A 57,391-nucleotide genomic window follows, 5' to 3' on the forward strand; every position below is an offset into this window, starting at 1 on the left:
GAACCGCCCGGGCCGTCCGCGGCGCCCAGGCCGTCACGTCCGCCGGTGCCGCCGTCGCCGCCGTTGCCGACGCCGTCGGTCGCGGTGCCGTTGCCGCCGTTGCCGCCCTTGCCGCCGCGGTAGCCGTTGGCCCAGCTGGTCCAGCCGCCGGTGCCGCCGTTTCCGCCGTTGGCCGTGCCCGTGTCCGCGGTGGCGTCGCCGCCGTCGCCGCCGTCGCCGCCGTTCTGCATCAACCCGCTGCCGCCGCCGCGGCCGCCGTTACCGCCGGTGGCTTCGCCCTCGTCGACGTCCGCGTCGCCGCCGTCGCCGCCGTTACCGCCCTGCCCGTCGATCCCGCCGGAGCCCGCGGACCCGCCGTCACCGCCGGTGGCCGTGCCGGTTCCGGCGTCCGCGGCACCGCCGTCGCCGCCGTCGCCCGCGGTGCCGTTGAAGAACGAGCCGCCGCCGGTTCCGCCGTTGCCGCCGGTCGCATCGCCCTCGTCGGTTTGCGCCGCGCCACCGGTTCCGCCGTTGCCGCCGTCGCCTTCGATGCCGATGTTGCCGCCGTCGCCGCCCGCACCGCCGGTGGCCGTGTTGGTGGTGCTGGTGGCCGCGCCGCCGTCGCCGCCGCCGCCTGCCCAGCCGAACAGCCATCCGGCATTGCCGCCGTCGCCCCCCGCTCCGCCGGTAGCGGCGCCGGTGTCGCTGGTGGCGCTGCCGCCCACACCGCCGAACCCGGCGCTGCCCAGCCACGTGTTGGCGCCGCCGTGACCGCCTTGGCCGCCCTGTGCATCGCCGGACCCGCTGACGGCGTCGCCGCCCGCGCCGCCGATGCCCGCGTTGCCGTGGAACCACCCCGCGTTGCCGCCGTTGCCGCCGTTGCCAGCGACGACGTCACCGTCCTCGTCGGTGATGCTGGCCCCCGCACCGCCGGCGCCGCCGTTGCCCCACAGGCCGGCGCTGCCGCCGTTGCCGCCCTTACCGTTGTTGACGCCTGCGACGCCTGCGCCGCCGTTTCCGCCGCTGCCGAAGAGCAATCCGCCGCGGCCGCCGTTCTGGCCGGGACCGCCGTCGGCGCCGTTGCCGATCAGCAGACCGCCGTTCTCGCCGGGTTCGGTGCCGTTGTGAAACAGCGTTTTGAAACCGGTCTGAAATGCCGAGCTCATCGCGAGCGCCGCGTTCTGGAACGCGGCGTTGGCGCCCAGCAGTGCTGACGTCGAGGGGTTGCCGTTGCTGCGGATGCCGGGCGTCCCGTCGCCGCCGCTCGGCACGGATATGGTCCAGCCGAACAGCGGGTTGCCCGCCGATGGGGGCTTCGGGATCACGTCTGTCCAGTCGAACAGCGGAGTGTTGGCGTTGCCCGACGGCGCGACCGGTGACGGCGGCAGGTAGTTGGTCCAGCCGAACATCACCCTGTTGTTCGGGTTCTCGTACAGGTCAGGCGAATACGGGGTGCCGCCATGCGGTGTCAGCCCGAGGAGCGAAGGCAGAAATGCGCCGAAGCCGAACAGCGAGTCGTTGAGCGCCGAGGACGAGGACGACGATGGGGTCTCGGCCACCGCCGGTGCCGAGGTGGCAAGCGCGCCGCCACCGGCTGCCGCGAGCACACCACTGGTCAACGCTGCCGCTGTCACCAGCGACTTCTTGTCCTTGGACGGTCGGGCGCGCGTGTGCTTGGCCATCGGCAATGTCGATCCCTTCGCTCGGTGAAGAAGCCATCGAATGTCATGGCTAATCAACCGCAAACAGTGAGCAACATATGATTAGCACAATTAGTGAGAAATTTCCCGGGTAACTCGGTGGTTGACAAGAATCCCTGATCGGCTCGTTCGGCATTTTCCCTGCTGGTTCCGCGCGTGCGCCTCGGCGGCACACCAGCAAACGCCAGGATCAGCCTCGATGAGTGTGCGTGCCGCGGTTACCGATATGAACGCAAACTCGGACGCCATCCGGTCCAATTTCGTTGGACGGCGTTTCGGTCGTCCTCTGGTGAGCCATGGCGATGCTGGCTTTCCCTGCCCATTATTGACGTACATGCCGAATAGTGGCTGGTGGTCAGCAACGCTGATGATGATGACCTGCAAAGCGGAACGTTGCCGACGACGTCCCCGGTTAATCGTTTTCGTCGCTGTGCAATATCGGACGCAGCTTCTCGGTCTTCTCCGCTGTCCATCCAGGCGGTTGCAGGATCGCCGCCCAGGCGTTCGCCACGTCCTTGACGTAGACGTGGCCGTGTCCGTCGGGCACGTCGACGGCGACCGCCATATCCGCCGACACCTGAAGGAACGTCACGATCGGAATCCACTGCATACGGCCGGACACGTCGTAGCCTTTCGGCTCGCGCAGCCAGTCCGGTTCGGCGAACAGCAGATCCGGATTCCACCACGCGATGGGGTCGGAGGCATGCTGCAAGTACACGACGCGCGGTGCGCCCCATGGGGCGTCGGGCCTGCCCAGGTTCTCGGCCCTGGCCGCGAACCTGACGTTCTCGCCGTCGTCGTAGATCGGCAGCCACATCGGTGACCCCGCGTCACGCTCGCGGGTGAGCTGGGTCCAGATGGTGTTGTTGAACGTCGGCCCGCTGAACAACGCGCCGTCGGTGCGGGCGATGAGGTTGTTGAGCGCCAGGAACGGCGCCTCACCGCCGAACGAACCGAGGCTCTCGCCGAAGACCACCAACCGCGGGCGCTGCGCTTCGGGCATCTCGCGGATCAACTCGTCGACGGCCTCGAACAGAGCCTGCCCGGCTTGGCGTGCGTTCTCCTTGTCCACCAGAAACGACAGCCAGCTCGGCAGGAACGAGTACTGCATGGACACGATCGCGGTGTCGCCGTTGAACATGTACTCCAGCGCAGAGGCCTCGGCATCGTTGATCCAGCCGGTGCCGGTGGTGGTGGCGACGGCGACCACCGCGCGGTCCAGTCCGCCTGCGCGCCTTAGCTCTTGGGCCGCCAACTCCGCGGTGGCCTTGATGCCGTCCGCGGAGTGCAGCCCGGCGTAGGCGCGGATCGGTTCGATCGCAGGCGCGCCGTTGAACTCGGTGAGCTGCTCGACCGTCGGTCCACCCGATACGAAGATCCGGCCTTGGTGCCCCAGGGACTCCCAGCTGTCCAGCGATTGCGGTCCGCCGGAGCGCAACGGCGACGTCGGCGCCGCGAAGTCCGGGTCGGTCTCGTCGTTGACCGCCGAGAAGGTGTTGTTGATGGTGCTCATCGCGAAGCGGACCACCACGCCGTTGAGCAGCGCGATGCTCAACGCCAGCAGCAGGACCACCACCACGACGGCCGACACCCGCGGCGGTGCGAAGCGGCCGAGTTGGTGAACCAGGAAGCGCACCAATCTTCCGATCAGCTGGCCGATTTCGACCAGTACGAACAGCACGACGATCGACAGCACGGCGGTCAGCACATGGTCCCAGAACCCCATCCGCGGTACCCCGACGAGATCGCGGACCTCGTCCTGCCACACGTGGAAGTAGATGATCATCAGGATCTGGCCCACGATTCCGACGATCACCAGCCCGATCCATGCCAGCCGCGGTGCGGATGGGCTGCTGTCCTTGGACAGCATGTAGCGGGTCAACCAGACCGCGAACACGCCGATCCCGTATCCGGTGGCTCCGGCCCCGCCGCTGACAAGCGCTTGGAACAGCGGCCCCCGCGGCAACAGCGACGGCGTCAGCGAGAACCAGATGAACACCAGGCCCATCGCGGTTCCGGTGAACGTGTAGTGGCGCACCCACCACGGCTTGCGGGACGGTCGCTGTTGCGGTGGCTCCTCCTGGACGACCTCGGCCGTGTCGTCTCGGGTATCGGTCACCAAGGCAGATTAGCGATGGGTGAAGTTCGGGGGGCGCTTCTCGGTGAACGCGTTCATACCTTCGGTCTGGTCGTCGGTGGCGAACGCCGAGTGGAACAACCGGCGTTCGTAGAGGAGTCCCTCGGCCAGTGTGCTCTCGAACGCGCGGTTGACCGCCTCCTTGGCCATCCGCGATGCCGACAGCGACATATCGGCGATGGTCTTGGCCACCGCGCTCGCCTCGTCGAGCAGCTTGTCGGCGGGTACCACGCGCGACACCAGCCCGGCGCGCTCGGCTTCCTCGGCGTCCATGTTGCGCCCGGTCAGGATCAGGTCCATGGCCTTGGCCTTGCCGATCGCGCGGGTCAGCCGCTGTGAACCACCCATACCCGGCAGCACGCCGAGCTTGATCTCGGGTTGACCGAACTTCGCCGAGTCGGCGGCGATCAGCACGTCGCACATCATCGCCAGCTCGCACCCGCCGCCGAGTGCGTAACCCGCCACCGCGGCGATGGTCGGGGTGCGCGTCGCGGCGAACTTGCCCCAGGCGGCGAAGAAGTCACTGGCGAACACGTCGGCGAACGTCAGGCTGGCCATCTCCTTGATGTCGGCGCCAGCCGCGAAGGCCTTCTCGCTGCCGGTGAGGATGATCGCGCCGACGCCGGGATCGCTGTCGAATTCCGCTGCGGCAGCGGTGACTTCGTGCATCACCTGGCTGTTGAGCGCGTTGAGCGCCTTCGGCCGGTTCAGCGTGATGGTGGCGACGCGGTCATCACGAGTGACCAATATGGTTTCGTAGCTCGTCATGAGAACTCCAGTTCGCGATCGGCCGGCGCGAAGTACGCTTCGACGTCGGCGGGGGTGACGGCCGCCAGCGAGGCCGGCGACCATTTCGGGTTGCGGTCCTTGTCGATGACCTGGGCGCGGATGCCCTCGACGAGATCATGGCTGCGCAGCGACGCGCACGAGGTCCGGTATTCCTGGCGCAGCACGTCTTCCAGCGTTTCGAGTTTGGCGGCCCGGCGCACCGCTTCCAACGCCACCGACACCGAAATCGGTGAACGGCTTTCGATCAGGTCGGCGGCCTCGCCGGCCAGCTCTGCGTCGTGGCCGCGCAACGCGGCGACGATGTCGGAAACGGTCTGCCCGGCGTAGCATTCGTCGATCCAGTTCCGCTGTGCGACAAGCTCGCTCGCCGGAGGCTCGGAGGCATGGGCGGATACGGCGGCGTCGATACCGTCGCGCAGCAGCGTATCCCTGAAGGACTGCAGCCGGTCGTGGGTGACGTAGTGGTCCGCGAAGCCCATCGCGATCGCGTCGGCGCCGTTGAACGTGACGCCGGTCAGCGCGGCGTGCAAGCCCAGCAGGCCGGGGGCGCGCGACAGGACCAGGGTGCCGCCGACGTCGGGTATGAAGCCGATGCCGACTTCAGGCATCGCCATCTTGGTGGTGTCGGTGGCGATCCGCACGCGCCCGTGGGCGCTGACGCCCACGCCGCCGCCCATCACGATGCCGTCCATGAGCGCGACGTATGGCTTGGGGTATCGGCCGATGTGGGCGTTGAGGAGATACTCGTCGTACCAGAAGTTGCGCGCTTCGGTGCCCTTTTCGGGGCCGTCGGCGATGGCGCTGTGGTAGATCGCCACGATGTCACCGCCTGCGCACAGGCCGCGCTCCCCGGCGCCGTCGACCATGACGGTGCGAACGGCGTCGTCGCTTTCCCATTCGGTCAGGACTTGGGACATCGTGATGACCATCGCGTGGTTGAGCGAGTTGATGGCCTTGGGCCGGTTCAGCGTGATCAAGCCGACGCCGCGGTCAACAGTTACTAGGACATCCTCGTTTTCGCCCACAAATGCAATCTAGATCGTCACGCGGGCTGATGGGGCGCCGGGTAAGGTTTTTCTGGAAATGGCCCGGCATCTTGGGAACCGACGTCTGGCCGTGATCGTTATCTGTGTGTTCGCCAACTCTGTCGAACCCACTTCACAGGAGAGGAACCGACGGTGCGGGAATCCAGCAACCCGGTATTTCGTTCGCTGCCCAAGACACAGGGCGGATATGCGCAATTCGGTACCGGAGCCGCCGGCTACGGTGCGGCGGCGGTACAAGCGGACCCCTATACGACCCAGTACCCCCCACAGCAGCAGGCCGGTGTCGCCCGCCCGCTGACCATCGACGACGTCGTCACCCGGACCGGCATCACGCTGGCCCTGCTGACCGCCGTCGGTGTCGTTTCGTACTACCTCGTGTCCCAGAACCTGGGCCTGGCCATGCCGTTCGCCCTGGTGGGCGGCCTGGGCGGGTTGGCGCTGGTGCTCGTCGCGACGTTCGGGCGCAAGCAGGACAACCCGGCCATCGTGTTGAGCTACGCCGCGCTCGAGGGCGTGTTCCTCGGCGCGATCTCGTTCATCATCGCCAACGTCATCTCGTTCGGCGGTGTCGGAATGATCGCGCAGGCGATCGTCGGCACGCTCGGGGTGTTCTTCGGTATGTTGGTCGTCTACAAGACCGGCGCCATCCGCGTGACGCCGAAGTTCACCCGGATGATCGTCGCCGGCCTGTTCGGTGTGCTGGCGTTGATGCTGCTCAACCTCGTCCTCGCGGTGTTCGGTGTGGGCGGCGGCACCGGTCTGGGCCTGCGCGACGGCGGCATGCTCGCCATCGGCTTCTCGCTGCTGTGCATCGGCCTGGCGGCGTTCTCGTTCCTGATCGACTTCGACGCCGCTGATCAGATGGTTCGGGCCGGTGCGCCGGAGAAGGCCGCGTGGGGTATCGCGTTGGGCCTGACGGTGACGCTGGTCTGGCTGTACATCGAGATCCTGCGTCTGCTCAGCTACTTCAACAGCGAGTAGTCGCTTCAAACGAAAAGCCCGGCACTACGGTGTCGGGCTTTTTCGTACGTTGGCTCTGTACACATGGCGTAGTTCATCCACAGATTCGCGCCGTGGGCGCAGAGTGACACTCTATTCGAGCGGCGAGGCTGCGAATGTGCGGTCATGGGGGAGATATCCGAACCGTTCATCGGATCAGAGGCGGTTGCGTCGGGTGCGCTCAGCCGGTACGAGCTGCGACGGTACTACCGCGCAGTCATGCCGAACGTCTACCTGGACAAGCGGATCGAGCCGTCTCGGAAGGCGGGGAACCCTTGGCCATGCGGTGGAGCGCCTCGATGCGTTAGCGCGGGCCACCGGTTTCAAGGCTTCGGCGATCGAAGAGCTGGCGGCAAGGCACCGCCACACGCGCGGCCTGCTCCAGCTCGAGCAGGCCCTGGATCTGATGGACGCCGGTGCGCAGTCACCAAAGGAAACGTGGTTGCGGCTGTTGCTCATTCGCGCGGGTTATCCGCGACCCCAGACACAGATACCGGTGTGGAGTCCAGACGGTACCCGACGCTATTTCCTCGACATGGGTTGGGAAGACCTGAAGATCGCCGCCGAGTACGAGGGCGATCAGCATCGGACCACCCGAGAACGGTTCGCCTACGAGATCCAACGTCTGGAGGACATCGCCGAACTTGACTGGCTGAACATCAGGGTGGCGGCGCGTCACCATCCCGCCGACATATTGCGTCGTGTCCGCCGCGCGTGGGAGGCACGCAATCGTTGACTCTGCGTCCAGGGCTCAAATTCGACTTTTTGGCACCCTCAACGCAGAGTCAACGCCAACAAGTCAGGACAGCCGCTCGATCACCATCGCCATGCCCTGACCGCCGCCGACGCACATCGTTTCGAGGCCGAACGTCTTGTCGTAGGTCGTCAGGTTGTTCAGCAGTGTGGCGGTGATGCGCGCGCCAGTCATGCCGAACGGATGGCCCAGCGCGATCGCACCGCCGGAGACATTGAGCTTGTCTTCGTCCATCCCGAGCTCACGCGCCGAACCCAGCACCTGCACCGCGAACGCCTCGTTGATCTCGTAGAGGTCGATATCGCCGATCGACATGCCCGCATTGGTCAGCGCCTTCTTCGTCGCCTCGATCGGGCCGAGGCCCATGATCTCCGGCGACAGGCCACTGACACCGGTGGACACGATGCGCGCCAGCGGGGTCAGCCCCAGCTCCCGAGCCTTGGTGTCCGACATGACCACCAACGCCGCGGCGCCGTCGTTCAACGGACACGCATTGCCGGCCGTCACGGTGCCGTTGGGCCGGAACACCGGCTTGAGCTGGCTGATCTTGTCGTAGGTGGTGCCCGCGCGCGGACCGTCGTCCTTGCTGACCGTCGTCCCGTCGGGCAGCGTCACCGGCACGATCTCACGCTCGAAGAAGCCGCTGTTGATGGCCTCCTCGGCGCGGTTCTGGCTGCGCACGCCCCAGTGGTCCTGGTCTTCGCGGCTGATGCCGGTGGCCAGCGCGACGTTCTCGGCGGTCTGGCCCATCGCGATGTACACGTCGGGCAGCTGGCCGTCCTGGCGGGGGTCGTGCCATTCGTCGGCGCCGGCGGCGGCCTGCTCGGAGCGGCTCATCGCGTCGGCGAACACCGGGTTCTTGCTGTCCGGCCAACCGTCGGCAGTGCCCTTCGGGAACCGCGAAACCGTTTCCACGCCAGCGGAGATGAACGCATGGCCCTCGCCGGCCTTGATGGCATGGAACGCCATCCGGGTGGTCTGCAGCGACGATGAACAGTACCGATTGACCGTGGTGCCGGGCAGGAAGTCGTAGCCCAGTTGGACGGCGACGGCGCGGCCGACGTTGAACCCGGCCTCGCCAGCAGGTTGTCCGCAGCCCATGATCAGGTCGTCGATCTCCCGCGGATCCAGTGCAGGCACCTTGTCCAGCACCGCGCGCACCATCTGCGCGGCCAGATCGTCGGGGCGCATATCGACCAGCGAACCCTTCGCGGCGCGGCCAATCGGCGACCGCGCGGTCGCGACAATGACGGCTTCAGGCATGGTGTCTCCTCGCGTTGACGGCTATCAGGAGAACCTAGCTCGCGCGCGCCACGATGGGCGCGGGCACCCCAGTCGAACGCCGCCACAGCCTGCTCAAGCTGCCGACCCGAGCCACGAGCGTCGTGCCCTCGGACGGCTGCGTCTGCCACGGCAGCTCGGGCACCGCGCCACCGATCCAGTCACCCAACGCATTACACAACGCCGGGAACAACTGTTTGGCCGCGAGCGCATAACCGGCCGCCGACGGATGAAACATGTCGTGGGAGAACAGCACCTCGGGCATCTTGCGGAAATCGGGCGCCAGTAGGTCGGAGAACGGCACCGGCACACCACCGGCCGAGCGCACGGCTGCGGCCTGCACACGTGCCAGGCGCAGGCCGCGGCTGCGGGCCACCATACGCAGCGGCTGGGGGATGGCGCTGATCACGCCGAAGTCGGGGCAGGTGCCCACGACGACGACGGCTCCGCTGGCCCGTAGCCGCTGCACCGCCCGCGCCAGTCGCCGCGCCGACGCGCCGATTCCGTTCAGCGCGGTGACGTCGTTGGCCCCGATCATGATCACCGCGGCGTCCGGCGGCGGACCCGCGACGAACATGGCGTCGATCTGGCCAGCCAGCCCCTTCGACGTCGCCCCCACGATGGCCTTGGTGCTCAACCGAATTCGCTTACCCGACCTCTCGGCAAGCTCGCGGGCCAGCAGCACGCCCGGCACCTGGTCGGCGTCGATGCAACCGTATCCGGTCGCGGTGGAGTCACCGAAGATCATCAGATGCAGATCGAATGGCACGTCGCGCTGCCAGCGCTCGACCGGTCCGCCGCCCGGGGTGTACACGCCGTCGGCGCGCGGGGGGATGTCCCACGATTTGGGAATGACTTGGCGGGTTCGGGCCGCCTGTTCGCTGAGCAGGTTGCGCGCTCCGAGATATGCCGAACCCGTCGAGGCCAGCGCCGCCGCGGCCGCCAGGGCGACGGTTTTTGTCCGGTGCGGTGCGTGAGTGCCCACACACCGAGTTTAAGTGGGATTTTCTGGGATATCCGCGTGGCGGCAGGCAATCTCGTGTCACATTGCGGTATCAACTCCGGTATCGAATATGACTCGTCGATTGTTGATCGGCTTATAGAGTGTCAAGCTAAGGTACGGGCCACGCTCAGTAAAGAGGCGGCACCCGGAACTACAGTGGCGTAGGGAAGGGGTGGCGATGACGGCACCCAGCAAGGTTGCCAGGGCGCACAGCGCTGGTATACCGCCTGCTAAGGGGCGAAAACCCCGCAAGTTTCCGGTAAGTGACGGCGCGCCTGTCGAGGTTGTCGAAGACGGTCCAAGCCTCGCAGGACGGGTCACCGCGCTGGCTGCTCTGCTAACTATCCGGCCGACTCTAGCTATCGGAAGCTACGCACCGAAGCTGCCGTGGCCTTGGGGTTTGGTGGACTTCGTCTCGCGGGTGATGCGGCCGGCGCCCGGCACGGTCCGTGCGACGATCTCTTTGCCGAAGTGCACCGCGCAACTCGTGCGAGCGCCGGGCGTGCTGCCGGCAGACGGTAACCGCGCCGTCATCCTCTACATGCACGGAGGGGCGTTCTTGACGTGCGGCGTCAACTCGCATGGCCGCTTGGTCAGCGGGCTGTCACGGTTTGCTGACTGCCCGGTGCTCATCGTCAACTACCGGATGATCCCCAAGCACTCGGTGGGCATGGCGGTCGACGACTGCTACGACGCCTACAAGTGGCTGCGCCAGAAGGGCTACGAGGCCGACCAGATTGTGCTGGCCGGCGACTCCGCGGGCGGATATCTGGCGCTCGCACTGGCCGAGCGGCTGCAGGAGGAGGGTCCGCACGGCGAGGTGCCCGCGGCGATGGTGACGATGTCACCGCTGTTCGAGGTCGACAACGAAGCCCGCGCGAACCACCCGAATATCCGCACCGACGCCATGTTCCCGCCCCGCGCGTTCTACGCACTCGTCGACCTGGTCGAGGAGGCCGCGCGGCGCCATCACCAGGACGGCAGACCCGAAGAGGTCTACGAACCGCTGGACCACATCGAACCGGGCCTGCCTCGCACACTGATCCACGTTTCCGGCTCCGAGGTGCTGGTCAGCGACGCCCGCAAGGCTGCCCGCAGGCTGGCAGCTGCCGGGGTGCCGGTCGAGGTGCGCATCTGGCCCGGTCAGATGCATGTTTTCCAGCTCGCCGCGCCGATGGTTCCCGAGGCGACGAGGTCGCTGCGTCAGATCGGCGACTACATTCGCGAGGCCACCTGGTAAGCCGCCTGGCGACCCGGGAGGCCGCCTGACACGATGGAGTCATGCGGATCGCCAGGCACATCAGTGAGCTCATCGGCAATACCCCTCTGGTACAGCTGAACTCCGTGGTGCCGCCCGGCGCCGGCATGGTCGCCGCCAAGGTGGAGTACCTCAGCCCGGGCGCCAGCTCCAAGGACCGCATCGCGATCAAGATGATCGATGCCGCCGAGGCCAGCGGAGAACTCAAGCCTGGGGGCACGATCGTCGAACCGACGTCGGGTAACACCGGTGTCGGTTTGGCGCTGGTCGCCCAGCGGCGCGGCTACAAGTGCATTTTCGTGTGCCCCGACAAGGTCGGCGAGGACAAGCGAAACGTACTGCGCGCATACGGCGCCGACGTCGTCGTATGTCCGACCGCCGTACCGCCGGACCACCCCGACAGCTACTACAGCGTCTCCGACCGCCTGGTCGGCGAGATCGACGGTGCCTGGAAGCCCGACCAGTACTCCAACCCGATGGGCCCGGCCAGCCACTACGAATCGACCGGGCCGGAGATCTGGGCGGACACCGACGGCAAGGTCACCCATTTCGTCGCGGGCATCGGCACCGGCGGCACCATCACGGGAGCGGGCCGCTACCTCAAGGAGGTGTCGGACGGAAAGGTGCGCGTCGTCGGCGTCGACCCTGAAGGTTCGGTCTACTCGGGCGGTACCGGCAGGCCGTATCTGGTCGAAGGCGTCGGCGAGGATTTCTGGCCTGCGGCCTACGATCCCGCCGTGCCGGACGAGATCATCGCGGTCTCCGACGCCGACTCGTTCGAGATGACCCGAAGGTTGGCGCGCGAGGAGGCGATGCTGGTCGGCGGGTCGTGCGGGATGGCGGTCGTCGCCGCGAACAAGGTGGCCGAGGAGGCCGGACCGGACTCGTTGGTCGTCGTTCTGCTGCCTGATGGCGGAAGAGGTTACCTCTCAAAGATTTTCAACGACGAATGGATGTCGTCCTACGGTTTTCTGCGCAGTCGGCTCGACGGCTCGGCCGAGGAACCGACGTTGGTTGGAGACGTGTTGCGGGGCAAGTCGGGTGCGCTGCCCGACCTCGTGCACACCCATCCCTCCGAGACGGTGCGCGACGCAATCAACATCCTGCGTGAGTACGGGGTGTCGCAGATGCCGGTGGTCGGCGCCGAACCGCCGGTCATGGCCGGCGAAGTGGCGGGCAGTGTCTCGGAGCGCGAACTGCTCAAAGCGGTGTTCGAAGGACGTGCCAAACTGGCTGACGCGGTTGCCAAGCACATGAGCCCGCCGCTGCCGCTGGTCGGCTCCGGCGAGCTCGTCACCGACGCGGCCAAGACACTGCGCGAATGCGATGCGGTGATGGTGGTCGAGGAAGGCAAACCCGTCGGCGTACTGACCCGACACGATCTTCTCGGGTTCCTGTCCGACGGCGACGGCCGGCGTTAGGGCTGCGCAGCAGGATTGAAAAGCCGGGCAAACTCACGGTTCGGGCACGACGCCGGGTTCCGGTCGGAAATCGCTGCTGTCGACGCCTTCTCAGGTACTGTAAGCAGGCTTGTTACCACCTAGAGCAGCCCTGGGGAGGTCATCCATGACCGAGCAACCGCCGACGCCAGGGGGCTATCCACCACCTCCTCCGCCGGGGGGCCAGCACCAGGGCGGTGGATATCCGGCACCCGGCGGATTCGCGCAGCGGGTCCCGGTATTGCCGAAAGAGGCCTATACCCCGTGGTTTACTCGCGTGCTCGCGTGGATCATCGACTACATCCCGTTCACGATCATCTTGGGCATCGGGTTCGCGATGCTGGCGGGAACCCGCGAAACCGCCTGCATCACAGATGTTTCCGAGTACGAGCTGGGTGAGTTCTGTGCCACCGGAGCGTCCACGCTGGGACAGGCATCGGTGGTGATCGCACCGATCGTCGCGCTGGCGTATCTGGTCTGGAACCTCGGCTACCGCCAGGGCCGGACTGGGTCGAGCATCGGCAAGTCGATCGTGAAATTCAAGGTGGTCTCTGAAAAGACCGGTCAGCCAATGGGTTTTGCATTATCGGTCCTGCGTGAGTTCATCTACCTGGTCGCGTATCTGGCCTGCGGCCTGCTCTGGGTCATCGCGGTCTTGTTCCCGCTATGGGATGCGAAGAGGCAGACGTTGGTCGACAAGATCGTCAGTACTATCTGTTTACCGCTCTAATCGTTGACGAACCGACACTGGAAGGCAGCTATGAGCGATCAACCACCTCCCGGCAACTACCCTCCACCCCCGCCACCAGGCGGCGGAGATTACCCACCGCCACCTGGCGGCGGGGGCGGCTACCCCCCGCCGCCACCGCCAGGTGGCTATCCGCCGCCACCGCCCCCGGGGGGTTACCCGCCGCCACCGCCCCCGGGTGGTTACCCGCCGCCGCACGGCGGCGCGCCCGGCTATCCACCACCGCCGCAGCAGGGCGGCTACCCGCCTCCCGGCTATCCGCCCCCTGGCGGACCGGGTTTCGGCGGTGCGCCGGCCTACAGCATCGGCGACGCGTTCTCGTGGGCGTGGAACCGATTCACCAACAACGCGGTCCCGTTCCTCGTCGCGACGCTGGTGTGGGGTCTGGTCATCGTCGTGCTGCAGTGGATCATCAACGCGCTCGGGGGAGCGTTCAACGACGGTGACACCACCAGTTACGCCACCGACGACGGCGGCTTCGCGTTCTCCTACAGCCTGAACAGTCCCGGCGCGGTCATCGTGTCGATCATCGGCTGGATCGTGCTGTTGATCGTCGGCGCGACTGTCCAATCGGCCTACGTCGGGGGTGTGCTCGACATCGCCAACGGGCAACCGGTTTCGATCGGATCGTTCTTTCGACCGCGAAACATCGGCAATGTCGTGATCGCGGGTCTGATCGTTGGAATCCTGACCTCGATCGGGCTGTTCCTGTGCGTCATCCCGGGTCTGATCGTGGCCATCTTCACGATGTTCACGATCGTCGCTCTGCTGGACCGCAACCTCGCGCCGATCGACGCGATCAAAACCAGCTTCAACGTCGTCAAGGAGAACTTCGGTGCGGCGCTGCTGACCTGGCTGGTGATGTTGGTCATCGCGATCGTCGGCGCATTGCTGTGCGGCGTCGGGCTTCTCGTCGCGATTCCGCTGGTGATCCTGATCGAGGTCTACGCCTTCCGCAAGCTCAGCGGCGGTCAGGTCGCCGAGCACAACCCGCAGCAGCTGCCGTCGCAGTAACGAGGCTCATCGGAAGGCGCTGACGCCGGTCAGCGCCTCTCCGATGACCAACTGGTGCACCTCGGAGGTGCCTTCGTAGGTCAGCACCGACTCGAGGTTGTTGGCGTGCCGCAGCACCGGATATTCCAGCGTGATTCCGTTGGCGCCCAGCAACGTTCGGCACTCCCGGGCGATCCGCAGCGCTTCGCGGACGTTGTTGAGCTTGCCGATGCTGATCTGCTCGGGACGGATCCGGCCCTCGTCCTTGAGCCGGCCCAGATGCAGCGCCAGCAGCTGCGCCTTGTTCAGTTCGACGGCCATATCGGCGATCTTGGCCTGCGTCAGCTGGTAGGCCGACAGCGGTTTGTCGAATACGGTGCGGGCGCCGACGTAGTCCAATGTGGTCTGCAGGCAGTCCCGCGCGGCCCCGACGCTGCCGAACACGATGCCGAACCGGGCTTCCGACAGACAGCTCAGCGGGCCCGACAACCCGTGGTCCTCAGGCAATTTGGCGTCGGCCGGCAGTCGCACGTCGTCCAGATGCAGTTCGGAGGTCACCGACGCCCGCAGCGACATCTTGCGGGTCATGTCGCCGGCCGCGAAACCCGGCGTTGCCGCAGGCACGACGAAGCCGACGATCCCCTCCTCGGCGCGGGCCCACACGATCGCCACGTCGGCTACCGAGCCGTTGGTGATCCACATCTTCGAGCCGTTGAGGATCCAATCCGAACCGTCCCGCTTGGCGGTGGTGCGCATGCCGGCCGGGTTGGACCCGAAGTCGGGTTCGGTCAACCCGAAGCAGCCGATGGCCTCGCCGCTGGCCATCGCGGGCAGCCACTGCGTGCGCTGGTCCTCGCTGCCCCACCGGTGGATCGCGAACATCGCCAGCGACCCCTGCACCGACACCAGGCTGCGCAGCCCGCTGTCGACGGCCTCAAGTTCCTGACACACCAGCCCGTAGGCGGTCGCCGACGAGCCGCCGCAGCCGTAGCCCGTCAGGTGCATGCCCAGCAGGCCGAGCTTGCCCAGGTCGACGGCCAGTTCGCGGACCGGTACCTGACCGGTTTCGAACCACTCGGCGATGTGGGGGCGCACCCGTTGGTCGCCGAACTTGCGCACGGTCTGGCGCAGCTCGATGTCTTCGGGGGTCAGCAGCGAGTCGAGGTCGAGGAGGTCAGCGCTCATCGTTCTTGTCTACACCGCTCTGACCGGCGTCCGCGTTCTCGCTAGGGTGAGACGTAATGACTGAACAGCACAAGTTTGCGGGCCTGTCGACCAAGGCCATCCACGCGGGTTTTCGCCCCGATCCGGCGACCGGAGCCGTCAACCCCCCGATCTACGCCAGTTCGACGTTCGCCCAGGACGGCGTCGGGGGATTGCGCGGCGGCTTCGAGTACGCGCGGACCGGCAACCCGACGCGCTCGGCGCTGGAGGCGGCGCTGGCGGCGGTCGAGGAAGCCGCGTACGGCCGGGCGTTCGGCTCCGGAATGGCCGCCACCGACTGTGCGCTGCGCGCGGTGCTGCGCCCTGGCGACCATGTCGTCATCCCCGACGACGCCTACGGCGGCACCTTCCGGCTGATCGACAAGGTATTCACCCACTGGGGGATCAGCCATACCGCGGCCTCGCTGGCCGATCTCGACGCGGTCAAGGCGGCGATCACCGACAAAACCCGGATGGTTGTGGTCGAGACGCCGACCAACCCGCTGCTGACCATCGCCGACATCGGTGCTATCGCGGAGTTGACCGCCACCGCGAATGCCAAACTGCTGGTGGACAATACCTTTGCTTCACCGGCGCTGCAGCAACCGTTGACGTTGGGCGCCGACGTCGTGCTGCACTCCACCACCAAGTATATCGGCGGGCACTCCGACGTCGTGGGCGGCGCGCTGCTCACCAACGACGAGGAACTCGACACCGCGTTCGCATTCCTGCAGAACGGTGCCGGGGCGGTGCCGGGCCCGTTCGACGCATACCTGACGCTGCGCGGGCTCAAAACCCTCGTCGTGCGCATGCAGCGGCACAGCGAAAACGCCGCCGTCATCGCCGAGTTCCTCACCGGCCATCCCGCGATCGAGACCGTGCTCTACCCCGGCTTGCCCAGCCACCCCGGCCACGACATCGCCGCCAAGCAGATGAGCGGCTTCGGCGGCATGCTCTCGGTGCGGCTGCGTGGGGGAGCGCAGGCGGCGCGCGAGTTGTGTTCGCGCACTGAGATTTTCATCCTCGCCGAATCGCTCGGTGGCGTCGAGTCGCTGATCGAGCACCCGGGTGCGATGACACACGCGTCGGCCGCGGGCTCGCAATTGGAGGTGCCCGACGATCTGGTGCGGCTGTCGGTGGGTATCGAGGACGCCGCCGACCTCCTCGCCGATCTGGAGCAGGCGCTAAGTTAGCTCGCGCCCGGAACAGACTCACTCCAGCGCGCGCCGGACCGCTGACGTAGTGACCGCCAAGTTCACCTCCGGCAGCGCCGTGGGGTACTCGTCAACCCAACTGCCGCTGGCGATTTCGGCTGCCCGGGCGTGCACCCAGCGCCAGCCGCGGTCGTTGAGGCTCAACAGCGCGCCGAGCCCGTCGACGGCGTGCAACAGCGAAATGATCGCCGCGGTCGCCGGCGCCGGCGGTTTGCGATCGAACAACGCCGCGAGCAGCGCTGATCTGGCGTTACCCACCCGCTCACGGTTCATCAGCGGCCACGCGGACTCCTTGTGCCTCAAGCGGATCCGCCGGATCTGCCCGGTGTACTCGAGGTATCCGCTGACGTCGTCCTCGATGTGTGGCGACAAGCGCTTCAGCGCTGTCGCGGGGCGCAGCGGCCGTCGTCGCAGCAGCTCAAACGCCGGCTCGGCGACGTGATCCGGCGGACCGGGCGTCGTCGCCAGGGCCATCAACCGGCCCGGTTCAACCGGGTCGCCGGCCACCGCCGGACGGATCCGGCAGGCGTAGGCCAAGTCCAGCAGCACCGCCGCCGACAGCACCCGCGCGCGGCGGTGGCGTTCGAGGTTGGGCTGGGCGGATGCGTTGTCGAGCAGCAGCAGAAACAGGTCCTCGGCGATCTGCGCCATGTGCGGACTCTAACCGCGGCGCCGCGGTTAGCGCGCGTCAGGACTGGTACGGCTCGGCGCTGACCAGGGTGACCTTGACCGTGTTCCCGTTCGGCACCGTGTAGGTGCGGCTCTCGCCGACCTTCGCGTCGATGAGCGCCTCACCCAACGGCGACTTGGGCGAATACACCTCGAGCTTGCCGTCGCTGACGCCTTCCTGGCGGGTGGCAATCAAAAACGTCTCGGTGTCGCTCTTGTCGTCGTCGTAGTAGACCGTGACCACCGAACCGGGCAGGGCGACACCGGACTGGGTGGGCGCCTCGCCGACCTTGGCGGTGTTCAGCAGCTCCTGCAGTTGCCGGATCCGGGCTTCCTGCTGGCCCTGCTCCTCGCGGGCGGCGTGGTAGCCGCCGTTCTCGCGCAGGTCGCCTTCCTCGCGGCGGTCGTTGATTTCGGCGGCGATGACGGGCCGATTGGCGATCAACTGATCGAGTTCCGCCTTCAACCGGTCGTATGCCTCCTGGGTCAGCCAGGTGACCTGCGTGTCGGTCATGTCGTCGCGCTCCTGTCGTTGTTGCTCTCGCGCTGTTTCTCGGTAAGTCGTTCGTGTCACGGCGCCGGGGATTGGTTGTATGTATTGCCGCGTTCGCCGTCGTTATGCGCGCGCTAAAAGCAGCAATACACGGTCCCAGCAGGAACCGTGTATCCGACCATCATAGCACCGCGAACCCGGCTGCCTTTGCGCTTTCGTAGTTCGCTGTTCAGCTTGCGGACACCTGGTCGGGCTAGGGCGTGACCAGGTAGGACGGCACGTCGGTGCCGCAACCGTACACGTCGCCGACGACGGGTGGTTGGCTGGTCTTGACGGTTGTGGTCACCTGCGCGGTGGGCTGTGTCGAAGGTGCTATTAGCACTTCTCGGCGCCCAGTCTCGCTGCCATCGTAGGAGCGGGCCCGCACGATGCACACCGCGGGCTGCGAGGGATCCTTGCGCGTGACGGAGAAGGTGACCGAGACGCTGGAGTCGTCGGTCACCTCGAAGCCGCCCATCTCGCCCTTGACGTCTTCGCTGGCGAACCGCTGGTAGGCGATCACGGCGAGTACGAACCCGGCGATCAGCGTCGCCACCGTCAGGCCCACGGCGATCCACCGACGTTGGCGGCGTGAGAGCCGCTGGCGCCCGTAGCGCGCGGCGGGACGTTCGATCATCTGGATTTACATGCCCGTCGGTCGGATGGATCTACAGAACTGGAACTATAGGGCGTGTCGAATGGTTGAAATGTCTTGACAAGGGCCGACGCAGGTCGGCCGGACAAACGTTAGGTAAAGGCAGATCAGGTTGAGCGAACTGCGGTTGATGGCCGTGCACGCCCATCCGGACGATGAGTCCAGCAAGGGCGCCGCGACGATGGCCCGCTACGTCGACGAGGGCGTGCGGGTGCTCGTGGTGACCCTCACCGGCGGTGAGCGCGGCGACATCCTCAACCCGGCCATGGACCTACCCGAGGTGCACGGCCGGATGGCCGAGATCCGCCGCGACGAGATGGCCAAGGCCGCGGAGATCCTCGGCGTCGAACATCACTGGCTCGGCTTCGTCGACTCCGGGTTGCCCGAGGGCGACCCGCCGCCGCCCCTGCCCGACGAGTGCCTGGGCGCGATACCGCTCGAGCAGCCGACCGAGGCGTTGGTGCGCGTCGTGCGTGAGTTCCGTCCCCATGTGATGACCACCTATGACGAGAACGGCGGCTACCCGCACCCCGACCACATCCGCTGCCACCAGGTGTCGGTGGCCGCCTACGAAGCCGCCACCGACTACCGGCTCTACCCCGACGCCGGCGAACCCTGGGAGGTCAAGAAGCTGTATTACACCCACGGCTTCCTGAGGCAACGCATGCAGCTGCTGCAGGACGAGTTCGCCAAGCATGGCGAGGTCGGCCCGTTCGAGAAGTGGCTCAAACATTGGGACCCCGACCGCGACATCTTCGCCAAGCGGGTCACCACCCGGGTCGAATGCGCCAAGTACTTCGCCCAGCGCGACGACGCGTTGCGCGCCCACGCCACGCAGATCGACCCCAACGGAGACTTCTTCCGCGCGCCGATCGACTGGCAGCAGCGGCTGTGGCCCACTGAGGAGTTCGAGCTGGCCCGCTCGCGGGTGCCGGTTGCGCTTCCCGAAACCGATCTGTTCGCCGGAATCGAGGACCGATGAACGACGCCGTCACGTTCGGCATGGAGCTGATCACCGCCGTGCTGGCCCAGCAGGAGCCCAACCAGCCCGGTCCCGAATTCGGCAAGGCCAGCCCATTCGGATTGCTGGTCATCGCGTTGTTGCTGGTGGGAACGTTCCTTCTGGTCTGGTCGATGAACCGGCATCTGCGCAAGCTGCCCAAGTCGTTCGACACCGAGGAACCCGACCCGACCGCCGAGAGCGGCGCCGCGGAACCTCCGCCCACCGGCGACGAGCGATAGTTCGCCGCGCTGCGTGATCGCGCCCCGGGGTTACCGTCGAAAGGGTGACGAACCAACTCGCTTCGGCCACCAGTCCATATCTACGTCAGCACGCCGACAACCCGGTGCGTTGGCGGCAGTGGACGCCTGAGGCGTTGGCCGAGGCCGCCGCGCGAGATGTGCCGATCCTGTTGTCGATCGGTTATGCCGCCTGCCACTGGTGCCACGTGATGGCCCACGAGTCGTTCGAGGACGAGCAGGTGGCTGCCGCGATGAACGACGGTTTCGTGTGCATCAAGGTCGACCGCGAGGAACGACCCGACCTGGACGCCATCTACATGAACGCCACCGTCGCGCTGACCGGGCAGGGCGGCTGGCCGATGACGTGCTTCCTCACCCCCGACGGGCGGCCGTTCTTCTGCGGCACCTACTATCCCAAACCCAGCTTCCTGCAACTGCTGCACGCGGTTTCGGAGACCTGGCGCAGCCGGCGCGGCGAAGTCGAGCAGGCCTCCGACCGGATCACCGACGAACTGCGATCGATGACGGCGGGTTTGCCCGACGGCGGGCCGCCGGTGCAGCCGGCACTGTGCGACCACGCGGTGGCCGCCGCGCTGCGCGACGAGGACACCGAGCGCGGCGGCTTCGTCTCCAATCAGGCTGCCGCGCCGAAGTTTCCGCCGTCTGCGCTGCTGTTGGCGTTGCTGCGCAACCACGAGCGCACCGGTGACATCCTGCCGATGGAGGCCGTGGAGCGCACCTGCGCGGCGATGGCGCGCGGTGGCATCTACGACCAACTGGCGGGCGGGTTCGCGCGCTACAGCGTCGACGCGTCCTGGGTGGTGCCGCACTTCGAGAAGATGCTCTACGACAATGCGCAGCTGCTGCGGGTTTACGCGCACTGGGCGCGTCGCACGTCGAACCCGTTGGCGCGCAGGGTGGCCCACGAAACCGCCCGGTTCATCGTCGACGAGCTCGGCGTCGACGGCATGTTCGTTTCGTCGTTGGACGCCGACGCCGACGGTGTGGAGGGCCTGACCTATGTCTGGACGCCCGACCAGCTGCGCGAGATGCTCGGCGACGACGACGGCCGTTGGGCTGCGGAGACTTTCGAGGTGACCGAGCCGGGCACGTTCGAGGCAGGCAGTTCGGTGCTGCAGCTGCTGCGTGATCCCGACGACGTCGACCGCTTCACCCGGGTGCGCACCGCGCTGCTGGCCGCTCGGCTCACCCGGCCGCAACCCGAACGCGACAACAAGGTTGTCACCGCGTGGAACGGGCTGGCGATCACAGCATTGGCCGAGGCGGCCGTCGCGCTTGACCGTCCCGAATTGCTCCACGCCGCAACGCGATGCGCCCGGGCCGTCGTCGACCTGCACCTTGTCGACGACAGATTGCGGCGGGCCAGCCTCGGCGGCCGGGTCGGTGAGCCCGCAGCGGTTCTGGAGGACTACGCCGCGTTGGCCACCGCACTGTTGACGCTGTACCAGATGACCGGCGAGGCGTCCTCGCTACAGACGGCCACCACGCTGATCGACGTCGCGCTGCAACATTTCGCCGACCCCGAACGTGCCGGCCGGTGGTTCGACAGCGCCGACGATGCTGAGGCGTTGATGGTTCGACCCGCCGATCCGCTCGACGGCGCGACCCCGTCGGGCGCCTCGCTGATGGCCGAAGCTCTGCTACTGGCAACACATCTCGTCGGCGCGGACCGTGTCGAAACCTACGCGGCGGCAGCGGAGGCGACGCTGGCGTCGGGCACACCGATCCTGGCGCGCGCGCCGCGCTCGGGCGGGCATTGGCTGGCCGTCGCGGAAGCCGCCGTGCGCGGACCGCTGCAGATCGCGGTGGCCTGTGACCCCGGCCGCTCCGAGCTGCTGGCCGCGGCGCGCAGGTTGGCGCCGGGCGGGGCCGTCGTGGTGGGTGGGCCGGTGAACTCCACGGAGTTGCTGACCGGACGTGACCGCGTCGACGGCGCCGACGCGGCCTACGTGTGCCGCGGGCGGGTGTGCGACCTTCCCGTCACCACCGCGGAGGAACTGGCTGCCGCGCTGAATGTCGCCGTGTAGCCTTCGGCGCATGTCGACCCCCGAAGGCAACGCCAAGACCGTTCACCGCTATCTGGAGCTGGCCGCCCAGGGCAAGGCCGACGACATCGTCGAGCTCTACGCCGATGACGCGACCGTCGAGGATCCGGTGGGCGGGGAGGTGCACATCGGCCGCACGGCGATCCGGGGTTTCTACGAGAGCCTGAACAACATGAACGCCGAGTGCGACGTCGTCACGCTGCGCGCGCTCGGCAACGAGGTGGCGTTCTACTGGTCGTTGACCATCGACCTCGGCGAGAACCGGATGCGCATCGAGATCATCAGCGTCATGACGTTCAGCGAGGCGGGCCAGATCGCGTCGATGAAGGCCTACTGGACCCCCGAAAACGTCACCCAGCTCTAGCCTCGAGCGATTTGTGTGCGGTTTCGCGCGCTCACCGCAACGAAACGCACACAAATCGCTCAGAAGACGGCGAACCACATCGCGATGTAGTGGCAGATCGCGGCCACGGCCGTGCAGGCGTGGAAGAACTCGTGATGCCCGAACGTGGTCGGCCACGGGTCGGGCCACCGCAGCGCGTAGAGCACCCCGCCGACGCTGTACAACGCGCCGCCTACGATCAGCAGCACCACCGCGGCCACGCCGGCCCCGTGCATGATCGGACCGATGAACCATGCCGCCACCCAACCCAGCAGGATGTAGAGCGGCACCCCGAGCCACCGCGGCGCCGACGGCCAGAACATCTTGAGCAGCACCCCGGCGATCGCGCCGCCCCACACGATCCAGAACAAGACCATGCCGTCGGTCGACGGCAGCGCGAGCAGTGCGAACGGTGTGTAGCTGCCGGCGATGAAGATGAAGATCATCGAGTGATCCAGGCGTTTCATCCACTTGCGCGCGGTCGCGGATTTCCAGTTCACCCGGTGATAGGCGCCGCTGACAGCGAACATCGCCACGATTGTCAGCGTGTAGATCAGCGTCGCGATGCCGGCCCTGGTGGACTGCATCGACCACGACACCGCCACCAGCGTCGCACCGCATATCGCGGCCACCACGGCTGCGTAGACATGAATCCAACCCCGGGCACGCGGCCTGCCGATGAAATTGGCGACACCGTCGACGAAGGCCTCAGGCAGGTCTTCTGCCGGCGACTGCTGCTTGGATAGCGCGGCGGCGGTGTCGTCGTCTGAGCGATGCAGGGGGGCCGTCATACGTCACCTCCGCTATCGGCGTGGGTGTTTCCGAGCATCACAGTAGTCTGGATCTTCGTGGACCTCATTCCTCCGCGGCTCAAAGAACCGGCATACCGGCTCTATGAGTTGCGGCTGCGCCACGAGCTCGCGCGATCCAAATCCCAACTGCCCCGGCATATCGCGGTGCTGTGCGACGGCAACCGCAGATGGGCACGTGATGCTGGTCACGATGACGTCAGCTACGGCTACCGGATGGGTGCCCGCAAGATCGCCGAAATGCTGCGCTGGTGCCAGGAAGCCGGGATCGAGATGACCACCGTGTACCTGCTGTCCACGGAGAACCTGCAGCGCGATCCCGATGAGCTCTCGTCGCTGATCGAGATCATCACCGACGTGGTCGAAGAGATCTGCGCGGCCGACGACCGGTGGACGGTGCGCACCGTGGGAGACCTCGAGCTGATCGGCGAGGAGCCGGCCCGGCGGCTGCGGGAAGCCGTAGAGTCGACGAACGGCAACGGCAGCAATTTCCATGTCAACCTCGCCGTCGGGTACGGCGGGCGCCAAGAGATCGTCGACGCCGTGCGTCAACTGCTCGGCAAGGCGCTGGTGAACGGCGCCACCGGCGAGCAGTTGATCGAGTCCGTCACCATCGACGCGATCTCGGAGAACCTGTACACCTCCGGGCAACCCGACCCGGATCTCGTTATCCGCACATCGGGGGAGCAGCGGTTGTCGGGGTTCCTGTTGTGGCAGAGCGCCTACTCGGAAATGTGGTTCACCGAGGCGTATTGGCCGGCGTTTCGGCGGGTGGACTTCCTTCGAGCGCTGCGTGATTACTCCGTGCGCCACCGCCGCTACGGCATGTGATGGAAACTTGAACCATGGCTGCGCTGTCGGCGGTGGTCTTCGCGCTCAGCTGGTGGTTGGGGCTGTATCTGCTCGCGCGTGATCCACGTAAACCCGTCCTGGTGCTGTCCGCGATCGGCCTGACCAGTTTCGGGTTGGTGGTGGCGCTGGACGCGGTGCGGGTGGTCAGCGGTTCGGACGCGCTGAGCCGCGTCGAGATCTATCTCGTCGCGGTGCCGGGCATCGCCTGGTTCGCGGTGCTGCTCGAACTGTCGCGCCCCCGCGACACCTGGCGCAGCCGCGCAGGTGAGATCGCGCTCGTGGCCGGGGTGGCCGCGGTGGCGTTCGTCGGCGCGGCGATGGCCGGCAGCGTCGACGGCCCATTGCGCACCGGGCACTGGGTGATGTTCGGTGCCATCTCGGTGTCCTCGCTGGGCGCGATGGTCAACGCGGTGCTGCGGCGGTTACAGCCGGGCCCCGTGGTGGGCTTCGTCGTCGTCGCGACGCTGTTCTTCGCGCTGGGCAACGCAATCCTGATCATCCCACTGGGCCTGGTGCCGAGCTGGCTGGCGTTGGCGGGCACCGGGTTTGACGTGGCAGTGCTCGGCGTCGCGGTCGCGATCAGTGACGCGTTCGACGAGGGTCAGGCACTGCGGGCCGATATGTTGCGCTCGTTCGCGGCGACGACGGTGGTGGCGGTGCTGTTCGGCGGGCAGGCGTTGATCGGGTTGGCGGTCACCGGCCACGACACCGCGCTGACCGTGCTGCTGTTCACCAGCACGGGCATCGCGATCGCGATCAACGTGCTGGCGGACCCGCTGGCGGGCCTGCTGGACCGGGTGGCGTTCTCCCGCAGACCCGCGCTGCGCGCCGACCGCGCCGCGCTGCGCGAGGCCGAGGCCGCACTGCCGCGCCGGTCCACCAATCCGCTCGACGACGTCGACGACGAAACCTTCGTCCGGCTCACCCGTCGCGCGCTCGGCCACTACGGTGATCTGTCCAAGCTGGTGGCCAGCCCGCTGACCGCGCTTCCGGTCATCGACGAACGCCTCGCCGCCCGCGGCGCACCCGATCAGCCGCTGGAGCGGGCCAACGAACTCAAGGCGGTGCTGGCTGAGCGCATCGCCCGGCTCAAACCGCGGGACGGCGGCGACTTCGGCACCACCGAAGAGTGGCGCCACTACAACTCGCTGTACTTCCCGTACGTCGTGGGTGTGCGCGCCTACGCGCAGAACGCCACCGCATCCGGGCTGAACCCGGTCGCGCGCCGGGCCTGGCAGTGGTTCGTCACCGAGGTGCCGCAGCGCTCACTGCACAACTGGCAGAACGCCGCCGCGCGGCTGATCGCCGCTGATCTGCGCGGCAGCCTGGTGGCCGCTGGGGGACTGACGTCTGAGTTTCAAACCCGGAGCGCGAGCGCTCACCCTCGTACAACTTGAGCGTCTGGATCCGTACCAGGATGAGCGCTCGCGGGAGTTCAATGCTGCCGTGACCTGCGGCTGGCAGTAATTGGCAGCATCAGGTGTCGATCTGGCAGCGGCATCTGAGCATCGTCGGTGCCATGACCGCACTCGTCACCCGCCCCGCCGATACCGCCGGGGATGCGCTGTTACGTTTCGCGCTGCGCGCTGACGCCACGCTGTGCAGTGCGCTCGGCCTGCTGGTGGTGATGGCCGCCGAACCGCTGTCGCGGTTGACCGGGCTGTCCGCCACCGCCGAGTGGATCGGCGGCGCCGCGCTGGTCGGCTACGGCCTGCTGCTGTTCGTACTCGCCGGGCTGCCCGACGTCCGGCGCGTCGGGGTCGCCGTGCTGGCCGCCAACATCGCGTTCACCGTCGTCACCGTCACTTTCGCCTACGCCCAGTACCTCGGGGTGCGCCGCCTCGGCGTACCTCCCGCATGACTGGTCCGGAGCCGCCGTCGTTCGAGGTTGCGGCGTCGGCTCCGGAACGGTCAAACCACCCACCCAAGTGAAAGGAACAGATCCATGGCTGCCATCACCACCCCGAAACTCCACGAGTCCACCGACTCGCTACTGCGCCTGGCCATGCGCGCCGACGGGATCCTGACCGGCCTGGCCGGCGTCGCGGCCATCCCGTTGGCCGGCTGGCTGGCCGAGATCTCCGGTACCACAACCACCTTCGAGTACGCGATGGCCGCGTTCTTCATCGCATACGGGGTGGTGGTGCTCGGGCTGGCGGCGCTGCCGTCGGTGCGGCGCGCCGGGATGGCGGTGATCGTCGCCAACGTCGTGTACGCGGTCGCGGCGGTGGTGCTCGTCTTGGTCGACGTGTTCCCGTTGACCACGATCGGTGTGGTGTTGACCCTGGCCACCGGGGCCTACACGCTGGTGTTCGCCGAACTGCAGTACCAGGGCTGGCGGCGGATCAAACCATAAGTGGCCGCTCGCGCATCGGGTGGCTCACAGCTTGCGCAGCCGCAACCGGTTGATCGAATGGTCGGCGTCCTTACGCAACACCAGTGTGGCCCGCGGCCTGGTCGGCAGAATGTTCTCGATCAGGTTGGGCCGGTTGATGGAATGCCAGATGTCACGGGCGGCGAATACCGCCTGATCGTCGGTCAACGTCGCGTAGTGGTGGAAGTGCGAGGCGGGGTTGGCGAACGCCGTGGTGCGCAGGCCGAGAAACCGGTTGATGTACCACTGTTCGATGTCCTCGATGCGGGCGTCGACGTACACCGAGAAATCGAACAGATCTGACACCATCAACGTCGGGCCGGTCTGCAAGACGTTGAGGCCCTCGAGGATCAGGATGTCGGGGTGGCGCACGAGCTGCTTCTCACCCGGCACGATGTCGTAGAGCAGGTGTGAGTAGACCGGCGCACAGACTTCGTCGGCGCCCGACTTCACCGAGGTGACGAACCGCATCAACGCGCGGCGGTCATAGCTTTCCGGAAAGCCCTTGCGGCCCATCAGGTTACGGCGGACAAGCTCGGAGTTCGGATAGAGGAAACCGTCGGTGGTGACCAGGTCGACGCGCGGATGGTGTTCCCAGCGCGCCAGAAGTGCCTGCAGCACACGGGCGGTGGTCGACTTGCCGACGGCGACGCTGCCCGCCACCCCGATGACGAACGGCACCGGCCGGTCCGGGTTCTGCTGCGGCTCACCGAGGAACTCCGCGGTGGCCTCGAACAACCGCTGTCGCGCGGCGACCTGCAGGTGGATCAACCGCGCCAGCGGCAGGTAGACCTCCTGAACCTCGATCAGGTCGAGTTTCTCGCCGAGGCCCCGCAACCTCAGGAGTTCGTCCTCGGTGAGCTTGAGGGGCGTCGACATGCGCAGTGCCTGCCACTGACTTCTATCGAACTCCACGTAGGGGCTGGGTTCGCTCAGCCGCGCCATGCGCTCAGTGTGGCATTTAACGTTGAGGCCATGGACCCCAGCACCGTGATACGGGAGTACTTGCTGCTCGGTTTGCGCTTCGACCGGATCGAAGCCGGGTACGTCGACGCCTTCACCGGCGACCAGGAGCTACGCCGCGCGGTGGCCGCCGAACCCCCGCCCGACCCCGCTGAGCTGGCCCGTCAGGCCGAGCGGCTGCAGGCCGAACTACCTGCGGGACTGGAGCCGGCGCGCGCCGATTTCGTCGCCGCCCACCTGCGCGCGCTGGCCTGCGCCGGACGCAAGTTCGCAGGCCACGACGTCGGGTTCGTCGACGAGGTCGAGGCCTACTTCGACGTGCGCGTCACCAAGGGCGACGAGGAGCGGTACCGGCAGGCGCACCGCCGGCTCGACGAGGCGCTGGGCGGGCACGGGCCGCTGGCCGAGCGCATGGCCGCCTACCGCGCCGGTGAGGAGATCGCGCCGGAGCGCCTCGAGGAGTGCATCCACGCGTTCTCCAGCGCGCTGCGGGACCGGGTGCGCGCGCAGTACCCACTGCCCGAGACGGAGACCATCACCTACGAGGTGGTGACCGATAAACCGTGGTCGGGGTTCAACTACTACCTCGGCGACTACCGCTCCACCGTCGCCGTCAACGCCGACCTCAAACAGCAGATGGCCAACCTGCCGCGGCTGGTGGCACACGAGTCCTATCCGGGCCACCACACCGAGCACTGCCGCAAGGAAGCCGGCCTGGTCGAGGGCAAGGGGCAGCAGGAGCAGACGATCTTTCTCGTCAACACCCCGCAGTGCCTAATGGCCGAGGGCCTCGCCGATCTCGCGCTCTACGCCGCGGTCGGCCCCACCTGGGGGAGTTGGGCCGCTGAGATCTACGCCGATCTGGGCCTGCGGTTCGACGGTGAGCGTGCGCAGGCGGTGGCGGAGGCGACGGCAGCGCTGGCTGATGTGCGCCAGGATGCGGCGCTGATGCTGCACGACGAGCACCGCGACGTCGACGACGTCGTCGCGTTCCTGGAGCGGTGGCTGCTGGTCGACGACCAGCGGGCGCGTCAGATGCTGCGGTTTCTGTCCTCGCCGCTGTGGCGGGCCTACACCAGCACGTATGTCGAGGGTTACCGGTTGCTGCGCGGTTGGCTCGACGCCCGCCCGGCCGGCGTCGGGCTGACCGAGCGGTTCGGCAGGCTGCTCGACGAACCGCTGATCCCGTCGTCGCTGCGCTAAACCCGCGCCGAACGTGGGTTACCCGCACGCCTGCGGCGGTCCGGACGTGCGTTACTCCCACACTCGGCACCCTATGCACGGGCATTAGGCTGAACCCCATGACTGCAGACCCCGTGACCACCCACGCTGCTGCTCCAGGTGCGGAGTACGCCGAGACCGCCAGCCAGGCCTACCGGGCAGCGCTGCAGGTCATCGAGTCCGTCGAGCCGCGTATCGCCGCCGCGACACGCAAAGAGCTTGCCGACCAACGGGATTCGCTGAAGCTGATCGCCAGCGAAAACTATGCCTCACCGGCGGTGCTGTTGACGATGGGCAGTTGGCTGTCCGACAAATACGCCGAGGGCACCATCGGGCACCGGTTCTACGCGGGCTGTCAGAACGTCGACACCGTCGAAAGCGTTGCCGCCGAGCACGCCCGCGAGCTGTTCGGTGCGCCGTACGCCTACGTCCAGCCGCACTCGGGGATCGACGCCAACCTGGTCGCGTTCTGGGCCATCCTGGCCACCCGCGTCGAGGCGCCGGCGCTGGCCGAGTTCGGCGTCAAGCACGTCAACGACCTGTCGGAGGCGGACTGGGAGGGGCTGCGCAACAAGCTCGGTAACCAGCGTCTGCTCGGCATGTCGCTGGACGCTGGTGGCCATCTCACGCACGGGTTCCGGCCCAACATCTCCGGCAAGATGTTTCACCAGCGCAGCTACGGCACCGACCCCGAGACCGGGCTGCTCGACTACGACGCGCTGGCGGCCGCCGCGCGGGAGTTCAAGCCGCTGATCCTGGTCGGCGGGTACTCGGCGTACCCGCGGCGGGTCAACTTCGCGAAGCTGCGCGAGATCGCCGACGAGGTCGGCGCCACGCTGATGGTCGACATGGCGCACTTCGCCGGGCTCGTTGCGGGCAAGGTGTTCACCGGCGACGAGGACCCCGTGCCGCACGCGCACGTCACCACCACGACGACACACAAGTCGCTGCGCGGACCGCGCGGCGGGATGGTGCTCGCGCAACCGGAGTACTCCGACGCCGTCGACAAGGGATGCCCGATGGTGTTGGGCGGCCCGCTTTCTCACGTGATGGCCGCCAAGGCCGTCGCGCTGGTCGAGGCGCGCCAACCCGCCTTCCAGAGCTACGCTCAGCGGGTCGCCGACAACGCCAAGGCGCTGGCCGACGGATTCGGTAAGCGCGGGGCCCGGCTGGTCACCGGCGGCACCGACAACCACATCGTGCTGCTCGACGTGACGTCGTTCGGGCTGACCGGACGCCAGGCCGAGTCCGCGCTGCTGGATTCCGGTGTGGTCACCAACCGCAACTCGATTCCGGCCGACCCCAACGGCGCGTGGTACACCAGCGGCATCCGGTTCGGCACCCCGGCGTTGACGACGCGCGGGTTCGGGGCGGCCGAATTCGACCGCGTCGCTGAGCTCGTCGTCGACGTGCTGACCAACACGGAACCAGCGGTAGGCACGGCTGGCCCCTCCAAGGCCAAGTACAAGCTGGCCGACGGCACCGCCGAGCGGGTGCACTCCGCCGCCGCCGAGTTGTTGGCCGCCAACCCGCTGTATCCGGGCCTGACGCTGTAGCTTGCGGCGCGGTCCTCCCGTAACGCCGAGGTCGACGGTTGGTCGCGCTTTAATCGCACTTTTCTGTCCAAACGCCCCTTTCGGCGGGGTGGTTTTCCGGAACGTGTGAACTCGGGTTACAGTTACTTTCATGGCACAGAAACCTGTACCAAACGCGCTGATCACCGAGCTCGAACCGGTCGTGCAGCAGGAGTTGCGCCGCCACATCGACTCCGAAGATCTCTGGTACGCGCATGACTATGTGCCGTTCGAGCAGGGCGAGAACTTCGCCTTCCTCGGTGGCCGGGATTGGGACCCGTCGCAGGTGACGCTGCCCAAGCACGTCACCGATGCGCTGGAGATCCTGTTGATCACCAAGGACAACCTGGCCAGCTTCCACCGCGAGTTCGTCTTCAGCTTTATCCTGGAAGAGAAGTGGGGCCGCTGGATCGGCCGCTGGACCGCCGAGGAGCACCTGCACGCGATCGCGCTGCGCAACTACCTCGTCGTTACCCGCGAGATCGACCCGGCTGCCAACGAAGACGTGCGCGTCGAGCACGTGATGAAGGGATACCGCGCCGACACCTACAGCCAGGTCGAGCGGCTGGTGTTCATGGCGTTCTTCGAACGCGCGCACGCCGTGTTCTGCCGCAACCTCGAAGCGCAGACCTCCGAGCCGGTGCTCAAGAACCTGATCGGGCGGATCGCCAGGGACGAGGAGCGCCACGAGGAGTTCTTCGCCAACCTGGTCTCCCACCTGCTGACCACGCACCGCGACGAGACCATCGAGGCGATCGCCAACCGCGCCGCCGACCTCGGCGTCGTCGGCGGGGACATCGACGCCTACGCGGACAAAGTCGAGCACGTCGCCGAGGCGGGCATCTTCGGGCCCGACGAACTGCGCCAGGTCGTCACCGACCGCATCGCCGCGTGGGGGCTGGCCGACGAATCACGACTTGCGGAGTTCGCCACCACGTAACCCGCAGCTACGGCGCGCCTGCGCGGCGGGAATGTCGCGACCGGAGTAGCGTCGGCTTCGATGGCTAGCGACGTGCTCTGCTATCCGGGCGGTACCGATCGTTACAACGACGAAAGGACCGGCCCCGGTCCTCGTACCGCAGCGTCCGCCGACGTGTTCGTGTGGGGCCGCGCGGGCTCGAGGAGCGCTACGTGACTGATTCGGTCATCCGGAGCTATGTGCTCGACACCTCTGTGCTGCTGTCCGATCCGTGGGCGGCAACCCGGTTCGCCGAACACGAGGTCGTTGTTCCGCTGGTGGTCATCAGCGAACTGGAAGCCAAGCGTCATCATCACGAGCTGGGCTGGTTCGCCCGCCAGGCGCTGCGGATGTTCGACGATCTGCGCCTCGAACACGGACGGCTCGATCAGCCGATTCCTGTTGGCACACAAGGCGGCACGCTGCACGTCGAACTCAACCACAGCGATCCCTCGGTGCTGCCCGCCGGATTCCGCACCGACAGCAACGACGCGCGGATCCTGACCGTGGCCGCCAACCTCGCGGCCGAAGGTAAAGCGGTCACTTTGGTCAGCAAGGACATCCCGTTGCGGGTCAAGGCCGGTGCCGTCGGATTGTCCGCCGACGAGTACCACGCCCAGGACGTCATCACTTCGGGCTGGACGGGCATGGACGAACTCGACGTCGCGCCCGAGGACATCGACATGCTGTTCGCCGACGGTGAGGTCGACCTGGAGGACGCCCGTAATCTACCCTGCCACACCGGTATTCGCCTGCTCGGTGGCTCATCGCACGCGCTGGGACGGGTCAACGCCGAAAAGCGGGTGCAGCTGGTGCGTGGCGATCGTGAGGCGTTCGGGCTGCGCGGGCGCTCCGCCGAACAACGTGTGGCGCTGGACCTGTTGCTCGACGAGTCGGTCGGCATCGTCTCGCTGGGCGGCAAGGCCGGCACCGGCAAGTCCGCGCTGGCGCTGTGCGCCGGGCTGGAGGCGGTGCTGGAGCGTCGCACCCAACGCAAGGTCGTGGTGTTCCGGCCGTTGTACGCAGTCGGCGGGCAGAACCTCGGCTACCTGCCGGGCAGCGAGAGTGACAAGATGGGCCCGTGGGCGCAGGCCGTCTTCGACACCCTCGAGGGCCTCGCCAGTCCCGCGGTGCTCGAGGAGGTGCTTGCCCGCGGCATGCTCGAGGTGCTGCCGCTGACCCACATCCGGGGGCGTTCGCTGCACGACTCGTTCGTCATCGTCGACGAGGCCCAGTCGCTGGAGCGCAACGTGCTTCTCACCGTGCTGTCGCGGCTCGGAACCGGGTCGCGGGTGGTGCTCACCCACGATGTGGCCCAACGTGACAACTTGCGGGTCGGCCGCCACGACGGGGTGGCCGCGGTGATCGAAAAGCTCAAGGGCCACCCGTTGTTCGCCCACATCACGCTGTTGCGCAGCGAGCGTTCACCGATCGCGGCGTTGGTCACCGAGATGCTCGAGGAGATCAGCCCCGGCGCCCTGCCCTGACCGCGGTTTGTGGAGCCGCAACCGCGCTCAGCGCGGTCAGCGCTCCACAAATCACCGGTCGTAGCCGCGCACCAGGTACCAGCCCGCGGCCGCCGCGCCGCCGAGCGCCATCACCCGATCGGCTCGGTCGGCGCGCGGCAGGTCGAGCAGCGCCGCCAGGCCCAGTGCCGCGAACCCGGTACGCAACGCGGGCTGCCAGGTGCCCGTGGTCACCAGGGCACACGGGTAAGCGGGCGGGATTGCGGAGTCGTGATCAGCGAGCACCGGATACTCCTGAAGTCGATCGATCGGTCCAGCGCTCGACGCTAATTGCTGATGGGACGCAGGGAAATAGGGTGTTTCCCTATGCCTCGGCGCGCCCGACGTGGCGGCCCAGCTCGGCGCGCGATTTGATGCCCAGCTTGCGGTAGACGCGGGCCAGGTTCGCTTCGACGGTCTTGGGGCTGATGAACAGCGCGGCGGCCACGTCGCGGTTCTTCATCCCGGCGGCGGCCAACTCGGCGACCCGCTGTTCGGAGGGGGTGAGCTGACCGCTCTGGCGGGGGCCGACGCTGGCCCGCACCAACTCCGAGCGCGCCCGGTCCGCCCACAGCGGGACGTGCAATCGCTCGAAGATGTCGAAGGCTTCCCGCAGACGCGTCGACGCCGACTCTTTCCTGCGTTGCCTGCGTTCGATCTGGCCCAGCAGAAGCAGGGTGCGGGCGCGTTCGAACGGCATCGGCAACCGTTCGTGTGCGTTCATCGCGCGCAGCGCCGCCGCATGCGCGCCGTCGAGATCCCCACAAACCGCGAGCAGCATGCCCCGCGAGCGCGCGCCGACGGCAAGCATCCAGGGCCGGTCCAGCCGGTGCCCGTTGCGTTCGAGGGCATCGATCAACGGTGCGGCCTCCTCCGGGCGGCCCGACTGCACCAGCGCCTCGATGGCGTCGGGCAGGTACGCCGCATTGGGCAGCTCCGTCGGCGTCGAGGCCGGATCGAAAGCCGCCAGTAACGGCGCCACCGCCGCCAGCGCCGCGTCATGGTTGCCCAGCGACAGCTCCAGGAACGCCAGCGCGCCCAACACCCGCTCCGACAACCGGGAAGTCCCTGAGTGCCTAGCGCTTTCGAGCGCATCGGCGACGGCCCGACGGGCGTCGGTTTCGTGGCCTGCGTATGCCGCCAACTGCGCGCGCAGGCTCTGGGCCAGGAAGCGCGGCGTGTTCCCGCCGAGCTGACGGGCATATTCCAAGGTGTCCTCGGCGACCAAATTGGCGTTGACCAAGTCGCCGCGCCACAGCGAGTTCATCACCGCGTGCTGAGCGATGAAGATGTGTTCGCCTTCTTCACCTTTCTCCAGGCAGCGAGACCGGATCGCCTCGAGCTTCTGATCGGCGAGATCGAACTGGTTGGTCCATTGCAACAGCAGGGTGTGCTGGACGCTGGGCCGAAACACCAGCGGCGTCAACGCTTCGGTGTCCTCGAGTTCCAACGCCCGGCAGATGGATTGCTCGTCGAGTCCCCGGCCTGCCGTGAACAACAGGATCGAACGCATCCCCAGCGCGATGCTCAACAGGTGCGGTTGGCCCAGTCGCTCGGCATATGACACCGCCTCGTCGGCCGTGCGGACGCCCTCTTCGATGTGGTTGTTGTGAAAGAGACAGTACGCCAAGGTAACCAGCAGCTGCACCCGCAGCGGGCTGCCGTCGACGGCATGGTCGAGCGCCTCCCGTAGCAACGGTGCCGCCTCGAAGAAGCCCGCACTGTAGAGGCGCACCACGGCCAAGCGGCTCAACGTCTCTGCGCGCAGATCACCGGAGGGCAACCGGTCCACGGTCTCTTCGAGCACGGCCGCTGCCCGGCGGTGGTCGCCGGCGTCGAAATGGTGCAGTGCGCTGCGGAGCCGACGGTCGGGGGTGTCACCGCCGAGGCCGATCGCCAAATCCACCAGTTCGGCTGCGGCTGCGGGCGCTCCGCGTATCCGCGCGGATTCCGCCGCCGCATCCAGTGCGTCGAGGGTGACCTGGTCGCCGCTGGTCGCGGCCAGTGCCAGATGTCTGGCCCGCAGTTCGGGTTCGTCGACGATCTCGGCGAGCCGGCGGTGCATCTGGCGCCGGCGACCCGGGGCGGCCTGGCTGTACACCCCGCTGGCCAGCAGGGGGTGGGTGAAGTGAATTCGGTTGCCGTCGATGGCGATAATGCCTTTGTTCTCGGCGACTTCGAGCAGCTCGACCACCCGGTCGTCGTCGCTGACCGTCGCACTCGACACCGATTCGACGGTCGGGAACGCCATGCACGACGCCGCGAGCAGCGCGTCGTGCACGTCGGAATCGAGGGTGCCGATCCGGCTGCGCACGACGTCGGTCAGCGTGCGCGGCAGCGCGGTGCCGATGCTCGTCGGTCGGTCCCCGATCGCGCGGGCCAGTTCGATCGCATAGAACGGGTTGCCGCCCGACATCTGGTGGATTTGCCCGATTAGCGGGCGCGAGAACGGCTTTCGTAGCCGAGCCGTCACCGCCGTGTGGAGGTCCTGAACGCTCAACGGGTGCAGCCGGATGCGCTTGAGCGCCTCCGGCCGTGGCAACTGCAGCCATCCCGCGCCGGCACCGTCGCCCGAGTCGGTGCGCACGGTGGCCAGGATTCCCGCCGGACCCATGAGCCGGCGCGCCGCGAACGCGATGACGTGCATGCTGGACGGGTCCACCCACTGCAGGTCATCGATCGCCAGCAACACCGGGCCTTCGTCGCCGAGCCGTTCGATCACCGAAAGAAACGCCGCCGCCACCGCGCGCTGGTCGGTGACCGCGTCATTGTCTGCGCGCAGCAGCACCTGATCGACCGCGTGCAGCTGTGGGTCCGGCAGATCGGCCCAGGCGCCGGCGTCGACCTCGTCGAGCAGGTCGGCCAGCGCCGTGTACGCGAGCACCGACTCCGCTTCCGCCGCGCGTGCGGACAACACGCGAAAGCCCCGCGCCGGTGCCTGCTCCACCGCGGCCAACCAGAGCGTGGTCTTGCCGATGCCCGCCTCGCCCTCGATCAGCAAGGCCGAAGGGCCGACGGCGGTGGCCGCCAAGAACTCATCGATCGCACGCTTGTGCACAGGATGGATCCCCACATCGCCGGTGGCCATACCAAAAAGAATCTCAGCAAACCGCGAGGATCACCAATTGTTCGGTGCAACGTCATCGGCGGCGGCCATCACCCGGCCGAGCTCGGCGCGCGAGTGAATTCCCAGCTTGCGATATGCCCGCGCCAACGTGGCTTCGACGGTCTTGGCGCTCAGCGACAGCTCTCCGGCAACGGCGCGGTTCGTCATGCCGGAGGCGGCCAGCTCGGCCACCCGGCGCTCGACAGCCGTCAGGTCGCGGCGCTGCTGTGGCGCCTCGGCGCCGCCGGGTAACCGGGCCCGCGCGCGAGCCGCCCACAGCGGGGTGCCGAGCTGCTCGAAGGCGGTCAGCGCCTGGTGCAGTGACGCCGGCGCCTCCCGCTGCCGGGAACGCGCCTGAAGCGTGCCGAGCACGAGCTGCGTGCGGGCCCGCTCGAACGGCATCGCAAGCCGGTCGTGATGGTCGATCGCCTGATGTGCGGCGGCGACGGCGCCGGTCAGGTCACCTCGGGCGGCCAGCACCAGCGCCCGGCAGCGCCCACCCGTCGCCAGCATCCAGGAGCGGTCGAGCCGGTGTCCGTTGCGTTGCAGATCGTCGACGAGCGGTTCGGCCTCGGCCACCCGCCCCGTCGCGACGAGTGCCTCCACCGCGTCGGGCAGGTATGCCGCCGCCGACAACTCCGTGGAGTTCGGGGCGTGCCGCGCCATCAACGGCGCCAACGCGTTCACTGCGGCGTCGTGATTGCCCAGCGACAGCTCCAGCAAGCCCAGAGCGGTTCTGGCCTGGTCTTCGTGCCACGCGGTGCCGCTGAGCTTGCAGACGTCCATCGCGTCGGCGATGACGGGGCGGGCCTCGTCTTCGGCACCGTCATAGACGGCCAACCAGGCCTTGAGCAGCAGGCTCAGCATCGTGGGGAAGTCGCCGCCGAGTTGCCGGGCCAGCGCTGTGACTTCCTGGGCCAGCCGCTTGGCCTCGGTGAAGTCAGCGCGCCAGATCCGGTTCACCACGACGTAGAAGTTGACGAAGATCAGCTCGCCTTCCTCACCCCGGTCGATGCAGCGTCGCTCGACGGCCCGTAGTTGTTCATACGAGGAGTCCAGGTCGCCGCTGCAGGCCAGGATCAGCGCGTGTTCGACGCTGGGGCGAAGCATGGTCGGGGTGAAGGAGTCGTGGTCCTCGAGCTCGAGCGCGCGCTGCAGGCTGGCCTCGTCGATACCGCCGCCGCCGAAAAACTGCAGGGTGGCGCGCACGCCCAGGGCCTGGCTGAGCAGCGCGGGGTCGCCGAGCGGTTCGGCGTGTGACACGGCCTCTTGACCGAGCCGCCACGCGGCTTCGAACTGGCCGGTCATGTGCTGCGCGTATGCCAGCGCAATCAAGATGCTGACCCGAAGTGGACCGTCGGGTGAGTCTTCGTCCAGCGCGCGGGCCAGCAGATTGCGTCCCTCGACGTAGCCGTCGGCCATGAACCGCACGAACGCCAACGCGTGCCGGGCCTGCGCGCGTAGCGGTCCGGGTTCCATGTCCGCGATGGACTGCTCCAGCAGGGTGCGGGCTCGGACCGGGTCGCCGGCGTCGAAAGTGTGGGTGGCCAACAGCATTCGACGCTGCGGGGTGTCGCCACCGAGACCGATCGCGAGGTTGAGAAGGTCGGCTGCGGCCGCGGGCGCACCGCGGGCCTGTGCGGAGGCGGCGGCGTCGTCCAACGCCTGCAGTGTCTCGGCATCGCCATTGGTCGCCGCCAAGGCCAGGTGCCGGGCCCGCAGTTCGGGTTCGACGGCGACGTCGGCCAGGCGCCGGTGCATGGATCGGCGCCGCGCCGGTGAGGCGTCGGAGTAGACACCGGCGGCCAGCAGCGGGTGGGTGAACCGGATCCGGTGGCCCTCGATGGCGATGATGTCTTGCTGTTCGGCCGCCTCGAGCAGTTCGACCAACCGGTCGCGATCGGTGTCGGACGCGGCGAGCACCCGCTCGACGGTCGGCGTGGCCAGCGAAGCGACGGCCAGCAGCGTGTCGTGGGTTTCGGCGTCGAGGCCGCTGAGCCGAACGCGCACCAGCTCCGCCAACGTGTCAGGAAGCTCGGTGCCGGTGTTCTCGTCGATAGTGCGGGCCAATTCGATGGCGTAGAACGGGTTTCCACCCGAAACGTGATGTATACGCGTGAACGTCGATCGTGGCAGCGGTCGATCGACACTTTGTGACAGCACCTGATGAAGTGCGCGGGACGACAAGGGTCCCAACGTGATCCGACGGACTGCGTCGGGCCGGGGCAGCTGTAGCCACGATGCGGCGTCGCCGGCGTCGGGTTCGGTGCGGATCGTGGCGACAAGCCCCACCGGGCCGGTCAGCCGCCTTGCGGTGTAGGCGATCACGTACGCGCTGGAGGGGTCCAGCCACGGCAGGTCGTCGATGGCCAACAACAACGGGCCGTCCTCGCTCAACCTCTCGACGATCGACAGGAACGCCGCCGCGACCGCACGCTGATCGGTTGCCGCAGCGGAGCCTTTCGTTTCGGACAGGATGTGATCGACCGCGGCATGCTGCGGTCCCGGCAAGTAAGACCAGATCGCGGGATCCACGTCGGCGAGCAGGTCGGCCAGCGCGGTGTAGGCCAGCACCGACTCCGCTTCGGTCGCGTCGGTCGACATCACCCGGAACCCGCGGTGGCGCGCACTTTCGGCGGCTGCCAGCCACAACGTGGTCTTACCGATGCCCGCATCGCCCTCGATCAACAGCGCCGACGGCGTGCTGGACGCGGAATCCAGGAACTCCGCCACCGTCGCCTCTTCGGCGGGGCGGTGTGCCAGATACGCGGGCATACGGACGAACTCTCGGCGGTTACAGGTGTGCGTGTCGTTGTAGTGCTGCCTGAGCGTATCGGCGTTTCGTCCGTCGCGAACATCGAACCCCGCGGCGATATGGCCGTTGGTCACTTCACCAATGCCGAAAGCCTCCAGATTCGTGGTCCCAACCTGGCCTATCGTCGGTTGAAGCGATCGCACAAGGAGTAATCGATGTCTGAGTTTGCCTCCCGGCACGGCATCGTGGTGGGTGTCGACGGGTCACCCGCGGCGAAGGTCGCGGTGGACTGGGCGGCTCGGGAGGCGGCGCTGCGCAACGCCGTCCTGACCATCGTGCACGTCATGCCCGCGCTGACAGTGTGGCCTGAGTTGTCGATGTCACAGAAGATCGACCAGCTCTACAAGAAGCAGGCCGAAGCGTCGTTGCGCGACGCGCGCCAGGTGGCGCAGGAGGTGGAGGGCACACCGGGCCGCATCGAAACCCAACTGCTCGATGGTGCGGCGCTACCTGCGCTCGTCGAGCTCTCCGGCGAGGCTGAGCTTGTCGTGGTCGGGTGTCGCGGGCTCGGCTCGATCGCGCGACGGCTGCTCGGCTCGATCAGCAGAGGACTCGTCCAACGTGCGCACTGCCCCGTCGCGGTCATCCACGACGAGGATCCGCTGATGCCCTGCCCCGTCGCCGAGGCGCCCGTGGTCGTCGGCATCGACGGCTCTCCGGCCTCAGAGCTGGCCACCCAGGTCGCGTTTGAGGCCGCATCCCGCCGCGGGGTCGAACTCGTCGCGGTGCACGCCTGGATCGACGACGCGGGCATCGTGTTACCCGCCGACGAATGGTCGGCGAGGGGTGAGGAACTCGCCGAGCAGAAGTTGACAGAACAGCTGAGCCGTTGGCAGCAGCGCTATCCCCACGTGCCCGTACGCCGTGTCGTGGTTCGCGACCACCCGGCGCGGCAGCTGGTCAAGCAGGCCGATTCCGCGCAACTCGTGGTGGTGGGCAGCCGCGGCCGGGGCGGTTTCGCCGGGATGCTGCTGGGCTCTGTGGGAGCGGCGGTTGCCGAGGCTGCCCGCATGCCGGTAATCGTCGCCCGATCATCCTGACATCACGCCGAATCAGGCTCCGCTGTGGCGGAACTGGAGCACTTCGCGCAGCGAACGTCGGGGGGTTGGGGGCGGCACATCTTCAATCGAAGGTGCCAGCCCGACGCGGACGAGAACCTGCGGCGCGATGTCCTGACCGATCAGCTCGGCGAGCATCCGTCGGCTCTCGGGGTGCTCGATGATATGGGTCAACGTGCAGGTGGCCAAGCCGGCCATGGTGGCCTCGAGCAGCACGGCCGAGAGCCGCTCACCGCATCGCAGCACGCTGTCGTGGGATTCGTCGTACGTGGACAGCGCCAGGATCTTCGACTGGTCCCGCTCGACGTGTTCACGTCGGGCGCCATATTGTGTGACGGGGAACACCCGCGCAACGTCAACACGGTCCGCCTCGGACTCCGAAAGCAACGAGCTGCGCGGTATGCCCTCGGCGGCCTCGAACCCGGCTGTCCACCAATGCAACTCGGCGTGGTAGTGCGAGTCGTATCGACGCAGATCTTCGGTGAGCTTCGACGCCGTGGCCAGCTCTGGACGCAGATCGTCGGCGATCACGTCGAGACGCACCGCCGCGCAGTCCACGACGTGGCGCAGATGCGGCTCAAAGGTTTGCCAGTCAGGAGGTGCGGCGAACGGCAGGCGATCGGTGCGCCGCAACAGGATGGCGTTGGCGCGGCGGCGATGACCATCGGTCACGAAGTCCATCGGGCGGAATTCGATCGACGCCAGATGCAGACGGTTGGTCGCGTCGGGAAACCGGTGCACCGTGGTCGCCCACCCGGCCGCCGCCATCGCCGCATCGAGATGGTCGAGAACCACGCCGCAGCTCAGTAGCGTCTCGCGGCCCGACGTGTCGGTACCACGAACATTGCGCGTCACAGCGGCGAAAAGGTGAAGTCCGCTGTCGTCGGCCACCCATCGCCACGGCTGGCTGTTGTGCAACGACGGCGCGCGGCAGGCCAACTGCACGGCATTCGCGATTACGGCGGAATCCACCATGGTGTGCGTCATCTCAAGCCTCCACTGCGCTCCGGTTCCCAGTCTCGTCACGCGCGGGCACCGCGGATAGGGCCTTTGTGCCTCGGCGTGCAGGGACGGACGGCCACTGCGCGCCCGCGCGGGCGACCGGCAAGATGGGGGTATGGCTGCGACGACGCCCGGCAATCTGTCCGCAGAGGTGCATGAGACCCACACCGGGTTGGTGATGTTGCTCGGCGAGTTTGCCTACAAGGCGAAAAAGGCCGTCGTCACCGATTTCCTCGACTTCAGCACGCCGCAGCGTCGCGAGGCGGCCTGCGTGCACGAGATCGAGCTCAACAGCCGGCTCGCACCCGACAGCTACCTCGGGTTGGCCCATTTCAGCGGCGTCCACGGCGAGCCGCCCGAACCGGTGATCGTGATGCGCCGCTATCCGGACGCCTACCGACTGACATCCCTGGTCAAACGGGGCAGCCCGGTAAAAGCGCACCTGACGTCGATCGCCGAGACGTTGGCGTCATTTCACGCCCGCGCAGCCCGCGGCGAATCGATCGACGCGTGCGCGACGGCCGACGCCGTCGCCGCGCGCTGGCGCGACAACATCGACGAGCTATACCGCCAGGCGGTACTGGACCGCGAAACCATCGACGAAGTGTGGCGCCTTGCCGCGCAGTTCATCTCGGGCCGCGCAGCGTTGTTCGCCCAGCGCATCGCCGAACGCCGCATCCTCGACGGGCATGCCGACCTGATCGCCGATGACTGTTTCTGCATGCCCGAAGGGCCGGTGCTGCTCGACTGCCTCGAGTTCGACGACAAGTTGCGCTATGTCGACGGCCTCGACGACGCCACTTTTCTGGCGATGGACCTCGAATTCCTCGGCCGAAAGGACTTGACGGAGTACCTTTTGGCGCAGTACAGCCGCGCCGCCAGTGAAACCGCGCCGAGACCGCTGGCCGACTTCTACGTCGCCTACCGCGCGGTGGTGCGCGGCAAGGTCGACTGCGTACGGGTGGCACAGGGCCACGCCGATGCCGCGGCCGACGCTCAGCGCCATATGGACATCGCTCTGGACCATCTGCGGGCCGCTACGGTGCGGCTGGTCATCATCGGCGGCGGTCCCGGAACGGGGAAGACCACGCTGTCGCGTGCGCTTGCAGAACGGATTGGCGCACAGGTGATCTCGACCGACGATGTGCGCCGCGAACTGCAAGCCGACGGGGTCATCACCGGAAAGGCCGGCGAGGCCGGAGCCGGGCTGTACTGCCCGCAGAACGTCGCCGCCGTCTACGACGCCGTGCTGCAGCGCGCGCGGAAGTGCCTTCAAGGCGGTCGATCGGTGATCCTCGACGCGACATGGCGCGATGCGCACCACCGCGAACGCGCCCGCACGCTGGCGGCCGAATCCCATGCGCCGTTTGTGGAACTGTGTTGCAGCCTGCCGTTGCCGACCGCCTCGGCCAGGATCGAGAACCGTGGCGCGACAAGCTCGGACGCCACCCCCGAGATCGCTGCCAAGCTGGCAAGTTCGGTCGACGACTGGCCGGACGCGCACCGCGTCGACACCGGCCGCCCGCTGGCCGAGTCCGTCGCCGACGCCACCAGTATCGTGTACGCGGCGGTGGCCACCGGGTAGGGACCTTGGTCCCTCGGTTCGGTGGCCTTTGGCCGGCGACCACACCCGTCTTCGTACGTAGCGTCGCCACCATGACCTATGTGATCAGTGCGGCGTGTGTGGACGTGATGCACAAAGCCTGCGTCCAGGAGTGTCCGGCGGATTGCATCTACGAGGGCGCCAGGGTCCTCTACATCAACCCGGACGAATGTGTGGACTGCGGTGCCTGCAGGCTGGCGTGCGAAGCGGACGCGATCTACTACGAGACCGATCTGCCGGAGGATCAGCTCCAGCATCTGGCTGACAACGCCGCGTTCTTCAACGAAACGCTGCCCGGGCGAGACGGACCGCTCGGGGCACCGGGCGGGGCCGCCGCATTGGGCCCCGTCGGTGTGGACACACCGCTGATCGCCGCGATGCCCAGCACGCCGCGGCGAACTGTCAGGGGTTAGCGTTGTGGCACACCAGCACCGGAACCGGGCTGTGGTGCAGCATGTTCAGGCTCGTCGAGCCCAATAGCGCGCCGGCCAGGAGCCCGCGGCCCCGGCTGCCGACGACCACCAACTGTGCGTCGGCGGCGTAGTTCAGCAGCGCGGAACCGGCCCCGGCCGCGTCGACGAAATATCTGACCTCGACGGAGGGGTACTTCTCGCTCCACGGCTCCACCGCGCCCATCACGTACTGCCATTGCGCCGCCTCGACGGCACCCCAGTCGATCAGCGCAGGGATCTCGATCCCGCCGAGGATGCGGCGCCCCGGCCAGGCGTTGATGGCGTGCACGGGTACGCCGAACCGGTCGGCGAATTCGAACGCGGCCCGAAACGCGGCGGCACCGGTGCGTTCGGGTTCAACGCCCAGCACGACGGGCTGATCCGTCGGCGCGGTGATCTCGCCACGCCAGGTGACAACGGGACACGACGAATGTGTGGTCACCGCAACGGTTGTCGAACCGAGGAGCAGGGCAGCGCTGGGAGAGATCTCTTTGCTTCCGAGGACGACGAGGCGGGCCTGTTTGCTCAGGTCGGTCAACACCTTCGACGCCGATTCATCGAATCGGTCGGCCGTGACGGTGAGCTTGGCGAACCGTGTGCGCACCGCCTCCTCGACTGACTTGAGGATCGCGTCGGCCGACCTTTGTTGTTCGGCCATCAGCGATGCGCGTACGGCCGCAGCAGCATCGGAGAAAAGACGCCCGGTGTCCGGTGTGGCGTGCACGATGTGCAGCGGCGCTTCGAACTTCTCGGCCACGGCCGCCGCCCAGACCGCGGCTTTTGTCGCCTCGTTCGAACCGTCGACGCCGACGACGACCGGGCCTGTGCTGTCGGGTTTCGGGGCCATCGGTTATCGACCGCGGACGACGATGACCGGAACCTTGGCTCCTTGGGCAACCTTTGAGGCGACCGAACCCAACAGCATGCCCTTGAAGCCGCCGCGACCGCGACTGCCGACCACGACAAGCTGTGCTTGATTGGACTCGTCGAGCAACCACCGCGCCGGGTGGTCAGCAACGAGGCGGCGGCGCACCTGCACATCGGGATACTGCTCCTGCCAACCCGCTAGACGCTCGGCGAGCACCTTGTGGCCTTCTTCTTCGTATTTCTGCCAGTCCATTCCGACGATCGGAAAGATCCGGTTGTCGCTCCATGCGTGCAGGGCCACCAACTCCACGCCGCGACGTGACGCCTCGTCGAACGCCAGGGCAGCGGCACCGTCTGAGGCCGGTGAGTCGTCGATACCGAGCAGGACAGGGGCCGCGGGGTCGGGGGTTTGGGCTTCGTCGGGGACGATCGCGACCGGGCACCGCGCGTAGTTGAGCAGACCGTTGCTGACCGAGCCAAGCAGCGTGCGCCCGAGCGCACCCATGCCGCGGGTGCCCGCGACGACCAACCACGCGTCACCGCTCGCCGTGATCAGCGTCGACGCGATCGGTCCGTGCTCGATCGCGGTGCGCACCGGCGGTGCTTCGGCGGTGCCGACGCATTCCGAGAAGATCTTCTGCGCTTGCTCGATGACCTGTGTGCCGTTTTCTTCCTGGTACTCGTCGAAACTCGACTGCAGGTACGTGACGGGCCACGTCACCTCGACGGGCGCGATGACGTGCATCAACGTGACCTGCGTCCCCCGGGTGGCGGCTTCGCGGGCCGCCCACCGGATGGCAGCCTGTGATTCCGGTGATCCGTCGACGGCGACCAGAATTCCGTACTTGGTGGTGGGCTCCGACATGCCGTTACCTTTCGACTCGGTCTCGCATCCCCACCAACCCTATGCGGGTGGGCGCGGATTGTGCAGGGCCGTTGGTCCCATGCCGACAGCTACCGGTCGCCGTCCTTGACTTTGGCCATCGCCAGCACATCGAGGCGCTTGTCGAGCTCCTCCATGGAGAGCTTGTCGCCGATCAGACCACGGTCGATGACCGTCTGCCGAATCGTTTTCTTCTCCTTGAGCGCCTGCTTGGCGACCGCGGCGGCCTCTTCGTAGCCGATCGCGGAGTTCAGCGGTGTCACGATCGACGGCGATGACTCGGCGAGCTCGCGCAGCCGGTCCTCGTTGGCGACCAGGCCGTCGATACACCTCTCGGCGAACAGCTTTGAGGAGTTCGTCAGGATTTTGAACGACTCGAGCAGGTTGCGCGCCATCATCGGGATGTAGACGTTGAGTTCGAACGCGCCGGACGCGCCGCCGAACGCGACCGCGGCGTCGTTGCCGATGACCTGTGCGGCCACCTGGGTGACGGCCTCGGGGATGACGGGGTTGACCTTGCCCGGCATGATCGAGCTTCCCGGCTGCAGATCCGGAAGCTGGATCTCGCCGAGGCCGGTCAGCGGTCCCGAGCCCATCCACCGGATGTCGTTGGCGATCTTGGTCAGCGAGACCGCGATGGTGCGCAGCGCGCCGGAGGCCTCGACCAGCCCGTCGCGTGCTGCCTGAGCCTCGAAATGGTCGGCGGCCACCCGTAGTTCGGCCAGCCCGGTCTGCTGGGTCAGCACCGCGACGACGCGCTCGTCGAAGTCGTCGGGTGCGTTGAGCCCGGTGCCGACCGCGGTGCCGCCGATGGCCAGTTCACCCAGCCGAGGCAGGGTGGCCTTGACTCGTTCGATGCCCGCCTCGATCTGTCGCGCATATCCGCCGAACTCCTGGCCCAGCGTCACCGGAACGGCGTCCATCAAGTGGGTGCGACCGGACTTCACCACGGTGCGCCACTGCCGCGCCTTGCCGGCCAGCGATTCGTGCAGCACTTCTAGCGCCGGGATCAGGTGGCGCACAGCGGCTTCCGTCGCAGCGATGTGGGTCGCGGTGGGGAAGGTGTCGTTGGACGACTGCGACATGTTGACGTCGTCGTTGGGGTGAACCGTCACGCCGTTTTGGCCGGCGATGCTGGCAATCACCTCGTTGGTGTTCATGTTCGAGCTTGTGCCCGAACCGGTTTGGAACACGTCGATGGGGAATTGGTCGTCGTGCTGGCCGTCGGCGATCTCGTTGGCCGCGGCGATGATCGCGTCGGCCTTGTCGGCCGCCAGCAGCCCCAGGTCCTTGTTCACCTGCGCGCACGCGCCCTTGAGCAGGCCGAGCGCCCGGATCTGGGTGCGCTCCAGGCCGCGGCCCGAGATCGGGAAGTTCTGCACCGCGCGCTGCGTCTGGGCGCGCCACAGCGCCTCGACGGGCACCCGGACCTCGCCCATGGTGTCGTGTTCAATGCGGTAGTTCACGTCGTTCTCGACGCTCATGTGTTGTTCCTCGCTCGTTGTTGTTATGGCAGCGGTCGGATGGCGCTGGAATCGCCGGTGAAGTTGATGGCGGAGTACTCGTTGAGCTTGGAGAGCCGGTGGTAGGCCTCCACCATGCGGACCGTGCCGGACTTGGACCGCATCACGATCGACTGCGTGGTGCAGCCGCCGCTGTAGAAGTGCACGCCCTTGAGCAGATCGCCGTCGGTCACGCCGGTTGCGGCGAAGAAGATGTTGTCGCCTGACACCAGGTCCTCGCTGGTCAGCACCTGGTCGAGGTCGTAACCGCGGTCGAGGGCCTTCTGGCGTTCCTCGTCGTCGCGGGGCGCCAGCCGGCCCTGGATCGCACCGCCCATGCAGCGGATCGCCGCCGCGGCGATGATGCCCTCGGGGGTGCCGCCGATCCCGACCAGCATGTCGGTGGGGGTGTTGGGCCGGCACGCCGAGATGGCTCCGGCGACGTCGCCGTCGGTGATCAACCGGCACCTGGCGCCGGCCTCGCGCACGTCGGCGATCAGCTGCTGGTGGCGCGGCCGGTCCAGAATGCACACCGTGAGGTCGGACACCGACACGCTCTTGGCCTTCGCGACCCGGCGGATGTTCTCGCCGATCGGGGCGGTGATGTCGATGACGTCGACCGACTCCGGGCCGACGGCGATCTTGTCCATATAGAACACCGCCGACGGGTCGAACATCGTGCCCCGCTCGGAGACCGCCAACACCGAGATCGCGTTGGCCAGCCCCTTGCTCATCAGCGTGGTGCCGTCGATGGGGTCGACGGCAAAGTCGCATTCCGGGCCGTCGCCGTTGCCGACCTCTTCGCCGTTGTAGAGCATCGGGGCGTTGTCCTTCTCACCCTCACCGATCACCACGATCCCGCGCATCGACACCGAGTTGACCAGTTCACGCATGGCGTCGACGGCGGCGCCGTCGCCGCCCTCCTTGTCACCACGGCCGACCCAGCGGCCGGCCGCCATCGCGCCTGCCTCGGTCACTCGCACGAGCTCAAGGGCAAGGTTTCGGTCCGGGGCTTCTCCACGAGCGGGCGTCATGGGCCAGATTGTCCCATTATCGGCGCGCCCTGGGGCAGCTGGGATACTGGCGGCTATGAGCACGCAGCCACCACCGGCCCCCAAGCCGCAGAAGCCCCGGCTTCTGCAGGACGGTCGCGACATGTTCTGGTCGATGGCCCCGCTGGTGCTGGCCTGCATCGTGCTGGCCGGGTTGCTGGGGATGTGCTCGTTTCAGGCCGGCGGGCCCGGCACCGGACCCGCCCCGTCCTATGACGCCCCCGCGGCCCTGCAGGCCGACGCCGACGCGCTGCACATCCCGATCCGGCTGCCGCAGCTACCGCAGGGTTGGCAGTCGAACTCCGGTAGCCGCAAGGGCATCGAAGCCGGCCGCACCGACCCGGTGACCGCTCAGCCCGCACGCGCCGTCAGCTCGGTCGTCGGCTATCTGGCGCCCAGCGGTATGTACCTCAGCCTCACGCAGAGCAATGCCGACGAGGCCAAACTGGTCACCTCGATCAACACCGACGCCCACCCGACCGGTGTCGAGGATGTCAACGGCGTCACCTGGGTGGTCTACCAGGGCGGCGACGGGGAGAATCAGCCCGCCGAACCGGTGTGGACCACGCGGCTGTCTGGTCCGACCGGACCGGCCCAGATCGCGATAACTGGCGCAGGCAGCGAAGACGAGTTCCGTACGCTGGCCGCGGCGACACAGACCGCCGCGCCACTGCCCGGCAAGTGACGGATGGGAAGCCATGACAGCCGACGCCGCTCCTGAAGCCGATCTGGCGGGCTGGGTCGCCGCCCCGTTCTCCGCGGCGGGATTCACCTACGATGTCTACCGCAAGGGCGACGGCCCCGGTGTGCTGCTGATCCCCGAGATGCCCGGACTGCACCCGGGCGTGCTGGCATTGGGAAACCACCTGGTGGACAACGGTTTCACCGTCGCCGCGCCGTCACTATTCGGTACCCCGGGCGCGGCGGCCGTGCGGCCCGGCATGGTGGGTGTGCTGGCGCGCGGATGCGTGGCGCGGGAGTTCGCCGCCTTCGCCACCAACGCCGACCGGCCGGTGGCCCACTACCTTCGTGCGCTGGCCCGCGACCTCAACGAGAAGACGCCGGGCAAGGGTGTCGGCGTGATCGGGCAGTGCTTCACCGGTGGCTTCGCGCTGGCGGCGGCGGTCGAATACAGCGTGCTGGCCCCAGTGCTGAGCCAGCCGTCGCTGCCGCTGCCGCTGACCCCGAAGCAGCGCCGCGACCCGGGCCTGTCGGAGGCCGAGCTGCGCATCGTCGAACAGCGCGCCGCGACCGAGGGGCTGTGCGCGATGGGATTGCGGTTCAGCGAGGACCCGCTGGCGCCTGCGGAGCGGTTCAAGACGCTCAAAGCTCGGCTGGGCGATGCGTTCGAGGTCATCGAGATCGACTCGAAGAAGGGCAACGAACACGGGTTCGCGAAGATGGCGCACTCGGTGCTCACCGAAGAGGTGCGCGAGGTCGACGGGCACCCGGCCTACGAGGCCCGCAAGCGTGTCGTCGAGTTTCTCACCCGGCGGTTGACTTAGCCGGTTTGCTATCCCGTTTGAGACGCTCCGCGAGCCGGCTGAACAGTTTGGGCGGGCGCGGCTTCTCGTCGTCGTCGTGTTGGGTGATCGGCACGCCTTTGTAGACCGACAGATAGACGCTGATGGTGGTGACGATGATGATCATCAGCACCGGTCCGATGACGATGCCCCAAAACCCCCACAGCGCGATCCCGGAGAACACCGCCAGCAGCATCAGCGCGGGGTCGAGCCGGGCTTCTTTGGGCACCAGGATCGGGCGCAGGAAGTTGTCGATGTTGGTGACCACCACCAGGTGAAAGATCACCACGAACGCCCCGCCGATGATGTTGCCGAAGAACATCATCCCGATCCCGAACGGGATGGTCACGATGCCGCCGCCGAGCGGGATGACCGAAAGCGCGGTCAACAGGATCGCGAAGATGAAGAAGCCGTCGTGAAAACCGGCGATGTAGATCGACGCCGCCCCGGAGACCCCCTGACACAACGCGATCACGAACTGGCCCTTGACCGTTCCGCGCACCATGGCGCCCGTCTTGGCCAGGTACAGATCGGTGATCTCCTCACCTAGCGGGTTGAGTTGGGCGATCAGCCTGCGGATCTTCTCGCGGTTCACCAGCAGCGAGATGAACACGTATAGGAAGATGATCGCCGCCGCGATCGCGGCGACCATGCTGCCCGCCGCGCCCTGCAGCACCTGCAGCAGCCATTCACCGACCCGTTGGGCGACCGTGACAACCGCCTGGCGCAGCGAGTCGGGGGTCACGTTGACGTCGAGAAACGGTACCTTGTCGAACAATTCGTTGATCAACTGCAGGCTGCGGTCACCCAGCGTGGACATGTCGGTCTGCGCCACCCAGCCGCTGACCGCGTTGACCATGTGGGAGATCTGCACGATCGCCAGGAACACGATCCCGGCCAGCGGGATGGCGACGATCAGCAGCGCCGCAATCAATGTGAGCGTCGCCGACATCCCGACGCTGAGCCGTCGCTGCAGCCGCTCGTAAAGCGGGGTGAACAGGTAGGCGAACACTGCCGCCACGACGATCAGCACGAAGAAGCCACGCAGGAAATAGACCCCGACCAGTAACGCGATCACGGTGACCACGGCTAGGGCCCGTTTCTGGGTGGTGCTGAATTCGTCGGTCGTCATCGGCGTGCTCAGACTACGGGCACGTCGACGGGATTGGCGGGGAACAGCAACCGGCCCAGTTCGCGCAGCAGGGCGTGCGCCGTGGGTTCACCGTCGAGTTGCTTATCGGTGTTGAGCGCCAACACGATCGTGGTATCCAGCCCGGGGTGGTAGACGGCGGCGGTCTGGAAGCCGAAGATCTCGCCGGTGTGCCCGAGCCAGCCGCCGAAGTCGGCCATGCCGAATACGTAGTGCCAGCTGTCGTTGTTGGCGCCGACGCGCTGCCAGGCCAGCCGCTCGGCGTGTAGTTGCGGGGTCAGCAACACCCCAGTGCCGAGCAGGCGCAGCCATTTCGTCAAGTCGTCTGCGGTGGAGATCATTTGCCCGGCGGCGTTGCCGTAGCTGGGGCTCCAGAAGGTGGCGTCGGTCATCGGCCGGCCGGCCAACTCGTCGGTGTAGCCGAACGTGTGGTTCTCGCTGAAGTGGTTGCCGGCCGGATAGCTGGTGTGGCCCAGACCGTGCGGCGTCAGAATCCTCTCGTCGAGCACATGGGCGAACGGTTTACCCGTCAGACTCTCGACCACCAGCCCGAGCAACACCGTGTTGGCGTTGGAGTAGGACCAGTCGCTGCCTGGGGCGAACTGCGGTCCCAGCGCATAGGAGGCGGCCAGCAGTTCCTCGGCGCTCCACCGGCGATGCGGATCGGCCAGCAGTGCTTGGTAGAACTCGTCGTTGGCCAGATAGTCGGCCAGACCCGAGGTCATGTCGCCGAGCATCCGGATCGTGATGCGGTCGCCGCCGGGCACGCCGGGGACGTAGCGTTCGACCGGGTCGTCGAGCGACAACATCCCGTCGGCTGCCAACTGCAGCACCACGGTGGTGGTGAAGGTCTTCGTGACGCTGCCGATTCGGTGCTGCAGATCGATCGACATCGGTGTCGCGGTCGCGGTGTTGGCCAAACCCTTTGCCGTCGACCAGGTCCCGTTCGGGGTGCTGATCTGCAGCAGCGCACCGGGTGTGCGGTCGTTGGCGACGTAGTCGTCGAGCAGCTGCTCGGCGGCCCCGGTGTCAAGCGGTAGTGGTTGCGGCTGCGCCTGTGCCGGTGGTGTGAGCGCGACGGTGGCCAACACGGTGGCCACCGCAACCACCACCGCCCGTTTCGAGAAGCGACCCATGGGGCGATCTTGTCATGTTCCGGTGCGTTGTCGGGCGCGCTGCGAGGCGATGAACCGCATCGACATCCGGTTCATCAGCGAAGGCGCCAACCGCGCGAACAGCCATTGCGCATGCGCGATACGGGGTTTGACCAACAGCGGCTTGTTGTTCTGCACGGCGCGCAGGATGTCGCGGGCCAACCGATCGGCGTCATACGGCTTGCCGCCCTGAGCCTGCAGGAAGTAGTCGCGGCCGACGAAACCGCCGATCGCGCCCTTGTCGAGGATCGGGGTCTCGACCGCGGCCGGGCAGACGGCGAGGACGCCGACCCCACGCGCGGCCGCCTCGCTGCGCAGCGCCAGCGACAACCCCACCACCGCGTGTTTGGTCATCACGTAACTGGTGACCTGTCCGGCCGCGGTCAATCCGGCCATCGACGCGGTGTTGACGATGTGGCCGTGGCCTTGGCGCACCATCAGCGGGTACGCGGCCGCGACCCCGTGCACCACACCGCGGATGTTGACGTCGATGATGGCGTTCCACTGCGCAAGCGTCAGCAGTTCGCTGTCACCGCCCCACACGATTCCGGCGTTGTTGAACATCAGGTCCAGCCGGCCGGCCCGGTCGACGACGTGGTCGACGGCGGCCTGCACCGCCGCTGCGTCGGTGACATCGAGACGCGACGCACGTGCCCGCGGCCCAAGGGCCGCGGCGGTGCGTTCGGCCGCGTCAGCGTCGACGTCTGTGCACAACACGTCGGCGCCGGCGTTGGTCAACGCGCGGCACAGCGCCGCGCCGATACCCGATCCCGCTCCGGTGACGATCGCCTGTTTGCCGTCGAATGTCATTGCGCGGCAAGCTTCATCACGTGGGCCATCACATCCGGGTACCGCTTCATGTGCGCGCCGCCGTTGAGGTCGAGCACCTCGCCGGTGAGCCAGGACGACGCCGGTGAGCAGAGATAGCGCACCGCTTCGGCGATATCTTCGGGCGTGCCTGCGCGCCCGAGCGCGGTGTTCTCCACGTATTCCTCGACGACGCCGGGCACGGCAGCGGCGGGCGCCGTCAGCGGGGTGTGCACGAAACCGGGCGCCACCGCGTTGACCCGGATGCCGCGCGGGCCGAGTTCGAGCGCCGCGACCTGGGTGAGCATCGACAGCCCGGCCTTGGCCGCGCAGTAGGCGCTCATCCCGGCGGCGGGCTGACGTCCGTTCAGCGAGCTGATCGACACCAGCACACCGCCTTCGCGCAACGTGCGCCCGGCGTGTTTGGCGACGATGAACCCGCCGTTGAGGCAGACGTCGATGACGGCGCGGAAGTCCTCGACGGCCATGTCGGTGATCATCCCTACGTTGGAAAAGCCCGCGCAGTTGACGACGACGTCGAGCGGGCCGGTCTGTTCGAACAACGACTGCACGGATGCTTCGTCGGTGACCTCGACGTGGGCGGCGGTGTGCGGATCACCGAGTTCGGCGGCCCGCTCCCAGGCGCCGTCGATGTTGCGGTCGGCAAGGGTGACGTGACAGCCGTCGGCGGCCAGCGCGCGCGCCGACGCCCAGCCGATCCCGGACGCTGCGCCGATCACTAACGCTTTCCTGGCGGTGTGCTGGTCTGTCATGTGCCTCCTCGTAGAACGTGTTCCAGGCATCTTCGCCCATCCGCGAATTCTGCACCAGGGTCGTTGCCCGTCGGTTCCTGCGACCCTCCTGCAGAATTCGGCGACTCCTCAGCGCCGTGATCGCCGCGATTGCGGGCCCGCGGGGAGGCGCGGAGTGGCAGGGTGATACCGGTGGGCGGAACTCCGGGCGTTCGACGCCCGCCGCAGAACCGGTTGCGATGCGCCGCGTCGGCGCTCGGCCGTCCCCGCTTCCGCGATGTGATCTCCGGCCTGGTGACCGGCCTGTTCTCCATCCCGGAGGGCATGGCCTACGCCAGCATCGGCGGCTTCAACCCGGTGGCGGGCCTTTATTCGGGTGTCGTCTCGACGATCGTCGGCTCGATGTTCGCCCGCACCGTGCTCATGGTGACCACGCTGACCAGCGCGCTGGCCTTGACGTCGCAAAGCGTGTTGAGCGCAGCAGGACTCGATCCGACCGACCCGTCGAACATCGCGGCGCTGGTGATCGTCGCCGGCGCGCTGATGCTGCTGTTCGGTCTGCTCCGGTTCGGGGCGATGATGAACTTCGTCTCCAACGCGGTGATGACGGGCTTCACGACCGGCATCGCGCTGCAGATCATCGCCGGGGTCATCCACGATTCCACCGGCTATCGCCCCGCCAGCCACAACACCATCGGGAAGTTCGTCGACGCCGCCGCCCACGCCGGGTCCTGGCAGCTGGCGCCGTGCCTTGTCGCGCTCGGCACCGTCGCGGTGTGGGCGGTGTTCCACTTCATCAAGCCGCTGGAAGCCTTCGCCACCCTGATCGCATTGGTCGTGGTGACCGTCGTCGTCGTCGTGATCGACGTCGAGGTCGAAACGGTGGGGGACATCGCCTCCATTCCGAATGCGCTGCCGCCCTTTCTGATGCCGAACTTCGCGGCAATGCCGGAACTGCTGGCCGGTGGCCTGGCGGTGGCGCTGGTCGGGCTGGCGCAGGCGGCCGGTATCTCGGCGGCGGTACCGAATCCCGACGGCACGCGACCCAATACCAATGGCGATTTCGTCGCGCAAGGCGCGGCCAACCTCGCCGGCGGGTTCTTCGGCGCTCTGCCGACGGGCGGTTCCCTGTCACGCACCGGGGTGGCGGTTTCGGCGGGCGCTCAGACGCGGTGGGCGGGTATCTTCGCCGGAGTATGGCTGGCGGCTCTGGTCGTCGTCGCGGGCTCGCTGGCCGAGCTCATCCCGATGCCGGTGATCGGCGGGCTCATCTTGGTGATCGGCGCGGAACTCGTGGCCGGTCGGTGGGCGGACATCAAGCTGGTGCTGCGCACTGCGCCGCTGTCGGCGGTGGCGATGGTGGTGACCTTCCTCGCGACCACCCAACTGCCGCTGCACACCGCGATCCTCATCGGAGCGCTCACCTCGCTGGTGCTCTACTGCGTAAAGGCTTCGCAGGCAGCAGGACTCAAGGCGTTCGTGCGTATGCAGGACGGCGACTGGCAGATTGCACCGGTACCGGAGCAGGTCGAAAGCGATAAAGTGACGGTGTTGCAGTATTCGGGCGTGGGACTGTTCGCCGAGGTGCCTCGTATCGACGAGGAGTGGCCGCGGGTGACGGATTCGCATCGTGCTGTCGTGGTCCTCGGCATGAGGACACTGCCGGATGTTCCGTCGACGAAGGTGATCAAGTCGCTGCGGCGGTGGGCGCAAGACCTGCGTGACAATGGTGGACGTCTGATCATCGCCGGCGCCAGCCCAGCCACGGCGAAGGTGCTGGCGGCAGGAGGGCTGACCAACGTCCTTGGCGACGACGGGATCGTGCCCGCCAGTGACCGGGTGTTCGGCCCCGTCGAGGAGGCGGTGCGGCGGGGTGAGCAGTGGATCGCGCAGCAGGGTGGCGATGGCGGCTAGCGCTTGACGCAGCGGAACCCGATGTGGCTCATGCCCGTGTCGACCGGCTGTGGGCGGCGTGCGGCCGGTCGGTAGCGCCGACAATACGAGTCCGCGCAGAGGAAGGAACCGCCCTTGACGACTTTGCGCGGCACCTGGAACTGCGGCTGCTGTGGGTCGTAGCTGTCTGCCGCGCAACATGGCTGGTCGTCTCGGGTGTCGCCGTACCAGTCCGTCGTCCACTCCCATACATTGCCCGCCATGTCGAACAGGCCGTAGCCATTGGGCGGGAAGGAACCGACGGAAGTCGTACGGCCGTAGCCCTTCTCGGGCCGCCAGGGGAAGTCTCCGTGCCAATAGTTCGCGAGGTGTACGCCGGGTGGTTCGGGGTCGTGGCCCCAGGTGAATTCGGCGGCGCACAGGCCGCCGCGGGCAGCGATCTCCCATTCCGCTTCGGTGGGTAGCGCCATGCCCGCCCAGGCCGCATAGGCTTCGGCGTCCTCGTAGGCGACGTGGACGACGGGGTGGTCGGCACGCTTGGCGATCGACGACAGCGGGCCTACGGGGTGCCGCCATGACGCGCCGGGTGTCCACGTCCACCACTGGTTGAGGTGCCGCAGATCCACCGGACCCTGAGTGCGGTGAAACACCATCGATCCCGGCTGTAGGTTCTCGGCTGGTGCATCGGGATATGCGGCCGGATCGAGCGGCCGCTGTGCGACGGTGACATACCCTGTGGCGTCGACGAATTCGGCGAACTGGGTGTTGGTGACCTGATACGGCTGGATCCAGAACCCGTCCACGCTGACGTCCCGCGTCGGCGCCTCCTCTGGGTAGTGCGCATCAGATCCCAGAGTCGTCGTCTGCGCCGGTATCCAGACCAGATCGACATCCGTCATACGTTGGCTCTGGGGTGAGGGCGCAGGCTAATCGAAGTTTTACGCCGTGAGCGCAGGGTCAACGCGAAGTTTTCAGCCACTGAAGACGGTCGCCCAGTCGTCACGCATGCTGACCACCGGCCAGCTGTTCTGCTTGGCCAACTCCAACGCCTTGTCCGCGCCTGCGGTGTAGTCGAATTCGCGTTCGGCGTCGTCATGCAACACCAGCAGCCGTAGACCGCGGGTGAACTCGAGCATCTCGATGTCTCCGTTGGAGTTGCCAGCGGCCAAGATCGGCCGACGGCCGGTGCGGCCCCAGATCCGCACCGGCTTGACGGGTCCGTCGTCGAGGAACTCCGGGCGATTGGTGGTGCGTAGGTCGCCGTCGGCGAAATCGAGGCCGACCGAACTGCCGATGACCCGCTCTGGCGGAATCCCGTACATGGACGTGGTGATCGGCCGCATGAAATCACGGCCGCCGCCGGATGCGATGTAGTTGGTGAACCCGTTGTCGTCCAGGTAGCGCAGCAACTCGATCATCGGTGCATAACCGCATGCGGGGTACGGCCGCTTCAGCGTCGGATGTTGGGCCGTGCCGAAGAACTCTTTGACCCGCTCGGCGTGCTCCTCGACCGTCAGCCCGGCAAACGCCGAGAGAATGCCGCCCGCAAGCACTTTCAACTCGGAGTCGTCACCGTTGTAGTGCTTGGTGACGGCGTCGCCGAACCACCCGAGACCACCGGCGGCGGCAGCCTGGTACGGCTGGTTTTCGGCCAATGCAGGGTCGGCGGCGGCCTGCTCGGCCATCCGGCGCACGAGGAAGTCCAGCTGAATGTAGGCCGGTTTCTCGCACCACAGCGTGCCGTCGTTGTCGAATACGGCGACGCGTTCCTCCGCTGGCACATCCCTGACGGTGCGTCCCACGAAGTCGACGATCGCCGACTTCGTGGGCCCGTCGTTCCAGCTTTCCAGCACGGCCAACTCAGCCGCCGACCCGTTCGAGGAAGTCGTGGAGCTTCTCGACCGCATTGGTGATGGTGAACGAGGCCGGTTCGCGTCGCGGCGGGAATTCCTTGAACGTCTCCAGGAACTGGGTGACGACCACATTGGCCATGAACGCGATGTAGTCGTGGTCGAAGAACCAATCCCAGTACGTGTTCGACGTGATGTCGGCGCGTTCGTACGGATCTGTGCGCAGGTTGAAGATCTTCGGTGCTCGCAGTGGCGTGAACGGTTCGAACCAGATCTGCAGCGTGCCCTGACAGCGCTGCTCCATGAAGACGATTTTCCAGTTGTCGATGCGCACACCCAGCACATCGCAGTCGTCGGAGAAATAGATCATGCCGCGCCGGGGGCTCTTGTCGACCTCCCCGGTCAGATACGGCAGCAAGTTGAAGCCGTCGATGTGCACCTTGTACGTCGTGTCGCCGGCCGCGTGGCCCTTCTTGAGCTTATCGACGATGTCCGGCTCGCCGGCCGCCGCTAGGAATGTCGGCAGCCAGTCGTGGTGCTGGACGATCTCGTTGGAGATAGCGCCCGCCGGTATCTTTCCGGGCCAGCGGATCATTTCCGGCACCCGGAAGGCGCCTTCCCAGTTGGTGTTCTTCTCACTGCGGAACGGCGTGGTCGCGCCGTCCGGCCAGGTGTTGGCGTGCGGGCCGTTGTCGGTCGAGTAGATGACGATGGTGTCCTCGGCCAGACCCAGTTCGTCGAGGGCATCCAGCAGCTGACCCACGTTGCGGTCGTGGTCGACCATGGTGTCGTGGTACGGCGACTGCCAGCGGCCCGCCTGCCCCAACGATTCCGGCTTGGTGTGCGTCCGGAAGTGCATGTGGGTGGTGTTCATCCACACGAAAAACGGTGTGTCAGCCTCTTTCTGGCGCCTGATGAAGTCGATGCACGCCTCGGTGGTCTCGTCGTCGATGGTCTCCATCCGCTTCTTGGTCAGCGGGCCGGTGTCCTCGATGCGCTGTTTTCCCACTGGGCCGAACCGTTCGTCGACCTCATCGGAGGACTCCTCGGTGGCCCAGGAGTGCACGACACCGCGCGGCAGCATGTTCGCCCGTAGCTGCGGTGCTTCCTCTGCGGTGGGATAGTCGGGATTCTCGGGCTCCTCTTCGGCGTTGAGGTGATACAGATTGCCGAAGAACTCGTCGAAGCCGTGCGCGGTGGGCAGGTACTTGTTCAGGTCGCCTAGGTGGTTCTTGCCGAACTGGCCGGTCGCGTAGCCCAGCGGCTTGAGCAGGCTGGCGATCGTCGGGTCTTCGGGGGACATGCCGACGTCGATACCCGGCATGCCGACCTTGGACAGACCCGTGCGATACACGCTCTGCCCCGTGATGAACGACGAGCGGCCCGCGGTGCAGCTTTGCTCGCCGTAGGAATCGGTGAACCGCATGCCCTCGCTGGCGATGCGGTCGATATTCGGCGTGCGGTAGCCCATCAGGCCGTCGCTGTAACAACTCAAGTTGGTGATGCCGATATCGTCGCCCCAGATGACCAGGATGTTCGGCTTGCCGTTCGGCATGGCGGCTCCTTGAGTTCGGTTG

Annotated in this window: 51 protein-coding genes and 1 pseudogene (1 of these 52 cut by a window edge); 25 read left to right on the forward strand and 27 right to left on the reverse strand. The window is 67.2% G+C overall.

What is annotated here, in order from left to right; translation table 11 throughout:
- The 4 genes from ABQE44_RS02535 to ABQE44_RS02550 form a co-directional block, all read right to left on the reverse strand.
- Positions 1-1,661, reverse strand: the 5' portion of a protein-coding gene (locus tag ABQE44_RS02535; protein ID WP_448393241.1) for a PGRS repeat-containing protein. 61 nt of this gene lie to the left of the window's left edge; 1,661 of the gene's 1,722 nt are visible here — the first part of the coding sequence; its start codon is at positions 1,659-1,661; the stop codon falls past the left edge of the window.
- Positions 1,662-2,091: 430 nt separating this feature from the next.
- Entirely contained in the window at positions 2,092-3,798 is a 1,707-nt protein-coding gene (locus tag ABQE44_RS02540) for an alpha/beta hydrolase (RefSeq protein ID WP_448428097.1), read from the reverse strand.
- A gap of 9 nt (positions 3,799-3,807) precedes the next feature.
- Positions 3,808-4,584 (reverse strand): enoyl-CoA hydratase, encoded by a 777-nt coding sequence (locus tag ABQE44_RS02545; protein ID WP_448428099.1) that lies wholly within the window; start codon positions 4,582-4,584, stop codon positions 3,808-3,810.
- The gene (locus ABQE44_RS02550; protein ID WP_448428101.1) at positions 4,581-5,630 is read right to left on the reverse strand and encodes an enoyl-CoA hydratase/isomerase family protein; all 1,050 of its coding nucleotides are present in this window, start codon (positions 5,628-5,630) and stop codon (positions 4,581-4,583) included. Before ABQE44_RS02550 ends, ABQE44_RS02545 begins: the two co-directional genes overlap by 4 nt.
- Before the next feature lie 153 nt (positions 5,631-5,783).
- Between ABQE44_RS02550 and ABQE44_RS02555 the strand changes: the two genes are divergently transcribed.
- Entirely contained in the window at positions 5,784-6,632 is an 849-nt protein-coding gene (locus tag ABQE44_RS02555; protein ID WP_448393245.1) for a Bax inhibitor-1/YccA family protein, read from the forward strand.
- Positions 6,633-6,776: 144 nt separating this feature from the next.
- A pseudogene (locus ABQE44_RS02560) lies at positions 6,777-7,386 on the forward strand (hypothetical protein).
- Positions 7,387-7,449: 63 nt separating this feature from the next.
- On the opposite strand, the gene ABQE44_RS02565 reads toward ABQE44_RS02560, so the two are convergent.
- The gene (locus tag ABQE44_RS02565; protein ID WP_448428103.1) at positions 7,450-8,667 is read right to left on the reverse strand and encodes an acetyl-CoA C-acetyltransferase; all 1,218 of its coding nucleotides are present in this window, start codon (positions 8,665-8,667) and stop codon (positions 7,450-7,452) included.
- Between the two features lie 34 nt (positions 8,668-8,701).
- Positions 8,702-9,670 (reverse strand): SGNH/GDSL hydrolase family protein, encoded by a 969-nt coding sequence (locus ABQE44_RS02570; protein ID WP_448393247.1) that lies wholly within the window; start codon positions 9,668-9,670, stop codon positions 8,702-8,704.
- A gap of 196 nt (positions 9,671-9,866) precedes the next feature.
- Between ABQE44_RS02570 and ABQE44_RS02575 the strand changes: the two genes are divergently transcribed.
- The 4 genes from ABQE44_RS02575 (at position 9,867) to ABQE44_RS02590 (ending at position 14,147) form a co-directional block, all read left to right on the forward strand.
- Positions 9,867-10,928 carry an alpha/beta hydrolase gene (locus tag ABQE44_RS02575; protein ID WP_448393248.1) on the forward strand — a complete coding sequence of 354 codons (1,062 nt, stop codon included), beginning with the start codon at positions 9,867-9,869 and terminating at the stop codon, positions 10,926-10,928.
- 41 nt (positions 10,929-10,969) lie between these two features.
- A complete protein-coding gene (locus ABQE44_RS02580) occupies positions 10,970-12,367 on the forward strand; it encodes a cystathionine beta-synthase (RefSeq protein ID WP_448428105.1) in 1,398 nt (465 codons plus the stop codon).
- A gap of 145 nt (positions 12,368-12,512) precedes the next feature.
- Positions 12,513-13,115 carry an Rv1078 family RDD domain-containing protein gene (locus ABQE44_RS02585; protein ID WP_448428107.1) on the forward strand — a complete coding sequence of 201 codons (603 nt, stop codon included), beginning with the start codon at positions 12,513-12,515 and terminating at the stop codon, positions 13,113-13,115.
- Between the two features lie 30 nt (positions 13,116-13,145).
- Positions 13,146-14,147: a DUF2189 domain-containing protein gene (locus ABQE44_RS02590; protein WP_448393251.1), complete on the forward strand. Its 1,002-nt coding sequence runs from the start codon at positions 13,146-13,148 to the stop codon at positions 14,145-14,147.
- A gap of 6 nt (positions 14,148-14,153) precedes the next feature.
- Here the strand turns inward: ABQE44_RS02590 and ABQE44_RS02595 are convergent, their stop codons facing one another.
- Entirely contained in the window at positions 14,154-15,311 is a 1,158-nt protein-coding gene (locus ABQE44_RS02595) for an acyl-CoA dehydrogenase family protein (protein ID WP_448428109.1), read from the reverse strand.
- 56 nt (positions 15,312-15,367) lie between these two features.
- Here ABQE44_RS02595 and ABQE44_RS02600 point away from each other — a divergent pair, with 56 nt between their 5' ends.
- Positions 15,368-16,522: a cystathionine gamma-synthase gene (locus tag ABQE44_RS02600; protein WP_448428111.1), complete on the forward strand. Its 1,155-nt coding sequence runs from the start codon at positions 15,368-15,370 to the stop codon at positions 16,520-16,522.
- 18 nt (positions 16,523-16,540) lie between these two features.
- Here ABQE44_RS02600 and ABQE44_RS02605 read toward each other — a convergent pair whose 3' ends face one another.
- The 3 genes from ABQE44_RS02605 to ABQE44_RS02615 form a co-directional block, all read right to left on the reverse strand.
- Entirely contained in the window at positions 16,541-17,194 is a 654-nt protein-coding gene (locus ABQE44_RS02605) for a GOLPH3/VPS74 family protein (RefSeq protein ID WP_448393254.1), read from the reverse strand.
- Between the two features lie 37 nt (positions 17,195-17,231).
- Positions 17,232-17,726 carry a transcription elongation factor GreA gene (gene greA, locus ABQE44_RS02610; protein WP_448393255.1) on the reverse strand — a complete coding sequence of 165 codons (495 nt, stop codon included), beginning with the start codon at positions 17,724-17,726 and terminating at the stop codon, positions 17,232-17,234.
- A gap of 232 nt (positions 17,727-17,958) precedes the next feature.
- On the reverse strand, positions 17,959-18,381 hold the full coding sequence (locus ABQE44_RS02615; protein ID WP_448428113.1) for a DUF4307 domain-containing protein: 423 nt from the start codon (positions 18,379-18,381) through the stop codon (positions 17,959-17,961).
- Positions 18,382-18,511: 130 nt separating this feature from the next.
- Here ABQE44_RS02615 and mca point away from each other — a divergent pair, with 130 nt between their 5' ends.
- From mca to ABQE44_RS02635, 4 genes are read left to right on the forward strand one after another with little or no spacing between them, the layout of a single operon-like run.
- Positions 18,512-19,381, forward strand: coding sequence for a mycothiol conjugate amidase Mca (gene mca, locus ABQE44_RS02620; protein ID WP_448393257.1), 870 nt, complete (start codon positions 18,512-18,514; stop codon positions 19,379-19,381).
- Entirely contained in the window at positions 19,378-19,641 is a 264-nt protein-coding gene (locus ABQE44_RS02625) for a hypothetical protein (RefSeq protein WP_448428115.1), read from the forward strand. Before mca ends, ABQE44_RS02625 begins: the two co-directional genes overlap by 4 nt.
- A 44-nt stretch (positions 19,642-19,685) precedes the next feature.
- Positions 19,686-21,689 (forward strand): thioredoxin domain-containing protein, encoded by a 2,004-nt coding sequence (locus ABQE44_RS02630; protein ID WP_448393259.1) that lies wholly within the window; start codon positions 19,686-19,688, stop codon positions 21,687-21,689.
- A gap of 10 nt (positions 21,690-21,699) precedes the next feature.
- Complete coding sequence (locus ABQE44_RS02635) at positions 21,700-22,071, forward strand: nuclear transport factor 2 family protein (RefSeq protein WP_448393260.1); 372 nt, start codon at positions 21,700-21,702, stop codon at positions 22,069-22,071.
- A gap of 59 nt (positions 22,072-22,130) precedes the next feature.
- Here ABQE44_RS02635 and trhA read toward each other — a convergent pair whose 3' ends face one another.
- Positions 22,131-22,880 carry a PAQR family membrane homeostasis protein TrhA gene (gene trhA / locus ABQE44_RS02640; protein ID WP_448428117.1) on the reverse strand — a complete coding sequence of 250 codons (750 nt, stop codon included), beginning with the start codon at positions 22,878-22,880 and terminating at the stop codon, positions 22,131-22,133.
- Positions 22,881-22,937: 57 nt separating this feature from the next.
- Between trhA and ABQE44_RS02645 the strand changes: the two genes are divergently transcribed.
- The 4 genes from ABQE44_RS02645 (at position 22,938) to ABQE44_RS02660 (ending at position 26,106) form a co-directional block, all read left to right on the forward strand.
- A complete protein-coding gene (locus tag ABQE44_RS02645) occupies positions 22,938-23,729 on the forward strand; it encodes a (2Z,6E)-farnesyl diphosphate synthase (RefSeq protein WP_448393262.1) in 792 nt (263 codons plus the stop codon).
- A gap of 14 nt (positions 23,730-23,743) precedes the next feature.
- Positions 23,744-25,147: a hypothetical protein gene (locus tag ABQE44_RS02650; protein ID WP_448428119.1), complete on the forward strand. Its 1,404-nt coding sequence runs from the start codon at positions 23,744-23,746 to the stop codon at positions 25,145-25,147.
- A 122-nt stretch (positions 25,148-25,269) separates the two neighbouring features.
- On the forward strand, positions 25,270-25,611 hold the full coding sequence (locus ABQE44_RS02655) for a hypothetical protein (RefSeq protein WP_448393264.1): 342 nt from the start codon (positions 25,270-25,272) through the stop codon (positions 25,609-25,611).
- A gap of 84 nt (positions 25,612-25,695) precedes the next feature.
- A complete protein-coding gene (locus tag ABQE44_RS02660) occupies positions 25,696-26,106 on the forward strand; it encodes a hypothetical protein (protein ID WP_448393265.1) in 411 nt (136 codons plus the stop codon).
- A 24-nt stretch (positions 26,107-26,130) separates the two neighbouring features.
- Here ABQE44_RS02660 and coaA read toward each other — a convergent pair whose 3' ends face one another.
- Positions 26,131-27,069, reverse strand: coding sequence for a type I pantothenate kinase (gene coaA, locus ABQE44_RS02665; protein WP_448393266.1), 939 nt, complete (start codon positions 27,067-27,069; stop codon positions 26,131-26,133).
- A gap of 30 nt (positions 27,070-27,099) precedes the next feature.
- Between coaA and ABQE44_RS02670 the strand changes: the two genes are divergently transcribed.
- From ABQE44_RS02670 to ABQE44_RS02685, 4 genes are all read left to right on the forward strand, one after another.
- A complete protein-coding gene (locus ABQE44_RS02670) occupies positions 27,100-28,290 on the forward strand; it encodes a DUF885 domain-containing protein (protein ID WP_448393267.1) in 1,191 nt (396 codons plus the stop codon).
- A 98-nt stretch (positions 28,291-28,388) separates the two neighbouring features.
- Positions 28,389-29,864, forward strand: coding sequence for a glycine hydroxymethyltransferase (locus tag ABQE44_RS02675; protein ID WP_448428121.1), 1,476 nt, complete (start codon positions 28,389-28,391; stop codon positions 29,862-29,864).
- A 130-nt stretch (positions 29,865-29,994) separates the two neighbouring features.
- On the forward strand, positions 29,995-30,822 hold the full coding sequence (locus tag ABQE44_RS02680; protein ID WP_448393269.1) for an acyl-ACP desaturase: 828 nt from the start codon (positions 29,995-29,997) through the stop codon (positions 30,820-30,822).
- Positions 30,823-31,013: 191 nt separating this feature from the next.
- The gene (locus ABQE44_RS02685) at positions 31,014-32,327 is read left to right on the forward strand and encodes an RNA 5'-3' helicase PhoH2 (protein ID WP_448393270.1); all 1,314 of its coding nucleotides are present in this window, start codon (positions 31,014-31,016) and stop codon (positions 32,325-32,327) included.
- 51 nt (positions 32,328-32,378) lie between these two features.
- Here the strand turns inward: ABQE44_RS02685 and ABQE44_RS02690 are convergent, their stop codons facing one another.
- From ABQE44_RS02690 to ABQE44_RS02700, 3 genes are all read right to left on the reverse strand, one after another.
- On the reverse strand, positions 32,379-32,591 hold the full coding sequence (locus ABQE44_RS02690) for a hypothetical protein (protein ID WP_448393271.1): 213 nt from the start codon (positions 32,589-32,591) through the stop codon (positions 32,379-32,381).
- 79 nt (positions 32,592-32,670) lie between these two features.
- Entirely contained in the window at positions 32,671-35,433 is a 2,763-nt protein-coding gene (locus ABQE44_RS02695) for an ATP-binding protein (RefSeq protein ID WP_448428123.1), read from the reverse strand.
- A 30-nt stretch (positions 35,434-35,463) separates the two neighbouring features.
- On the reverse strand, positions 35,464-38,226 hold the full coding sequence (locus ABQE44_RS02700; RefSeq protein WP_448428125.1) for an AAA family ATPase: 2,763 nt from the start codon (positions 38,224-38,226) through the stop codon (positions 35,464-35,466).
- A gap of 195 nt (positions 38,227-38,421) precedes the next feature.
- Here ABQE44_RS02700 and ABQE44_RS02705 point away from each other — a divergent pair, with 195 nt between their 5' ends.
- Positions 38,422-39,306, forward strand: coding sequence for a universal stress protein (locus tag ABQE44_RS02705; protein WP_448393274.1), 885 nt, complete (start codon positions 38,422-38,424; stop codon positions 39,304-39,306).
- A gap of 12 nt (positions 39,307-39,318) precedes the next feature.
- On the opposite strand, the gene ABQE44_RS02710 is transcribed toward ABQE44_RS02705, so the two are convergent.
- Positions 39,319-40,311, reverse strand: coding sequence for an Acg family FMN-binding oxidoreductase (locus ABQE44_RS02710; protein WP_448428127.1), 993 nt, complete (start codon positions 40,309-40,311; stop codon positions 39,319-39,321).
- A 130-nt stretch (positions 40,312-40,441) separates the two neighbouring features.
- Between ABQE44_RS02710 and ABQE44_RS02715 the strand changes: the two genes are divergently transcribed.
- Together ABQE44_RS02715 and fdxA are read left to right on the forward strand one after the other, a co-directional pair.
- Positions 40,442-41,911: a bifunctional aminoglycoside phosphotransferase/ATP-binding protein gene (locus ABQE44_RS02715; RefSeq protein ID WP_448428129.1), complete on the forward strand. Its 1,470-nt coding sequence runs from the start codon at positions 40,442-40,444 to the stop codon at positions 41,909-41,911.
- A gap of 71 nt (positions 41,912-41,982) precedes the next feature.
- Positions 41,983-42,342, forward strand: a complete 360-nt coding sequence (fdxA, locus tag ABQE44_RS02720) for a ferredoxin (protein WP_448393277.1) — start codon at positions 41,983-41,985, stop codon at positions 42,340-42,342.
- On the opposite strand, the gene ABQE44_RS02725 is transcribed toward fdxA, so the two are convergent.
- From ABQE44_RS02725 to glpX, 4 genes are all read right to left on the reverse strand, one after another.
- The gene (locus ABQE44_RS02725) at positions 42,332-43,228 is read right to left on the reverse strand and encodes a universal stress protein (protein ID WP_448428131.1); all 897 of its coding nucleotides are present in this window, start codon (positions 43,226-43,228) and stop codon (positions 42,332-42,334) included. The genes fdxA and ABQE44_RS02725 overlap by 11 nt on opposite strands.
- A gap of 3 nt (positions 43,229-43,231) precedes the next feature.
- The gene (locus ABQE44_RS02730; RefSeq protein ID WP_448393279.1) at positions 43,232-44,113 is read right to left on the reverse strand and encodes a universal stress protein; all 882 of its coding nucleotides are present in this window, start codon (positions 44,111-44,113) and stop codon (positions 43,232-43,234) included.
- Between the two features lie 89 nt (positions 44,114-44,202).
- A complete protein-coding gene (locus ABQE44_RS02735) occupies positions 44,203-45,615 on the reverse strand; it encodes a class II fumarate hydratase (protein WP_448393280.1) in 1,413 nt (470 codons plus the stop codon).
- 23 nt (positions 45,616-45,638) lie between these two features.
- Positions 45,639-46,667, reverse strand: a complete 1,029-nt coding sequence (glpX, locus tag ABQE44_RS02740; protein ID WP_448393281.1) for a class II fructose-bisphosphatase — start codon at positions 46,665-46,667, stop codon at positions 45,639-45,641.
- Between the two features lie 55 nt (positions 46,668-46,722).
- Between glpX and ABQE44_RS02745 the strand changes: the two genes are divergently transcribed.
- Entirely contained in the window at positions 46,723-47,370 is a 648-nt protein-coding gene (locus ABQE44_RS02745) for a DUF4245 domain-containing protein (RefSeq protein ID WP_448428133.1), read from the forward strand.
- A gap of 13 nt (positions 47,371-47,383) precedes the next feature.
- Entirely contained in the window at positions 47,384-48,190 is an 807-nt protein-coding gene (locus tag ABQE44_RS02750; RefSeq protein WP_448428135.1) for a dienelactone hydrolase family protein, read from the forward strand.
- Here the strand turns inward: ABQE44_RS02750 and ABQE44_RS02755 are convergent.
- From ABQE44_RS02755 to ABQE44_RS02770, 4 genes are read right to left on the reverse strand one after another with little or no spacing between them, the layout of a single operon-like run.
- Positions 48,171-49,340: an AI-2E family transporter gene (locus ABQE44_RS02755; protein WP_448428137.1), complete on the reverse strand. Its 1,170-nt coding sequence runs from the start codon at positions 49,338-49,340 to the stop codon at positions 48,171-48,173. The two genes, ABQE44_RS02750 and ABQE44_RS02755, sit on opposite strands and share 20 nt — an antisense overlap.
- A gap of 8 nt (positions 49,341-49,348) precedes the next feature.
- The gene (locus ABQE44_RS02760; protein WP_448428139.1) at positions 49,349-50,494 is read right to left on the reverse strand and encodes a serine hydrolase domain-containing protein; all 1,146 of its coding nucleotides are present in this window, start codon (positions 50,492-50,494) and stop codon (positions 49,349-49,351) included.
- Positions 50,495-50,506: 12 nt separating this feature from the next.
- Positions 50,507-51,322, reverse strand: coding sequence for an SDR family NAD(P)-dependent oxidoreductase (locus ABQE44_RS02765; RefSeq protein ID WP_448428141.1), 816 nt, complete (start codon positions 51,320-51,322; stop codon positions 50,507-50,509).
- Positions 51,319-52,092 carry an SDR family NAD(P)-dependent oxidoreductase gene (locus ABQE44_RS02770; RefSeq protein WP_448428143.1) on the reverse strand — a complete coding sequence of 258 codons (774 nt, stop codon included), beginning with the start codon at positions 52,090-52,092 and terminating at the stop codon, positions 51,319-51,321. Before ABQE44_RS02770 ends, ABQE44_RS02765 begins: the two co-directional genes overlap by 4 nt.
- 171 nt (positions 52,093-52,263) lie before the next feature.
- Between ABQE44_RS02770 and ABQE44_RS02775 the strand changes: the two genes are divergently transcribed.
- Positions 52,264-53,985 (forward strand): SulP family inorganic anion transporter, encoded by a 1,722-nt coding sequence (locus tag ABQE44_RS02775; RefSeq protein WP_448428145.1) that lies wholly within the window; start codon positions 52,264-52,266, stop codon positions 53,983-53,985.
- Here ABQE44_RS02775 and ABQE44_RS02780 read toward each other — a convergent pair.
- From ABQE44_RS02780 to ABQE44_RS02790, 3 genes are all read right to left on the reverse strand, one after another.
- Positions 53,982-54,863 (reverse strand): formylglycine-generating enzyme family protein, encoded by an 882-nt coding sequence (locus ABQE44_RS02780; RefSeq protein WP_448428147.1) that lies wholly within the window; start codon positions 54,861-54,863, stop codon positions 53,982-53,984. The genes ABQE44_RS02775 and ABQE44_RS02780 overlap by 4 nt on opposite strands.
- A 72-nt stretch (positions 54,864-54,935) precedes the next feature.
- Positions 54,936-55,817 (reverse strand): HAD family hydrolase, encoded by an 882-nt coding sequence (locus tag ABQE44_RS02785; protein ID WP_448428149.1) that lies wholly within the window; start codon positions 55,815-55,817, stop codon positions 54,936-54,938.
- A gap of 7 nt (positions 55,818-55,824) precedes the next feature.
- Positions 55,825-57,369, reverse strand: coding sequence for an arylsulfatase (locus tag ABQE44_RS02790; RefSeq protein ID WP_448428151.1), 1,545 nt, complete (start codon positions 57,367-57,369; stop codon positions 55,825-55,827).
- Positions 57,370-57,391: the final 22 nt, after the last annotated feature.

The organism is Mycolicibacterium sp. XJ2546 (assembly GCF_053483195.1).

Coding starts and splice junctions, on each gene's coding strand:
- ABQE44_RS02770 (WP_448428143.1), bottom strand. CDS start 52,092: ATGACAGACCAGCACACCGCCAGGAAAGCGTTAGTGATCGGCGCAGCG.
- ABQE44_RS02745 (WP_448428133.1), top strand. CDS start 46,723: ATGAGCACGCAGCCACCACCGGCCCCCAAGCCGCAGAAGCCCCGGCTT.
- ABQE44_RS02715 (WP_448428129.1), top strand. CDS start 40,442: ATGGCTGCGACGACGCCCGGCAATCTGTCCGCAGAGGTGCATGAGACC.
- ABQE44_RS02730 (WP_448393279.1), bottom strand. CDS start 44,113: ATGTCGGAGCCCACCACCAAGTACGGAATTCTGGTCGCCGTCGACGGA.
- ABQE44_RS02705 (WP_448393274.1), top strand. CDS start 38,422: ATGTCTGAGTTTGCCTCCCGGCACGGCATCGTGGTGGGTGTCGACGGG.
- trhA (WP_448428117.1), bottom strand. CDS start 22,880: ATGACGGCCCCCCTGCATCGCTCAGACGACGACACCGCCGCCGCGCTA.
- ABQE44_RS02700 (WP_448428125.1), bottom strand. CDS start 38,226: ATGCCCGCGTATCTGGCACACCGCCCCGCCGAAGAGGCGACGGTGGCG.
- ABQE44_RS02650 (WP_448428119.1), top strand. CDS start 23,744: ATGGCTGCGCTGTCGGCGGTGGTCTTCGCGCTCAGCTGGTGGTTGGGG.
- ABQE44_RS02725 (WP_448428131.1), bottom strand. CDS start 43,228: ATGGCCCCGAAACCCGACAGCACAGGCCCGGTCGTCGTCGGCGTCGAC.
- ABQE44_RS02735 (WP_448393280.1), bottom strand. CDS start 45,615: ATGAGCGTCGAGAACGACGTGAACTACCGCATTGAACACGACACCATG.
- ABQE44_RS02710 (WP_448428127.1), bottom strand. CDS start 40,311: ATGACGCACACCATGGTGGATTCCGCCGTAATCGCGAATGCCGTGCAG.
- fdxA (WP_448393277.1), top strand. CDS start 41,983: ATGACCTATGTGATCAGTGCGGCGTGTGTGGACGTGATGCACAAAGCC.
- ABQE44_RS02680 (WP_448393269.1), top strand. CDS start 29,995: ATGGCACAGAAACCTGTACCAAACGCGCTGATCACCGAGCTCGAACCG.
- ABQE44_RS02755 (WP_448428137.1), bottom strand. CDS start 49,340: ATGACGACCGACGAATTCAGCACCACCCAGAAACGGGCCCTAGCCGTG.
- ABQE44_RS02575 (WP_448393248.1), top strand. CDS start 9,867: ATGACGGCACCCAGCAAGGTTGCCAGGGCGCACAGCGCTGGTATACCG.
- ABQE44_RS02565 (WP_448428103.1), bottom strand. CDS start 8,667: ATGCCTGAAGCCGTCATTGTCGCGACCGCGCGGTCGCCGATTGGCCGC.
- ABQE44_RS02675 (WP_448428121.1), top strand. CDS start 28,389: ATGACTGCAGACCCCGTGACCACCCACGCTGCTGCTCCAGGTGCGGAG.
- ABQE44_RS02790 (WP_448428151.1), bottom strand. CDS start 57,369: ATGCCGAACGGCAAGCCGAACATCCTGGTCATCTGGGGCGACGATATC.
- ABQE44_RS02625 (WP_448428115.1), top strand. CDS start 19,378: ATGAACGACGCCGTCACGTTCGGCATGGAGCTGATCACCGCCGTGCTG.
- ABQE44_RS02615 (WP_448428113.1), bottom strand. CDS start 18,381: ATGATCGAACGTCCCGCCGCGCGCTACGGGCGCCAGCGGCTCTCACGC.
- ABQE44_RS02635 (WP_448393260.1), top strand. CDS start 21,700: ATGTCGACCCCCGAAGGCAACGCCAAGACCGTTCACCGCTATCTGGAG.
- glpX (WP_448393281.1), bottom strand. CDS start 46,667: ATGACGCCCGCTCGTGGAGAAGCCCCGGACCGAAACCTTGCCCTTGAG.
- ABQE44_RS02545 (WP_448428099.1), bottom strand. CDS start 4,584: ATGACGAGCTACGAAACCATATTGGTCACTCGTGATGACCGCGTCGCC.
- ABQE44_RS02780 (WP_448428147.1), bottom strand. CDS start 54,863: ATGACGGATGTCGATCTGGTCTGGATACCGGCGCAGACGACGACTCTG.
- ABQE44_RS02590 (WP_448393251.1), top strand. CDS start 13,146: ATGAGCGATCAACCACCTCCCGGCAACTACCCTCCACCCCCGCCACCA.
- ABQE44_RS02600 (WP_448428111.1), top strand. CDS start 15,368: ATGACTGAACAGCACAAGTTTGCGGGCCTGTCGACCAAGGCCATCCAC.
- ABQE44_RS02655 (WP_448393264.1), top strand. CDS start 25,270: ATGACCGCACTCGTCACCCGCCCCGCCGATACCGCCGGGGATGCGCTG.
- ABQE44_RS02660 (WP_448393265.1), top strand. CDS start 25,696: ATGGCTGCCATCACCACCCCGAAACTCCACGAGTCCACCGACTCGCTA.
- ABQE44_RS02585 (WP_448428107.1), top strand. CDS start 12,513: ATGACCGAGCAACCGCCGACGCCAGGGGGCTATCCACCACCTCCTCCG.
- ABQE44_RS02765 (WP_448428141.1), bottom strand. CDS start 51,322: ATGACATTCGACGGCAAACAGGCGATCGTCACCGGAGCGGGATCGGGT.
- ABQE44_RS02595 (WP_448428109.1), bottom strand. CDS start 15,311: ATGAGCGCTGACCTCCTCGACCTCGACTCGCTGCTGACCCCCGAAGAC.
- ABQE44_RS02750 (WP_448428135.1), top strand. CDS start 47,384: ATGACAGCCGACGCCGCTCCTGAAGCCGATCTGGCGGGCTGGGTCGCC.
- coaA (WP_448393266.1), bottom strand. CDS start 27,069: ATGGCGCGGCTGAGCGAACCCAGCCCCTACGTGGAGTTCGATAGAAGT.
- ABQE44_RS02605 (WP_448393254.1), bottom strand. CDS start 17,194: ATGGCGCAGATCGCCGAGGACCTGTTTCTGCTGCTGCTCGACAACGCA.
- ABQE44_RS02760 (WP_448428139.1), bottom strand. CDS start 50,494: ATGGGTCGCTTCTCGAAACGGGCGGTGGTGGTTGCGGTGGCCACCGTG.
- greA (WP_448393255.1), bottom strand. CDS start 17,726: ATGACCGACACGCAGGTCACCTGGCTGACCCAGGAGGCATACGACCGG.
- ABQE44_RS02695 (WP_448428123.1), bottom strand. CDS start 35,433: ATGGCCACCGGCGATGTGGGGATCCATCCTGTGCACAAGCGTGCGATC.
- ABQE44_RS02580 (WP_448428105.1), top strand. CDS start 10,970: ATGCGGATCGCCAGGCACATCAGTGAGCTCATCGGCAATACCCCTCTG.
- ABQE44_RS02670 (WP_448393267.1), top strand. CDS start 27,100: ATGGACCCCAGCACCGTGATACGGGAGTACTTGCTGCTCGGTTTGCGC.